At 72.4% G+C, this 42,663-nt stretch carries 38 protein-coding genes and 1 pseudogene; 7 read left to right on the forward strand and 32 right to left on the reverse strand.

All coding sequences use genetic code 11. The annotated features are described in order from the left end of the window. From TR49_RS34725 to TR49_RS34750, 6 genes are all read right to left on the reverse strand, one after another. On the reverse strand, positions 1-708 hold a 708-nt coding region (locus TR49_RS34725; RefSeq protein WP_042389337.1), incomplete at its 3' end, for a serine/threonine-protein kinase. Positions 709-844: 136 nt separating this feature from the next. After that, positions 845-2,554 carry a glycerol-3-phosphate dehydrogenase/oxidase gene (locus TR49_RS34730; RefSeq protein ID WP_042389239.1) on the reverse strand — a complete coding sequence of 570 codons (1,710 nt, stop codon included), beginning with the start codon at positions 2,552-2,554 and terminating at the stop codon, positions 845-847. A gap of 183 nt (positions 2,555-2,737) precedes the next feature. Then, positions 2,738-3,850 carry a GuaB3 family IMP dehydrogenase-related protein gene (locus TR49_RS34735; protein WP_042389242.1) on the reverse strand — a complete coding sequence of 371 codons (1,113 nt, stop codon included), beginning with the start codon at positions 3,848-3,850 and terminating at the stop codon, positions 2,738-2,740. A gap of 99 nt (positions 3,851-3,949) precedes the next feature. Continuing rightward, positions 3,950-5,452 carry an IMP dehydrogenase gene (gene guaB / locus TR49_RS34740; protein ID WP_042389245.1) on the reverse strand — a complete coding sequence of 501 codons (1,503 nt, stop codon included), beginning with the start codon at positions 5,450-5,452 and terminating at the stop codon, positions 3,950-3,952. 257 nt (positions 5,453-5,709) lie between these two features. Continuing rightward, positions 5,710-6,330 carry a sigma-70 family RNA polymerase sigma factor gene (locus TR49_RS34745; RefSeq protein ID WP_042389249.1) on the reverse strand — a complete coding sequence of 207 codons (621 nt, stop codon included), beginning with the start codon at positions 6,328-6,330 and terminating at the stop codon, positions 5,710-5,712. Positions 6,331-6,515: 185 nt separating this feature from the next. Next, complete coding sequence (locus TR49_RS34750) at positions 6,516-7,127, reverse strand: response regulator transcription factor (protein ID WP_030251459.1); 612 nt, start codon at positions 7,125-7,127, stop codon at positions 6,516-6,518. Positions 7,128-7,591: 464 nt separating this feature from the next. Between TR49_RS34750 and TR49_RS34755 the strand changes: the two genes are divergently transcribed. Beyond that, a complete protein-coding gene (locus tag TR49_RS34755; protein ID WP_042365498.1) occupies positions 7,592-7,909 on the forward strand; it encodes a WhiB family transcriptional regulator in 318 nt (105 codons plus the stop codon). Between the two features lie 78 nt (positions 7,910-7,987). On the opposite strand, the gene TR49_RS34760 is transcribed toward TR49_RS34755, so the two are convergent. Beyond that, positions 7,988-8,893, reverse strand: a complete 906-nt coding sequence (locus tag TR49_RS34760; protein ID WP_042389252.1) for a LysR family transcriptional regulator — start codon at positions 8,891-8,893, stop codon at positions 7,988-7,990. A gap of 101 nt (positions 8,894-8,994) precedes the next feature. Here TR49_RS34760 and TR49_RS34765 point away from each other — a divergent pair, with 101 nt between their 5' ends. Further along, positions 8,995-9,648 (forward strand): MOSC domain-containing protein, encoded by a 654-nt coding sequence (locus TR49_RS34765; RefSeq protein ID WP_042389254.1) that lies wholly within the window; start codon positions 8,995-8,997, stop codon positions 9,646-9,648. Between the two features lie 103 nt (positions 9,649-9,751). On the opposite strand, the gene groL is transcribed toward TR49_RS34765, so the two are convergent. Both groL and groES read right to left on the reverse strand, forming a co-directional pair. Then, positions 9,752-11,386 (reverse strand): chaperonin GroEL, encoded by a 1,635-nt coding sequence (gene groL / locus TR49_RS34770; RefSeq protein WP_042389258.1) that lies wholly within the window; start codon positions 11,384-11,386, stop codon positions 9,752-9,754. Between the two features lie 94 nt (positions 11,387-11,480). Then, the gene (gene groES, locus TR49_RS34775) at positions 11,481-11,789 is read right to left on the reverse strand and encodes a co-chaperone GroES (RefSeq protein WP_042389259.1); all 309 of its coding nucleotides are present in this window, start codon (positions 11,787-11,789) and stop codon (positions 11,481-11,483) included. 226 nt (positions 11,790-12,015) lie between these two features. On the opposite strand from groES, the gene TR49_RS34780 reads away from it, so the two are divergent. Continuing rightward, the gene (locus tag TR49_RS34780; protein WP_042389262.1) at positions 12,016-13,194 is read left to right on the forward strand and encodes a class I SAM-dependent methyltransferase; all 1,179 of its coding nucleotides are present in this window, start codon (positions 12,016-12,018) and stop codon (positions 13,192-13,194) included. Positions 13,195-13,200: 6 nt separating this feature from the next. Here the strand turns inward: TR49_RS34780 and tsaD are convergent, their stop codons facing one another. From tsaD to tsaB, 3 genes are read right to left on the reverse strand one after another with little or no spacing between them, the layout of a single operon-like run. Then, positions 13,201-14,277 (reverse strand): tRNA (adenosine(37)-N6)-threonylcarbamoyltransferase complex transferase subunit TsaD, encoded by a 1,077-nt coding sequence (gene tsaD / locus TR49_RS34785; RefSeq protein WP_042389265.1) that lies wholly within the window; start codon positions 14,275-14,277, stop codon positions 13,201-13,203. After that, entirely contained in the window at positions 14,267-14,791 is a 525-nt protein-coding gene (gene rimI / locus TR49_RS34790) for a ribosomal protein S18-alanine N-acetyltransferase (protein ID WP_042389269.1), read from the reverse strand. Before rimI ends, tsaD begins: the two co-directional genes overlap by 11 nt. Further along, positions 14,788-15,468 carry a tRNA (adenosine(37)-N6)-threonylcarbamoyltransferase complex dimerization subunit type 1 TsaB gene (gene tsaB, locus TR49_RS34795; protein WP_042389273.1) on the reverse strand — a complete coding sequence of 227 codons (681 nt, stop codon included), beginning with the start codon at positions 15,466-15,468 and terminating at the stop codon, positions 14,788-14,790. The genes rimI and tsaB overlap by 4 nt, the downstream gene beginning before the upstream one ends. 173 nt (positions 15,469-15,641) lie before the next feature. Between tsaB and TR49_RS34800 the strand changes: the two genes are divergently transcribed. Then, positions 15,642-16,211: a hypothetical protein gene (locus TR49_RS34800; RefSeq protein WP_042389274.1), complete on the forward strand. Its 570-nt coding sequence runs from the start codon at positions 15,642-15,644 to the stop codon at positions 16,209-16,211. Positions 16,212-16,291: 80 nt separating this feature from the next. On the opposite strand, the gene TR49_RS34805 is transcribed toward TR49_RS34800, so the two are convergent. The 13 genes and pseudogenes from TR49_RS34805 to TR49_RS34860 form a co-directional block, all read right to left on the reverse strand. Then, positions 16,292-18,211, reverse strand: a complete 1,920-nt coding sequence (locus TR49_RS34805) for a S53 family peptidase (protein WP_084725734.1) — start codon at positions 18,209-18,211, stop codon at positions 16,292-16,294. Positions 18,212-18,471: 260 nt separating this feature from the next. Then, on the reverse strand, positions 18,472-18,636 hold the full coding sequence (locus TR49_RS44230; protein WP_160311690.1) for a hypothetical protein: 165 nt from the start codon (positions 18,634-18,636) through the stop codon (positions 18,472-18,474). A 100-nt stretch (positions 18,637-18,736) separates the two neighbouring features. Further along, positions 18,737-19,270, reverse strand: a complete 534-nt coding sequence (gene tsaE / locus TR49_RS34810; RefSeq protein ID WP_042389278.1) for a tRNA (adenosine(37)-N6)-threonylcarbamoyltransferase complex ATPase subunit type 1 TsaE — start codon at positions 19,268-19,270, stop codon at positions 18,737-18,739. Between the two features lie 42 nt (positions 19,271-19,312). After that, positions 19,313-20,647: an alpha/beta fold hydrolase gene (locus tag TR49_RS40595; protein WP_439654152.1), complete on the reverse strand. Its 1,335-nt coding sequence runs from the start codon at positions 20,645-20,647 to the stop codon at positions 19,313-19,315. Positions 20,648-20,931: 284 nt separating this feature from the next. After that, the gene (gene alr, locus TR49_RS34820; protein WP_042389279.1) at positions 20,932-22,116 is read right to left on the reverse strand and encodes an alanine racemase; all 1,185 of its coding nucleotides are present in this window, start codon (positions 22,114-22,116) and stop codon (positions 20,932-20,934) included. Between the two features lie 106 nt (positions 22,117-22,222). After that, positions 22,223-22,594, reverse strand: a pseudogene (locus TR49_RS34825) (L,D-transpeptidase); the annotation flags it as partial. 229 nt (positions 22,595-22,823) lie between these two features. Next, positions 22,824-24,302, reverse strand: a complete 1,479-nt coding sequence (locus TR49_RS34830; RefSeq protein WP_042389283.1) for a bifunctional ADP-dependent NAD(P)H-hydrate dehydratase/NAD(P)H-hydrate epimerase — start codon at positions 24,300-24,302, stop codon at positions 22,824-22,826. 30 nt (positions 24,303-24,332) lie between these two features. Then, on the reverse strand, positions 24,333-24,701 hold the full coding sequence (locus tag TR49_RS34835; RefSeq protein ID WP_042389287.1) for a holo-ACP synthase: 369 nt from the start codon (positions 24,699-24,701) through the stop codon (positions 24,333-24,335). Positions 24,702-24,775: 74 nt separating this feature from the next. Beyond that, a complete protein-coding gene (gene glmS / locus TR49_RS34840; RefSeq protein ID WP_084725735.1) occupies positions 24,776-26,644 on the reverse strand; it encodes a glutamine--fructose-6-phosphate transaminase (isomerizing) in 1,869 nt (622 codons plus the stop codon). Positions 26,645-26,777: 133 nt separating this feature from the next. Then, positions 26,778-27,425, reverse strand: coding sequence for a response regulator (locus TR49_RS34845; RefSeq protein ID WP_042389293.1), 648 nt, complete (start codon positions 27,423-27,425; stop codon positions 26,778-26,780). Further along, entirely contained in the window at positions 27,422-28,726 is a 1,305-nt protein-coding gene (locus tag TR49_RS34850; RefSeq protein WP_236653663.1) for a sensor histidine kinase, read from the reverse strand. The genes TR49_RS34845 and TR49_RS34850 overlap by 4 nt, the downstream gene beginning before the upstream one ends. A 29-nt stretch (positions 28,727-28,755) precedes the next feature. Beyond that, the gene (locus tag TR49_RS34855) at positions 28,756-29,541 is read right to left on the reverse strand and encodes an ABC transporter permease (protein WP_052434908.1); all 786 of its coding nucleotides are present in this window, start codon (positions 29,539-29,541) and stop codon (positions 28,756-28,758) included. Then, positions 29,538-30,455 (reverse strand): ABC transporter ATP-binding protein, encoded by a 918-nt coding sequence (locus TR49_RS34860; RefSeq protein ID WP_042389300.1) that lies wholly within the window; start codon positions 30,453-30,455, stop codon positions 29,538-29,540. The genes TR49_RS34855 and TR49_RS34860 overlap by 4 nt, the downstream gene beginning before the upstream one ends. Before the next feature lie 155 nt (positions 30,456-30,610). Here TR49_RS34860 and TR49_RS34865 point away from each other — a divergent pair, with 155 nt between their 5' ends. Continuing rightward, the gene (locus TR49_RS34865) at positions 30,611-33,820 is read left to right on the forward strand and encodes an ATP-binding protein (protein WP_042389303.1); all 3,210 of its coding nucleotides are present in this window, start codon (positions 30,611-30,613) and stop codon (positions 33,818-33,820) included. A gap of 49 nt (positions 33,821-33,869) precedes the next feature. On the opposite strand, the gene TR49_RS34870 is transcribed toward TR49_RS34865, so the two are convergent. Next, entirely contained in the window at positions 33,870-34,412 is a 543-nt protein-coding gene (locus tag TR49_RS34870) for a TetR/AcrR family transcriptional regulator (RefSeq protein ID WP_369405359.1), read from the reverse strand. Between the two features lie 77 nt (positions 34,413-34,489). On the opposite strand from TR49_RS34870, the gene TR49_RS34875 reads away from it, so the two are divergent. Next, positions 34,490-34,987 carry an FBP domain-containing protein gene (locus TR49_RS34875; protein WP_042389309.1) on the forward strand — a complete coding sequence of 166 codons (498 nt, stop codon included), beginning with the start codon at positions 34,490-34,492 and terminating at the stop codon, positions 34,985-34,987. Between the two features lie 66 nt (positions 34,988-35,053). Further along, the gene (gene coaA, locus TR49_RS34880; RefSeq protein ID WP_042389312.1) at positions 35,054-36,034 is read left to right on the forward strand and encodes a type I pantothenate kinase; all 981 of its coding nucleotides are present in this window, start codon (positions 35,054-35,056) and stop codon (positions 36,032-36,034) included. A gap of 33 nt (positions 36,035-36,067) precedes the next feature. On the opposite strand, the gene TR49_RS40600 is transcribed toward coaA, so the two are convergent. The 6 genes from TR49_RS40600 to TR49_RS34910 all read right to left on the reverse strand — a co-directional run bounded on the left by TR49_RS40600 (position 36,068) and on the right by TR49_RS34910 (position 42,348). After that, entirely contained in the window at positions 36,068-36,517 is a 450-nt protein-coding gene (locus TR49_RS40600) for a hypothetical protein (protein ID WP_052434910.1), read from the reverse strand. Between the two features lie 72 nt (positions 36,518-36,589). After that, positions 36,590-37,822 carry an aspartate aminotransferase type Ic gene (locus TR49_RS34890; protein ID WP_236653664.1) on the reverse strand — a complete coding sequence of 411 codons (1,233 nt, stop codon included), beginning with the start codon at positions 37,820-37,822 and terminating at the stop codon, positions 36,590-36,592. A gap of 127 nt (positions 37,823-37,949) precedes the next feature. Then, a complete protein-coding gene (gene glmM, locus TR49_RS34895; RefSeq protein WP_042389317.1) occupies positions 37,950-39,308 on the reverse strand; it encodes a phosphoglucosamine mutase in 1,359 nt (452 codons plus the stop codon). A 125-nt stretch (positions 39,309-39,433) separates the two neighbouring features. After that, entirely contained in the window at positions 39,434-39,925 is a 492-nt protein-coding gene (gene rpsI, locus TR49_RS34900; protein WP_042389320.1) for a 30S ribosomal protein S9, read from the reverse strand. Positions 39,926-39,969: 44 nt separating this feature from the next. Next, on the reverse strand, positions 39,970-40,413 hold the full coding sequence (gene rplM, locus TR49_RS34905; protein ID WP_042389324.1) for a 50S ribosomal protein L13: 444 nt from the start codon (positions 40,411-40,413) through the stop codon (positions 39,970-39,972). A 270-nt stretch (positions 40,414-40,683) separates the two neighbouring features. After that, a complete protein-coding gene (locus TR49_RS34910; RefSeq protein ID WP_042389327.1) occupies positions 40,684-42,348 on the reverse strand; it encodes an ABC-F family ATP-binding cassette domain-containing protein in 1,665 nt (554 codons plus the stop codon). Positions 42,349-42,663: the final 315 nt, after the last annotated feature.

A 42,663-nucleotide genomic window follows, 5' to 3' on the forward strand; every position in this document is an offset into this window, starting at 1 on the left:
GGTCAGCGTGGACAGCGCCGAGCCCTTGTCGTACGGCGGCACGCCCACGACCATCGCGTACAGCGTCGCCCCGAGCGACCACAGGTCCGCCGGCGGCCCCGGCACCCCGCCCCTGGCCCGTTCCGGCGAGATGTACGACGGCGCCCCGACGAGCATGCCGGTCGACGTGACGGACGGGTCCCCCTCCACGCGGGCGATCCCGAAGTCCGTGAGCACGACCCGGCCCTCGTGCCCGATCAGCACGTTCGACGGCTTCACGTCACGGTGCAGGATGCCCACGCGGTGCGCCTCGGCCAACACGCCGAGCAGTTCCAGCGCCACCTCGGCGGCCCGCTGGGGCGGCAGCACCCCGTCGGTGCGGATCACCTCGCTGAGTGAGCGGGACTCGATCAGCTCCATGACGATCCAGGGCCGGCCGTCCTCCTCGACCACGTCGTACACGGTGACGGCGCCGTTGTGCCGGATCCGGGCGATGGCCTTCGCCTCCGTCAGCGTCCGCGCGACGAGCCGGTGCCGCTCGTCCTCGTCCACTCCGGCGGCGAACCGCAGCTCCTTGACCGCGACCTCGCGCCCCAGGAACTCGTCGGTGGCCCGCCAGACGGTGCCCATCCCGCCCTGGCCGAGGACGGCGGCCAGCCGGTACCGCGACGCAAGGAGCTTCCCGCTGGACTCCTGCGGAGTCTTGTCGCGGTGTTGATCGCCGTTCATGCCGGTTCGTTCCCTCCGCGCTGTCGCTGTCGCGTCCATCATCCCGTGAGAGACGCAAGCGTAGGCACACGGGGTTCAACCCCGGGAACACGCGCCTTCCCCGTTTCGGCTGGTTCAACTACGCAGGATGCCTCCGCTACTTCAACGGCACGATGTCCGGGGCTCCCAGACGCGCGGCGTCCGCTGCCAGGTCGTCAGGCTGCTCCTGCGACTCCCGTTCCGCCTCCACCCGGACCCGGTAGTGCTCGATCTCCTTCTCGACCTGCGCGTCGTCCCAGCCGAGTTCGGGCGCCATCAACGCGGCCGCCTCCGCCATGACCGCGGTGCCGCGGTCGAAGGTCTCGATGGAGATGCGGGTGCGGCGTGCCAGCACGTCGTCGAGGTGCCGGGCTCCCTCGGCGCGGGCCGCGTAGACCACCTCGGCCCGCAGGTAGTCGTCCGCGCCGTTCAACGGCTCCGCCAACCCTGGCTCACCGGCGATGAGTTCGAGCACCTCTTCGGTCAACGCACCGTAGCGGTTCAGCAGATGCTCGACCCGGGCCACGTGCAGCCCGCTCTCCCTGGCCAGCTCGCCGCGCGCGTTCCACAGCGCCCGGTAACCCTCCGCGCCGGCCAGCGGGACGGAGTCGGTGCAGCACGGCGCCACCCTCTGGTCGAGGCCGTGCACCACCTCGTCGACGGCGTCCTTCGCCATCACCCGGTAGGTGGTGTACTTGCCGCCCGCCACCACGACGAGCCCCGGCGCCGCGTGCTGCACGACGTGCTCGCGGCTGAGCTTCGACGTCGCCTCCGACTCACCCGCGAGCAGCGGGCGCAGCCCGGCGTAGACGCCCTCGACGTCCTCGCGGGTCAGCGGCACCGCCAGCACGCTGTTGACGTGCTCCAGCAGGTACTCGATGTCCGCACTGCTCGCGGCCGGGTGGTCCTTGTCGAGGGTCCACTCGGTGTCGGTCGTCCCCACGATCCAGTGCCGGCCCCAGGGGATGACGAACAGGACGCTCTTCTCCGTGCGCAGGATCAACCCCGTCGAGGAGTGGATCCGGTCCCGCGGCACGACGAGATGGATGCCCTTCGAGGCGCGGACGTGGAACTGGCCGCGCTCGCCGACCATCGCCTGCGTCTCGTCCGTCCACACACCCGTCGCGTTGACGATCTGCCGGGCCCGGACCACGAACTGCCCGCCCGACTCCAGATCGTGCACGCGCGCCCCCACCACCCGCTCGCCCTCGCGCAGGAACCCGATGACCCGCGCCCGGTTCGCCACGTGCGCGCCGTAGGAGGCGGCGGTGCGGACCAGCGTCGTCACGAACCGCGCGTCGTCCATCTGCGCGTCCCAGTACTGCACCGCGCCGACCAGCGCGTCCTTGCGCAGCGCGGGTGCCTGGTGCAGCGCCTGACGCCGGCTGAGGTGGCGGTGCAGGGGCAGCCCGCGGCCGTGCCCGGAGGAGAGGGACATCGCGTCGTACAGCGCCACGCCGGACCCGACGTAGGGGCGCTCCCACCCGCGCCCCTGCAACGGGTACAGGAACGGCACCGGCTTGACCAGGTGCGGCGCGAGCCGCCCCAGCAGCAGCCCGCGTTCCTGCAGGGCCTCCTTGACCAGGGCGAAGTCGAGCATCTCCAGGTATCGCAGGCCGCCGTGGACCAGCTTGCTGGACCGGGAGGAGGTCCCCGCGGCCCAGTCCCTGGCCTCCACGAGCCCGGTCACCAGCCCACGCGTCGCGGCATCCAGCGCGGTCCCGGCACCGACGACGCCGCCGCCGACGACGAGCACGTCCAGTTCGCGCTCCCCGAGCCGCGCGAGCGCCGCCGCGCGCTCGGTGGGACCCAGCTTGGTGCTTCGCATGACGCCTCCGCGGGATAGCCCGGCCTTCCGATCAACACTACGTTCGGTCGGGCGGGATCCCGCTAAGGCACGGGGTCGATTGCCGCAACACTCAGTTGCAGTACGGCAAGGGGCGCGAGGCGGAGCCGCATGTCGGCACCGCCTCGCGCCCCTTCCGTGGTGCGACCTCAGGAGCTGCGAGAGCTACCGGGCGACGGTGACCTCGACGCGCTGGAACTCCTTGAGTTCCGAGTAGCCCGTGGTGGCCATCGCGCGGCGGAGGGCACCGAAGAGGTTCATGGTGCCGTCGGGGGTGTGCGAGGGGCCGAGCAGGATCTCCTCGGTCGTGCCGACCGTGCCGAGGTCGACGCGCTTGCCGCGCGGCAGCTCCTCGTGGACGGCCTCGCTGCCCCAGTGGAAGCCGCGGCCGGGCGCGTCCGTGGCGCGGGCCAGCGCCGCGCCGATCATGACGGCGTCGGCGCCGCAGGCGATCGCCTTCGACAGGTCGCCGGAGAAGCCCACGCCGCCGTCCGCGATGACGTGGACGTAGCGGCCGCCGGACTCGTCCATGTAGTCGCGGCGCGCCGCCGCGACGTCCGCGACGGCGGTGGCCATCGGGACCTGGATGCCCAGCACGGTCCGCGTGGTGTGCGCAGCGCCGCCGCCGAAGCCGACCAGGACGCCGGCCGCGCCGGTCCGCATCAGGTGCAGGGCGGCGGTGTAGGTCGCGCAGCCGCCGACGATGACGGGGACGTCGAGCTCGTAGATGAACTGCTTGAGGTTCAGCGGCTCGGCGGCGCTGGAGACGTGCTCGGCCGAGACCGTGGTGCCGCGGATGACGAAGATGTCGACGCCGGCGTCCACGACGACCTTGGAGAACTCGGCGGTCCGCTGCGGCGACAGGGCCGCGGCGGTGACGACGCCGGAGTCGCGGATCTCCTTGAGGCGCTGCGTGATCAGCTCGGCCTTGATCGGCTCGCGGTAGATCGCCTGGAGGCGGCGGGTCGCGACGGCCTCGTCCTTGATCTCCGTGATCTCCTGCAGCAGCGGACGCGGGTCCTCGTAGCGGGTCCACAGGCCCTCGAGGTTCAGCACACCGAGGCCGCCGAGGCGACCGATCGCGATGGCCTGCTCCGGGGAGACGACGGAGTCCATCGGCGCGGCCAGGAACGGGAGCTCGAAGCGGTAGGCGTCGATCTGCCATGCGATCGAGACCTCCTTCGGGTCCCGCGTGCGGCGGCTCGGAACGACCGCGATGTCGTCGAAGGCGTACGCCCGCCGGCCCCGCTTGCCCCGCCCGATCTCGATCTCGGTCACCTGAACTGCTCCCTCGGTTGTGCTCAGCGACTGCCAGGGTCAGTATCTCGCACAACGGCTGAGGGGCCGCCTGGGCGGCCCCTCAGTGAGATGAGCGGGTTACTTCGAGGAGTAGTTCGGCGCCTCGACCGTCATCTGGATGTCGTGCGGGTGGCTTTCCTTCAGACCGGCCGAGGTGATCCGGACGAAGCGCGCGTCGCGCTTCATCGCGTCGACCGACTCGGCGCCCACGTAGCCCATGGACTGACGCAGGCCGCCGACCAGCTGGTAGATGACCGAGCCGACCGGGCCGCGGTAGGCGACCTGACCCTCGATGCCCTCGGCGATCAGCTTCTCGTCGGAGGTGACGTCGCCCTGGAAGTAGCGGTCCTTGGAGAAGGACTTGGCCTGGCCGCGGGACTGCATGGCGCCCAGCGAGCCCATACCGCGGTAGGACTTGTACTGCTTGCCGTTGATGAAGAGCAGCTCGCCCGGCGACTCCTCGCAGCCGGCCAGCAGGCTGCCCAGCATGACGCTGTCGGCGCCGGCGGCCAGCGCCTTGCCGATGTCGCCGGAGTACTGCAGACCGCCGTCGCCGATCAGCGGGACGCCCGCCGACACAGCCGCGAGGGCGGCCTCGTAGATCGCGGTGACCTGCGGGACGCCGACGCCGGCGACCACACGGGTGGTGCAGATGGAGCCCGGGCCGATGCCCACCTTGATGCCGTCGACGCCCGCGTCGATCAGCGCCTGGGCGCCGTCGCGGGTGGCGACGTTGCCGCCGACCACGTCGGCCGAGATCGACGACTTGATCTTCGACATCCAGTTGAGGGCGTTGCGGTTGTGGCCGTGCGAGGTGTCCACGACGATGAAGTCCGCGCCGGCCTCGGCCAGGGCGACGGCCCGGTCCAGCGCCTCGGCGGAGGCGCCGACGGCGGCGCCGACGATCAGACGGCCCTCCGCGTCCTTGGCGGCGTTCGGGTACTGCTCGGCCTTGACGAAGTCCTTGACCGTGATCAGGCCCTTGAGCTTGCCCTGCTCGTCGACGAGCGGCAGCTTCTCGATCTTGTGGCGGCGCAGCAGCGCCATCGCGTCGACACCGGAGATGCCCACCGAGCCGGTGATCAGCGGCATCGGGGTCATGACCTCGCGGACCTGGCGGCTGCGGTCCGCCTCGAAGGCCATGTCGCGGTTGGTGACGATGCCCAGCAGACGGCCCTCGCCGTCGGTGACCGGGACGCCGGAGATGCGGAACTTGGCGCACAGCGCGTCGGCGTCGGCCAGCGTGGCCTCCGGCGAGACCGTGATCGGGTCCGTGACCATCCCGGACTCGGAGCGCTTCACCAGGTCGACCTGGTTGACCTGGTCCTCGATGGACAGGTTGCGGTGCAGCACGCCGGCGCCGCCCTGGCGGGCCATGGCGATCGCCATCCGGGACTCGGTGACCTTGTCCATGGCGGCGGAGAGCAGCGGGATGTTCACCCGCACATTGCGCGAGACACGCGAGGACGTGTCCACGGCATTGGGCAGGACCTCGGAGGGGCCTGGCAGCAGCAGCACATCGTCGTAGGTGAGCCCGAGCATGCCGAACTTGTCGGGTACCCCAGCTGCGTTGTAAGACATGACACCCTTCCCGAAGTGGATCCGCGGATCATTGGGACGGGGTGACTGGTGGCCCTACCCGCCCGACGCGACACGGCGCCTACGGGGGCCGCGTGGGTGAGCAGCTCGGCACCGTTGACTAATTCTACCGGGCCCCGCGAGGCACCCTTGCGCGTCTGCAACAACTGAGGTAGCAGTCACATTCCGCGACTTCGGTCGATCCTCCAGTTGACCGGAGCGATCCTCCCGTCGACCGGCACCCGGCCACGCCCTCGGAGCTACGCCGACAGGCCCTCGGGGCCGTTCTCGGCGAGCGCCCGCAGGCGCGAGAGCGCGCGGTGCTGGGCGACACGGACCGCGCCCGGGGACATGCCGAGGACCTCGCCCGTCTCCTCCGCCGTCAGCCCGGCGGCGATGCGGAGCACGACGAGTTCGCGCTGCCGCTCCGGCAGCAGCGCCAGGAGCTCGCGCATCCACGCGGCGTCGCTGCTCAGCAGCGCGCGTTCCTCGGGGCCGAGCGCGTCGTCCGGGGTGTCGGGGAGTTCCTCGCCGAGCGGGACGCTCTGCGCGGGACCGCCGCGCATCGCCGCCCGCTGCAGATCGGCGATCTTGTGCGCCGCGATGCTGTAGACGAACGCCTCGAAGGGGCGGCCCTCGTCGCGGTAGCGCGGCAGCGCGCACAGCACGGCGAGGCAGACCTCCTGGGCCACGTCGTCGACGTGGTGCCGGGCGCTGCCCGGCAGACGGACCAGCCGGGCGCGGCAGTAGCGCAGCACCAGCGGGTGGACCTGCGAAAGGAGCGCGTCGACCGCGTCGGGATCGCCGCCCACCGCGTGCTCGAGGAGCGGACCGATGGGCATACCTGACCCCTGGCCGGGGCTCGCCTCGTCGTCACGCACTGGTCCATGGTGCCTGGTCATCGACGAAAACGTGACACCGCACCCTGACTTGTGCATCGGAACGTTATCCGCCACACCACCACCCCCGCCCTGCCGGACTCCGCGCTACACCCCCATGGTGCGCCCTCGGGTGGGAAGCGGGCCATGCCCCCTCCCACCCGGGAGGCCCCCAGCCGGTTCGGCAGTCAGCGGACCAGACCCCAGCGGAAGCCGAGGGCGACGGCGTGCGCACGGTCGGAGGCGCCGAGCTTCTTGAAGAGCCGACGCGCGTGAGTCTTGACGGTGTCCTCGGAGAGGAACAGCTCACGGCCGATCTCAGCGTTGCTGCGGCCATGACTCATGCCCTCCAGCACCTGGATCTCACGAGCCGTCAACGTCGGAGCCGCGCCCATCTCCGCGCAGCGCAGCCGGCGCGGAGCGAGCCGCCACGTCGGGTCGGCCAGGGCCTGGGTGACCGTGGCGCGCAGCTCCGCACGGGACGCGTCCTTGTGCAGGTAGCCGCGGGCGCCGGCGGCCACCGCGAGGGCGACGCCGTCGAGGTCCTCGGCGACCGTCAGCATGATGATGCGGGCCCCCGGATCGGCCGAGAGCAGTCGCCGGACTGTCTCCACCCCGCCGAGGCCCGGCATCCGGACGTCCATCAGCACCAGGTCGGAGCGGTCCGCCACCCAGCGGCGGAGCACCTCCTCACCGTTGGTGGCCGTGGTCACTCGGTCGACTCCGGGCACCGTCGCGACCGCGCGACGCAGCGCCTCGCGGGCGAGCGGGGAATCGTCACACACGAGAACGGAAGTCATGACCCGCCTCCGCAGCTGATGAGCGTCACCTTGAGCCTCCTGGCTGGTACGAATCGTCACCGGCACGGCCTCCGGTGGACCGGCGTCTTCCCCGACGCCCGTGCCGTTTGCCGCCTCCGCACTCCCAACGACCGTCACCCGAATGAGTTACGGCCTGGCAGCAGCCTTCACCACTCTACGTGTTTGACCCGCTACGGATCATCCAGCGCGCGGTGCGCACCGGCGCAAATGCGCCGCTCGTACGACGACCGTGCGCCTCGCCGGGCGTGTCGTTAGGCCCAACGAGTGCACCCGCATGCAGGACACGCTTCCCTGCCACGTGGTGGATTAGTCCGTTTTCATGGGATTTGATGGTTATCGGCACGTTATGTAACGCTGATGACCTCTTGTCCGCTAGATCTGCATGAGTCATATTTCCATCAGTTCGTACTGAATCGCTAGCACCACTCAAGGGATCAACGACCATGGCCGACTACTCACGGCTCCCTGGCCCGAACGCAGACCTGTGGGACTGGCAGCTCTCCGCCGCGTGTCGCGGCGTGGACAGCTCTCTGTTCTTCCATCCGGAGGGAGAGCGCGGAGCCGCACGGACCTCGCGGGAACAGTCCGCCAAGGAGGTCTGCATGCGGTGCCCGGTGCGCGCGGAGTGCGCGTCGCACGCACTGGCGGTACGTGAGCCCTACGGGGTCTGGGGCGGCCTCACCGAGGACGAGCGAGAGGAACTGCTGGGGCGGGCCCGCCGCCGCACCCTCGATCCGCTCTCGCTCCTGCCCGTCGACTGACACCGATCGACGACCGAGCTGACGGAACGTTTCTTCACGTGCGCGCCCGCTCACGGCGCGCCGGTCGGGGCCTGTCTGCTACAGGCCCTTCAGCTTCTCCAGCATCAGTGCGACCGCCGGTACCCGTCCCAGGTCCGGCAGGGTCAGCGCGACGATCTCGCGGGAGACGCCCCCGGCCAGCGGTACGACGGCGACCCCGTCGGCCCTGGTCGCCGCCAGGGCCAGCCTCGGCAGCACCGCCACGCCGAGGCCCGCGGCGACCAGCCCCAGCACGGCCGGGTAGTCGTCCGTCGCGAAGTCGATCCGCGGCGTGAAGCCGACGGCCTCGCACAGGTCGACGAGGTGTCCGCGACACTGCGGGCACCCGGCGATCCACGGCTCCGCGGCGAGCGCGGACAGGTCGCGCAGCTCGGGCGCGCCCGCGAGCGGGTGCGCCTGTGGCAGCAGCGCGACGAGCGGGTCCCGGCGGAGCCCGGTGACGGCGAGGTCGCTCCAGTCCTCCGACTCGCCCGCCGTCGCCGCCCTCGCCGTCGGGTAGCGGAACGCCAGCACGAGCTCGCACTCGGCCGCGCGGAGCATGCCCACGGACGCGGGCGGCTCAGCTTCGGTCAGCGAGACCTCGATGCCCGGCGCCTGCGCGCGCACGGCGGCGACGGCGGCCGGCACCAGCGTCGCGCTCGCGGTCGGGAACGACACCAGCCGCACCCGCCCGGCCTGCAGCCCCGCGATGCCCGCGACCGCGTCCTCGGCGGCCGCGAGCCCGGCGAGGACGCCCGCGGCGTGCTCGGAGAGCACCCGCCCGGCCTCGCTCAGCGCGACGCCGCGCCCGACGCGGACGACGAGCGGCGTGCCGACGGACTTCTCCAGCGCCTTCATCTGCTGGCTGATGGCCGGCTGGGTCAGCCCGAGCTCGCGGGCGGCGGCGGAGAAGCTGCCCTGCCGGGCGACGGCACGCAGCACGCGCAGATGTCTGGCCTCGATCACGGGGTCAGGATAGGCAGGTCGCGGCGGTCCTGAGGCGCGGTGCGCCGCAGCCCCCGAAAAGGGCGAGGCTCCCACCACCGCGAGTGCCTACCCTTACCGCCATGGGAACCCTGCTCTCCGTCAACGTCGGACGCCCCGAGCCGACCGTGCACTCCGACCCCGGCGTGACCGCCATCGGGAAGAAGCCCGTGGACGGTCCCGTCCGGGTGACCGCGCCGACCGAGCACAAGGGCGTCAGCGGCCTGGCCGGGGACGCGATCTGCGACGTGCGGCACCACGGCGGGGTGGACCAGGCCGTGTACGCCTACGCCCGTGAGGAGCTCGACGCGTGGGCCGAGGAGCTCGGCCGGGAGCTGCCGAACGGGATGTTCGGGGAGAACCTGACCACGACCGGGTTGCGCGTCTCCGACGCGCTGATCGGGGAGCGGTGGCAGATCGGGGAGACGCTGCTGCTGGAGGTGAGCGCGACCCGCATCCCGTGCCGGACGTTCGCCGGGTGGATGGAGCGGGAGCGTTGGGTCAAGACGTTCACCGACCGCGCACGCCCCGGCGCGTACCTGCGGGTGCTCACGCCGGGCGAGATCCGCGCGGGGGACGCCGTCACCGTCGTGCACCGGCCGGACCACGGCGTGAGTTCCGCGGACGTGTTCCGTGCGCTGCACTCGCGGGCGCGGGAGGTGCTGCCGCTGATGCTGAACCTTCCGGGCCTGGCGGAGGACCACCGCGACGCCGCCGCCAGGCGCCTGAACGCCTGAACGCCTGAACCACGGAAACCCGGCCACCGGAAACGGGCCGTCGGGAACGCCGGAAGCCCGGCACCCCCCGAGGGGTGCCGGGCTTCCGTACGAGCGACAGGGCTCAGTGGGAGTGCCCGTGGCCACCGTGGGAGTGACCGGCCGCGGCCGGCTCCTCCTCCTTCTTCTCGACGACCAGGGTCTCGGTCGTGAGCAGCAGGGAGGCGATGGACGCGGCGTTCTCCAGCGCGGAGCGGGTCACCTTGACCGGGTCGATGACGCCGGCCTTGACCAGGTCGCCGTACTCGCCGGTGGCGGCGTTGTAGCCCTCGCGGACATCGCCGAGCTCGGAGACCTTGGTGGTGATGACGTAGCCCTCGAGGCCGGCGTTCTGGGCGATCCAGCGCAGCGGCTCGACCAGGGCGCGGCGGACGACCGCGACACCCACGGCCTCGTCGCCGACCAGGCCCAGGCCGCCGTCGAGCACCTTCTGCGCGTGGACGAGGGAGGCGCCGCCGCCGGCGACGATGCCCTCCTCGACCGCGGCGCGGGTCGCCGAGATGGCGTCCTCCAGGCGGTGCTTCTTCTCCTTGAGCTCGACCTCGGTGGCCGCGCCGACCTTGATGACGCAGACGCCGCCGGCCAGCTTGGCCAGGCGCTCCTGCAGCTTCTCGCGGTCCCAGTCGGAGTCGGTGGTCTCGATCTCGCCCTTGATCTGGGCGACGCGACCGGCGACCTCCTCGGTGGAGCCGGCACCGTCGACGACGGTGGTGTCGTCCTTGGTGACGGTCACGCGGCGGGCGGTGCCCAGCACGTCCAGGCCGGCCTGGTCGAGCTTGAGGCCGACCTCCTCGGCGATGACGGTGGCGCCGGTCAGCGTGGCGATGTCGCCCAGCATGGCCTTGCGGCGGTCACCGAAGCCCGGGGCCTTGACGGCGACGGCGTTGAAGGTGCCACGGATCTTGTTGACGACCAGGGTCGACAGGGCCTCGCCCTCGACGTCCTCGGCGATGATCAGCAGCGGCTTGGACGCGCCGCCCTGGAGGATCTTCTCCAGCAGCGGGAGCAGGTCCTGGATCGAGGAGATCTTGCCCTGGTGGATGAGGATGTACGGGTCCTCGAGGACGGCCTCCATGCGCTCCTGGTCGGTGACCATGTACGGCGAGAGGTAGCCCTTGTCGAACTGCATGCCCTCGGTGAACTCGAGCTCGAGGCCGAAGGTGTTCGACTCCTCGACGGTGATGACACCGTCCTTGCCGACCTTGTCCATCGCCTCGGCGATGAGCTCGCCGACCTGGGTGTCCTGGGCGGACAGCGCGGCGACGGCGGCGATGTCGTCCTTGCCCTCGATCTCGCGGGCGACGGAGAGCAGGTGCTCGGCGACGGCCCTGACGGCGGCGTCGATGCCGCGCTTGAGGCCCGCCGGGCCGGCGCCGGCCGCGACGTTGCGCAGACCCTCGTTGACGAGCGCCTGGGCGAGGACGGTCGCGGTGGTGGTGCCGTCACCAGCGATGTCGTTGGTCTTGGTGGCCACCTCCTTGACGAGCTGCGCGCCGAGGTTCTCGTACGGGTCCTCCAGCTCGACCTCGCGGGCGATGGTGACACCGTCGTTGGTGATGGTGGGGGCGCCGAACTTCTTGTCGATGACGACGTTGCGGCCCTTGGGGCCGATCGTCACCTTGACGGTGTCGGCCAGCTTGTTGACACCGCGCTCCAGCGAGCGGCGGGCGTCCTCGTCGAACTGCAGGATCTTGGCCATGCCTAGGGGTTCCCTCTCGAAACGACCACGCCCCGGACCCCGTGGTACGGGCTGCCGGGGCGGGTCACGACTTTGCCGACTGAGCGGTCAGGTCTTACTTCTCGATGACCGCGAGCACGTCGCGGGCCGAGAGGACGAGGTACTCCTCGCCCTTGTACTTGACCTCGGTGCCGCCGTACTTGCTGTAGAGGACGACATCGCCGACGGCCACGTCGAGCGGAAGACGCTGACCGTCCTCGAAGCGGCCCGGACCGACGGCGAGGACGACGCCCTCCTGGGGCTTCTCCTTCGCGGTGTCCGGGATGACCAGGCCAGAGGCCGTGGTCTGCTCGGCCTCGAGCGACTGGACCACGATGCGGTCCTCGAGCGGCTTGATGGCAACCTTGGAGCTGGTGGTCGTCACGATCCGACCTCCCCCTTCGGAGATCCGGGGTACACATGTCTTGGGGCGTGAAGACACGGCAAGCCCGTCGTCGCGGTGCCGGACGTACCGTCTCACGCTTAGCGCTCTCGTGTGGAGAGTGCCAACGACGACTGTAGGCGGCGCTTAGCACTCGGTCAACCAGAGTGCCAACGCGTCGCCCCACGTCTTCGTCTTCGGCCGGCGCCCCATCGCCCACAATGGTCGGGTGCACACCGAAGACCTCCCCGCCCTCCTGACGCCCGAGGGCCAGGAACTCCTGGCCGAGCTGCGCGACTACGCGCCCGGCGAGGAGCTCGCGCTCGCGACGCGGCTGCGGCGCACGCACGATGCCAAGCTGGTCTCCGCCGCCCTCGCGCAGGCGCGCCTGCGCAGCCGCGCGGCGGCGAAGTTCGGGGCGGACGCGGCGCGGATGTACTTCACGCCCAACGGGGTCGAGCAGTCCACCCGGACCGGCGTCGCCGAGTGGCGGGCCGGGCGGATGAAGGCGCTGGGGGTCACCTCCGTGGCGGACCTGTGCGGCGGCATCGGCGGGGACGCCATCGCGCTGGCGCGGGCGGGCATCAGGGTGCTGGCCGTGGACCGCGACCCGGCGGCCTGCGCCGCCGCCGACGCGAACGCGCAGGCGCTCGGGCTGGCCGACCTGATCGAGACCCGCTGCGCCGACGTCGCCGCGATCGACACGACTGCCTACGACGCCGTCTTCGTCGATCCTGCGCGCCGTGCGGGCCGGGGTCGCATCTTCGACCCGGAGGCCTACTCCCCGCCGCTCAGCTGGGCCGTGGAGGCCGCTCGCGGGGCCTCTGTGGGCGCCGTCAAGGTGGCGCCGGGCATCCCGCACGAGGCCGTGCCCGACGACGCCGAGGCGGAGTGGGTGTCGATGAGCGGGGACGTCAAGGAGGCCGTGCTCTGGTTCGGCACGAAGGCCGCCGAGCCGCACCGGGCGACGCTGCTGCCCGCAGGGACCAGCCTGACCGGCGGACGGCTGCCGGACCCCGAGGCCGGGCCGGTCGGGCGGTACCTCTACGAGCCGGACGGGGCCGTCATCCGCGCACACCTGGTCGCCGAGGTGGCCGCCGAGCTGAACGCGACTCTGATCGACCCCACCATCGCGTACCTGACGACCGACCGGCTCACGCCGTCCCCCTACGCCACCGCGTACGAGATCACCGACGTGCTGCCGTTCAACCTGAAGCGGCTCAAGGCGCTGGTCCGCGAGCGCGCCATCGGCACGCTCGTGATCAAGAAGCGCGGCTCGGCGATCGAGCCGGAGGAGCTGCGCAAGAAGATCAAGCCTGAGGGGGTGAACTCGGCGGTCGTGCTGTTGACGCGGGCCGCCGGTTCACCCGTCATGCTGCTCGGGCACGCCGCAGTCGAGGCGGGGTAGGCCCGCCTACTCCGCCAGACGGTGCAGCTCGTCGTGGGAGGCCGGCACGTGCGTGTCGGTGACCGGCAGGGAGGAGTCCGCCGAGAGGTCGAAGGCGGAGGGCGCCCGGTCGCGCCGGACCATCTCCGCGCCGAGCGCCGCGACCATCGCGCCGTTGTCGGTGCAGAGCTTCGGACGCGGGACGCGCAGCGTGATGCCGGCGCGGTCGCAGCGCTCCTGGGCCAGCGCCCGCAGCCGCGAGTTGGCCGCGACGCCGCCGCCGATCATCAGGTGGTCGACGCCCTCGTCCTTGCAGGCGCGGACCGCCTTGCGGGTCAGCACGTCCACGACCGCCTCCTGGAAGGACGCCGAGACGTCACGGACCGGGACGTCCTCCCCGGCGCGGCGCTTGGCTTCGACCCAGCGCGACACGGCGGTCTTGAGGCCGGAGAAGGAGAAGTCGTACACGGGATCCTTGGCGCCCGTCAGGCCGCGCGGGAAGGCGATCGCGGCCGGGTCGCCCTCGCGGGCGTAGCGGTCGATGACCGGGCCGCCGGGAAAGCCGAGGTTCAGCAGGCGGGCGACCTTGTCGAAGGCCTCCCCCGCCGCGTCGTCGATGGTCGCGCCGAGCGAGCGGACGGTGCTGGTGATGTCCTCGGTCAGCAGCAGCGAGGAGTGGCCGCCGGAGACCAGCAGCGCCATCGTCGGCTCGGGCAGCCGCCCGTGCTCCAGCTGGTCGACGCAGATGTGCGAGGCGAGATGGTTGACGCCGTAGAGCGGCTTGCCGAGCGCGTAGGCGTAGGCCTTGGCCGCGCTGACGCCGACGAGCAGGGCGCCGGCGAGGCCGGGCCCTGCGGTGACGGCGATGCCGTCGAGGTCGCTCGCCTTGATCCCGGCCTGGTCCAGCGCGCGCTGGACGGTGGGGACCATCGCCTCCAGGTGCGCGCGGCTGGCGATCTCGGGCACGACGCCGCCGTAGCGGCCGTGCTCCTCGACGCTGGACGCGACGGCGTCGGCGAGCAGCGTGGTGCCCCGGACGACGCCGACGCCGGTCTCGTCGCAGGAGGTCTCGATCCCGAGGACCAGCGGTTCGTCAGCGGCCATCGTCTTCCTTGCTTTCCTCGTCGGTCGTCTCCGTCATCGGACGGCGCATCACCAGGGCGTCGACGCCGGACGGTTGGTAGTAGTTGCGGCGGAAGCCGACCGGCTCGAAGCCGAAGCGGTGGTAGAGGCGCTGCGCGCGCTCGTTGTCGACGCGCACCTCCAGCAGCAGTTCGGTGCAGCGGGCGGCGGCGGCCTGGTCGACCAGGCGCTGCAGCAGGCGGGCGCCGAGCCCGGTGCCCCACTGGTCCTCGGCGACGGCGATGGTCTGCACGTCGCCCTCGCCGGCGATGGCCATCAGGCCCGCGTAGCCGACGACTCGGCCGTCCGCGTCCTCGGCGACGGTGTACCAGCGGGTGGCCCGCGCGTGCCGGGCGTCGGCGAGCTCGGACCAGAACATCCCCGCCGACCAGGCGTCCTCGGGGAAGAGCGCACGCTCGAGCTCCAGCACCGGCTCGATGTCCCACCAGCGCATCTCGCGCAGCACGGCGGTCCGCCGCTCCGCCTGGGTCGTCATGACGGCAGCACCGTCTTGTAGTTCTTCGGCACCTCGGCGTCCGGGCGGCGCAGGTACAGCGGCGTGCTCGGCGAGGGCAGCTCGGCTCCGGAGGCGAGCGCGTCGGCGGCGAAGGCGGCGAGCGCGGCCGCGGACTGGTGGGCGGGGCCCTGCGGCACGGCGCCGGGGAAGGCGTCCGGGTAGAGCAGCGCGCCCGCGCCGACGGACGGCAGCCCGGCCAGCCGGTCGGCGATCTCGGCGGGACGGTCCACCGACGGGCCCTCGGCGCGGACGCCGTCCGCGTCGTAGCGGGCCCAGTAGACCTCCTTGCGGCGGGCGTCGGTGGCGACCACGAACGGACCGTCGACCGCGCCCCCGTCCCGCGCGGCGCGGGCGAGGCCGTCGAGGGTGCAGACCCCGTGCACGGGGATGCCGAGGGCGTGCCCGAGGGCCGCGGCGGTGGCCAGGCCGACCCGCAAGCCGGTGTAGGGGCCGGGGCCGACGCCGACGGCGATCGCCCCCAGCGCCTCCTTGGCGACGCCCGCCTCGCGCAGCACCGCGTCGATCGTCGGCAGCAGCAGCTCCCCGTGACGCCGCGCGTCGATCTGGTCGGCGGAGGCCAGGACCTCACCGGTCCCGGTGTCCAGGACGGCGGCCGTGACGGCGGGCGTGGCGGTGTCGAACGCAAGCAGAAGCACGGTCCCAGGTTAGTCGGCCCGCACCGCCGCCCGATCCGCCCCCGGCCCTACCGGGCCCGGGGGGCGAAGGCGGTGTCACCGGCCGCGCCTGGGGTTGGGGCCGGGACAGGTGGGAGGATGAGAGGCTTAGGCCCGAAAGGCCACTGCTGCTTGCCGCTCCGTTGGAGGATCCCGTGGCGAAACTCGGTTCGGGCTCGGTCGTCACCGTGCTGACCGCCGGCGCCCTCGCCGTCGTCGCCGTGCTCGCCGTGCAGGCGAAGAGCTCCGCGTCCTCGGTCACGGCAGGGACCGGAGGCAAGGCGCCGAGCGTCGCCGCCAGCAGTGCGGCGGCCGGGAAGGCGAGCCCGAGCAGGCCCGCCACGGTGCCGAAGGACTCCGGCGCCGGGAAGCGCCTGGTGTACTCGGTGAGCCAGAAGCGGGTGTGGCTGGTCGATCCGTCCCAGTCGGGCCAGGCCCGGACCTTCACCGTCCAGCCGGGGTCGGTCGACCCGCTGCCTGGCACCTACTCCGTCACCAGCACCACCGCCGGACCGATCACCGGCTCGGACGGCAAGAAGGTGAAGAACATCGTGCGCTTCGCCGTCCACGAGGGGATCTCCATCGGCTTCAGCTCCGCCGTCGACGGCTCGACCCCGGCGGCGGACCCGAGCAGGAAGACCGGCGGCATCCGCGAGACCGTCGCCGACGGTCAGGCGCTGTTCGACTTCGCGCCGTTCGACACCAAGGTCGTCGTCGTGGCGTGACCCCGCCCGGAACGTGGAGCGCCCCCCGCACCGACGGTGCGGGGGGCGCTTTGGTGGTTCAGCGGTGGTTCAGTCGTGCGTCAGTGCCGGTCGCGCCAGTTGTAGGACTCGATGTACCGCGCGTTCGGGCTGCCGACGCCGGTGACGTCGTCGTAGCCCCTGGTGGCGTTCAGCGAGGAGTCCTGACCGAGGGTCCGCAGCGAGACCGCGAGGCCCTGGGAGGCGTCGACGCTGTTCACGAAGTCGACACGGGCGTCGGCCAAGCCGACGTTCGGGCCGAACGGGTGGTCGGTCACGTCGTGGAAGAGACCGTGGCGGGCGTAGATCGCCGGGTCGGCGAAGCCGAGCGGGAAGCCCTGCTCCTGCTGGGCCAGCGCCTGGAGGGCCGCGAAGACCGGGGAGGCGAGGCTGGTGCCGCCGATGCGGTACTCACCGTACTTGACGGTGCCGTCGGGCCAGGTCTGGGTCTGGCCGACCAGGAAGCCGGTGGTCGGGTCGGCGACCGCCGCCACGTCCGGCACGACGCGCATCGCGGACTTGTTGCCGTTCGCGTGCGAGAGCGCGGAGGGGACGAGGTTCTTCTGGAACCAGGGCTGCGCGACGCGCGCGCTGGTGCCGCCGCCCGCGCCGCCGTGGAAGGCGCCGGGGAAGCCGACCCAGCTCTTGCCGTCGGCCGAGAGCGTGGACTTGCCGGTGCCCCAGCCCGTCTCGAACTCGTAGTTGCCGCGCTTGCCGACGGCCAGCGAGGTGCCGCCGACCGCGGTCACGTACGGCAGGGAGGCGGGCATGTCGCTCTGCCTCGTACCGGTGTTGGCGACCTCGTCGCCGTTGTCACCGGAGGAGAAGTAGAAGCCGATGCCCTCGGCCGCGCCGCGCAGGAAGATGTCGTCGTAGACCGCGTCGCTGGCCGGGTCGCTCGCGTTCTCGGGCTCGCCCCAGGAGTCGGAGACGATGGTGGCCAGCCGGTTCGTGACGATCGTGTTGAGCGCGTCGATCAGGTCCGCGTCCTGGCAGGAGGCCGCGCCGACGTAGCGGATGTCCGCCGACGGGGCGACCGCGTGGACCGCCTCGATGTCGAGCGTCTGCTCGCCGTACCAGCCGGAGGCGCCGCACTCGTTGTCGGCGGTCTGCGTCCAGGTGGCCGCGTCGGTCTGCTTGAACTGGCCGTTCTTGTAGGCCGCGTCGCCGTTGCGCTGGGCGTAGGTGCGGATGTCGGCGTTGATGGTCGGCGAGTCGTACGCGTCGACGATCGCGACGGTGACGCCCTTGCCGGTCTTGCCGGTCGCCGTCGCGCCGTAGGCGGAGCGCAGCTGGTGGCCGTTGTAGCCCTTGATGGCGTACGGGACCGTCCTGCCGTAGGCCTTCGGCAGCGTCTTGGCCGCGTTGGAGCCGTAGTAGCTGGAGAACGGGCCGGCGTTGACGAACGCGGCGCCGGGGCCGGGCAGCGTGTCGTCGTGGGTCATCAGCGACGGCTTGTTGCTCAGGCCGGTGACGGTCAGCACCGTGTCGGCGACCGCGGCCGGGACGACCGGCGAGGCGGTCGGGGCGCGGTAGACGTGGCCGGAGACCGCGAAGTCGTGCAGCTGCACGCCGAAGGCGCGCTGCACGGCCGAGACGTCACCGGTGACGGCGACGTAGTTGCCGGCCGGGTCGACGGTGGTGCGCAGGCCCGCGCCGTGCAGCCAGGCGACGACCTTGGCGATCTGCGCCTTGGAGGCGCCGAAGCGCTGCTTGACCTGAGCGGCGCTCAGGTAGTGGCCGTAGTCGGCGCTGGTCGGGTCCGAGATCTGGGACACGAGCTGCTGCAGACCGGCCTGATCACCCGTCAGATAGACGCGCGCAGTGACCGAGTCGTGAGCCGAGGTCTGCCCGCGGTCCGCGGCGGACGCGGTCCACGCGGGCTTGCCGCCCGCAACCGCGTGCCCCTGCGGCGTTGCCGCGGCGACGGCGGGCGATCCCGCCGCGACGACGGCGGCGAGCAGCGGCAGGGTCGCTGCCATCGCCACGCCGGCACGCCGGTTTACTCCCCTGATGTGCATGGAACATCCTCCCCGGGCCGCAAGAACAGTGGGATCTGACGAGCCCCCTGTTGTGACAGGGGGAATCGAACCGGGGAATGAACCTTGGGTCAAGAGTGCGAGACCCGGTGTTACCGAGTGCAGTGGTGGCAACGCCGAATTTAACAATGGGCAACATTCCACAACGGGTCGACAAATCCCTTTACTCGCACCACAACCCGCTAACGGAAATTGACCATGCGTCACTCGGGCGGCTGACAGACCGCCTCGACGGAGGCGCTGCACGCGAGCAGCCGAGCCACCGTCACCTCGGGCGCGGGGGCCGTCGACGGGCCGGTCTCCTCGCAGGGCGCAGGACGATCCTGGGCATCGGTGACGATACGGACGGAGGGGGTCATACCGGGCATGCGGTCTCCCCGAGGGGTGTCGGCGCTGGCTCGGTTCATCTTCCCGACAGCGCGTCGGGAACACAACCGCCGACCGGCGGGCCTCACCCCACCGAGCCGATCAGGCGCGGGCGGCCGCCAGCGCGCCCAGGTCGACGTCGGCCCAGCGCGGGCCGATGCCGTCCAGGGTCACCGTGCGCACGTCCGGGACGTCGGGGTCGAGGTCCTGCTCCAGCGAGAGCCCCTCCTCGCCGCCGAGGGCGCGCTCGATGCGCACCTCCAGCCGCGACTCCGAGAGCCCCTCGACCTTGCCCTCGCCCCACTCGACCACGATCACCGAGTCCGGCAGCGAGACGTCCAGGTCCAGGTCCTCCATCTGGTCCAGGCCGCCGCCCAGCCGGTAGGCGTCCACATGGACCAGCGCCGGGCCGCCCACCAGCGAGGGGTGCACCCGGGCGATGACGAAGGTCGGCGAGGTGACCGCGCCGCGCACGCCCAGGCCCTCGCCCAGGCCGCGGGTCAGCGTGGTCTTGCCGGCGCCGAGCTCGCCGGAGAGCAGCACCAGGTCGCCGGGGCGCAGCACGGTGGCCAGGGTGCGGCCGAGCTCCTGCATCGCGGCCGGGTCCGGGACGGTGAGGGTGGCGGCGTTGCCCATGGTGTTCGGCGGTCCTTCCGTGGTGCGGCTGGTGCTTCAGGTTCAGGTGTGTTCGGCGAGCCGGTGCACCGACGGCGGCAGTGCGGCGCCGCAGTGCGCGGCGGCGCGCTCCAGCAGCCGGGCCAGGCGGGCGTTGACCAGCTCGGGACGCTCGAGCATCAGCAGGTGCCCGGTGTCGGGCAGTATCTCCAGCTCGGCGTCGGGCAGTTCGGCGGCGATGGCCTCGCTGTGCGCGGGCGGGGTCAGCAGGTCCCCCGTGCCCGCGAGGACGAGCGTCGGCAGGTCGCGTAGCACCGCGAGCGCGGCGGTCTTGTCGTGGGTGGGGAAGGCCGGGAAGAACTCCGCGACCACGTCCACCGGCGTCGACTCCAGCAGCAGCTGCGCGAAGCGCGCGCGGGCCGGGTCGACGTCGTCGGTCCCGAAGGAGAAACGGTGGTAGACGGCCGCCGTCAGTTCGCTGCTCAGCCGTCTGCCGCGTTCGACCAGCCCCGCCTGACGGCCCAGTGCCTTGATGACGCCGGGGCCGACCCGGTGGAACATCCGCGCCCCGACCCCGGGCAGGCCGAAGGTGACGTCACGCCAGTTCCCCGCGGTGGTCCCGAGCAGCGCGACGCCGGCGACGCGCTCGGCGAACAGCTCGGGTCGCTGGTCGGCCAGGGCCATCACGGTCATCCCGCCCATCGAGTGCCCGACCAGCACCAGCGGCCCGGTCGGCGCGACGGCGTCGATGACCGCGCCCAGGTCCCCGCCGAGCTGGTCGATCGAGGCGGGCTCTCCGGCGAGGTAGCTGCGCGAACGCTCGGACCGCCCGTGACTGCGCTGGTCGAAGAAGACCAGCCGCAGGCCGTCCCGGAACGCCTCGCGCTGGAAGTGCCAGCTGTCCTGGTTCAGGCAGTACCCGTGCACGAACACCACCGTCAGCGGCGGCGTCGGCGCCGCCCCGAGCCAGGTGCCGACCCCGGCCAGCACCCCGCCGAGCGGCCCCGGCTCCGGCTCCGCCGCCCCGCCGCGCCGCCGCCCGAGCCACCCGCGCAGCCCACGGGGACGGACGGGCGCCTGGTCCTCCGCGCCGACGTCGTCCGGCTCCCGGGACCGGCGAGGACCGGCCACAGGCTCACCAACGCGCGCCGTGTGCCCTCGCGTTGACCCCGGGGCCGGCCGCGCCGTTGCCGTGTCACCATCCGGCTCGACCGTCGCGAGCGAGACGGGCCGGGCGTTCGCCTCACGCGCCGTGCCGTCGGCCGCCTCACCGCGGGCCGCGGCCGCCTCCGCCGCCCGCGCCGTCGCCTCGCGGGCGACGGTCGTCTCCGTGCCGGCCCAGCCGGTGCCGTCGAGTTCGGCGTAGAGGTCGGTGCCGTCCGGTGCCTGGACGTGCAGTGGGGTGCCGCGCAACGAGCCGAAGGCGGCGGCGGCATCCAGTTCGGCCTCGGCACGGCGGCGCATCTCGCGGCCGACGGAGAGGCGTTCGATGGCGACACCGGCCGCCGCGCCCGCGGCGACCACGCCGAGGGAGACGCCGACGATGCCCGCGCGGCTCCAGCGCCCCGCGGCGACGTCACCGACGACGGAACCGGCCGCGTCGCGGACCTGACGGACCACGTCGCCCGCGCCCGAGGTCAGCCCGGACCTCGGGCCGGACGCACCGCCCCCGTCGGCGGCCATCAGCCGTGACCGCCCGGGCCGCCCGGAGCACCCGGCTCACCGAGGTAGCGGCGCGGCACCCGCGCACCGATCCGCGTGACGATCTCGTAGGAGATGGTCCCGGCCGCGCGCGCCCAGTCCTCGGCCGTCGGCTCGCCGTGGTCGCCCGCGCCGAACAGCACCGCGACGTCGCCCACCGTGGCCGAGTCGCCGCCGAGGTCGACGACGAACTGGTCCATGGCGACGCGCCCGGCGATCGTGCGCCACTTGTCCGCGAGCCAGACCGGCCCGGTCCCGCTCGCGTGGCGGGGGATGCCGTCGGCGTAGCCGACCGGGACGAGGGCGAGCGTGGTCTCGCCGGGGGTCGTGTAGGTGTGCCCGTAGGAGACGCCGTGCTCGGCCGGGACGCGCTTGACGTTGGCGATCCGGGCCTGGAGCGTCATCACCGGGCGCAGCCCGAAGTCGTCGGGCCCGCCGACCTCGGGGACCGGCGAGAGCCCGTACTGGGCGAGCCCGACCCGGACCAGGTCGAAGTGGGACTCCGGCAGCGTCAGCGTCGCCGGGGAGTTCGCGATGTGCCGCACCTCCGGTCGCAGTCCCGCGGCCTCGGCGACGGCGAGCGCCTCGCGGTAGGCGTCGAGCTGCGCGGCGATGGACGGGTGACCCGGCTCGTCGGCGCAGGCGAAGTGCGACCAGACGCCGGTGACGGTGATCAGCCCCTCCGTCTCGGCGGCGCGCGCGGCGGCGACCAGCTCGGGCCAGTCCGCGGGCTGGGCGCCGTTGCGGCCGAGGCCGGTGTCGGCCTTCAGCTGCACCCGCGCCGGGCGGCCGCTCGCGCGCACGGCGTCGAGCACGTGCGGCAGCGCCCACAGTCCGCTGACGGAGATGTCGACGTCCTGCGCGACCGCGTCGCGCCACGGGCTACCGGGCGTCCACAGCCAGCACAGCACGCGGGCCTGCTCCGGTCCGATGCCGCCCGCGCGCAGCGCGAGCGCCTCCTCGGGCGTGGCGGTGCCGAGCCAGCGCACACCCGCGGCCACGGCCGTGCGGGCGCACGGCAGCGCGCCGTGGCCGTAGGCGTCCGCCTTGACCACGGACATGATCTCGGCCGACCCCGTGCGCCGGGTGCGCTCGCGCAGCGCGGCGAGGTTGCCACGCAGCGCCGCCAGGTCGATCAGGGCTTCGGCTCGCAGTGCAGTGTCCATCGGGTGACAGTCTCCCAGAAGCACGAGGGCGCCCGTCCAAAGGTGACGGGCGCCACAGGTGCGCGTCGTGCAGAGGTTCGATGCGGGCCGGCCTCGGCCGACCCGATCAGGTGCCCGGCTTGCGCCCGAAGACGTCGACCGGGGAACCGAGCCTGAGCAGGCCCCACACCTTGGCGGCGTCGTGCATGGTCATGTTGACGCAGCCGTGCGAGCCCGGCGGGGTGGACATCGGGATGCCGACGGCGTGGAGCGCCTGTCCGCCGCTGAAGAACTGCGAGTACGGCATCGCCACGTTGTAGAGGCTGGAGACGTGGTGGAGGTCACGCCAGTACACGTGGAACAGCCCGTCACGGGTGGCGTAGCCGCGCCGACCGGTACGCACCTGGACGGGGCCGTAGACGATCCTGCTCCCGTCCTGGATCCACAGCCGCTGATGGGTCAGATCCACGCAGGCCACCCGGCCCACGTTCGTCAGACAGTGCGTCGGCGACCAGGTGGCCCTGGTCACCGCGTCCGCCTGCCCCGCCCCCACGGCGCCCACCCCGCCGAGCAACGCCGCCGTCGCCAACGCGACGGCGGTCACCCGCGCCCTCGCCTTCGAACGCATCATTCGCCCCTGCCTTCCCCATGGCGGCTTCCCACGAATGGCCTTGTCGTATGAAGACCTACTGAGAGGCTCAATGGTTGCAGCAGAGGTGTGTGCGGCGTCACTCCGAACTGCGCCGCCAGGCGTCCGGGAGGGCCGCGGTGACCGCGCCCGCCGTGGTCGGCGCGCCGTCGGCGGAGAGGCGGCCGGCCAGGCCGTGGAGGTAGGCGGCCACGGAACCGGCGTCGAGGGGGTCGAGGCCGGCGGCGAGCAACGCCCCGGCCAGGCCGGACAGGACGTCGCCGCTGCCTGCGGTGGCGAGTTGGGAGGTTCCGGTGGGGTTGACCCGCGCCGGGCCGGTCGGCGCGGCGACCACGGTCGTGCTGCCCTTGAGCAGCACCGTGCAGCCGTAACCACGGGCCAGTTCCCGCGCGTGGTGCAGGCGCTCGGCTTCGACCTGCTCGCGCGTCGCCGTCACGCCGATGCCGGCGAGGAGCGCGACGGCCTCCCCCGCGTGCGGGGTGAGCAGGGCGTTCGCCGGTGCGGCTCCGCGTCGGGCCAGCAGGCGCAGGCCGTCCGCGTCGACCAGGACCGGGACGCCCGCGTCCAGCGCCTCCTCGACGGCGCGTTCCGCGTCGGCGTCCTGGGAGAGGCCGGGGCCGACCACCCAGGCCTGGACGCGGCCGGCGTCCTTCGGGCCGCCCTCCCCGACCAGGGCCTCGGGATGGGCGCGCACCACCTCGCGGGCCGCGGCGCCCGCGTAGCGGACCGCGCCGACGCCGCCGTGCAGGGCCGCCCCCACGGCGAGCACGGCCGCACCGGGATAGCGCGCCGATCCGGCCGCGACGCCGACGACGCCGCGCCGGTACTTGTCGCTCTCCGCATCCGGCTCCGGCAGCAGCGCCGCGACGTCCTCCTGCTGCAGCGACTCCAGCACGTGTCCGTCGAGGGGCGCGCCCGGGACTGCGCCCCGGACCTCACCCAGGCCGATGTCCACCAGCCGCACCACACCCGCGTACGACGCGCCCGGGTCGACGAGCAGGCCCGGCTTGTAGGTGCCGAAGGTGACCGTCACGTCCGCGCGGACGGCCGCGCCCGGGACGGCGCCCGTGTCCGGGTCGACGCCGCTGGGCAGGTCGACGGCGACGACGGTCGCCCCGCCCTGCTCCGCCGCCGTGACCCACGGCAGCGCCGCATCCCGCAGCGGGCCGCGTCCGCCGATGCCGACGATCCCGTCGAGGACCAGGTCCGCACCCTCGGCGTCGGCCGGATCGTCCGTCACCCGACCCCCGGCCGCGAGCAGCGCCGCCAGGCCACCCGCATGAGCGTGCTCCGGTGCCAGCAGCGCCGCCCGGACCCGCGCGCCGCGCCGGGCCAGCCGGGCACCGGCGTAGAGCGCGTCGCCACCGTTGTCGCCGCTGCCCGCGAGCACCAGCACCCGGCTCCCGTACACGCGGCCCGGCACGCCCTCGCGCAGCAGCTCCGCGCAGGTCGCGGCGAGGCCCGCCGCCGCCCGTTGCATCAGCGTGCCCTCGGGAAGACGGGCCATCAGCTCGCCCTCGGCCGCCCGGACCCACTCCACCGCATGTGCTCGACGCATGCCCGTCCGCTCCTTAGAGACCTTGCCGGCTCACCCCTCGGCGATCACCACCGCCGACGCTACGCCCGCGTCGTGGCTCAGGGAGAGATGCCAGGTGGTCACGCCCAGACGCGCCGCGCAGGCGGCGACCGTGCCGCGGACGGTCAGCACGGGACGGCCGGTCGACTCGGTGCGGACCTCGGCGTCGGTCCACTCCAGGTTGCCGGGCGCGCCGAGCGCCTTGGCCAGGGCCTCCTTGGCGGCGAACCGGGCCGCGAGCGAGGCGATGCCGCGCCGCTCCCCGCTGGGCAGCAGCAGCTCGTCGGGGGTGAACAGGCGGTCGGCCATCGCGGGGGTGCGCTGCAGTGACTCCTCGAAACGTCTGATCTCCGCGACGTCGATGCCGACTCCGATGATCATTCGACTGCTCCCAAACGACGAAGAAGGGGTCCGGACGCGTGGTGCGTCCGGACCCCAACTCTGTCAGGGACGGCCTACTCGACCGTCACCGACTTGGCCAGGTTGCGCGGCTGGTCCACCTCGTGGCCCTTGGCCGTGGCCAGCTCGCAGGCGAAGACCTGCAGCGGCACGGTCGCCACCAGCGGCTGGAGCAGCGTCGGCGTCTGCGGGATGCGGACCAGGTGGTCGGCGTACGGCACGACCGCCTCGTCGCCCTCCTCCGCGATGACCAGGGTGCGGGCGCCGCGGGCGCGGATCTCCTGGATGTTGGAGACGATCTTGTCGTGCAGCACCGAGCGGCCGCGCGGCGACGGGACGACCACGACGACCGGCAGACCCTCCTCGATCAGCGCGATCGGACCGTGCTTCAGCTCGCCCGCCGCGAAGCCCTCGGCGTGCATGTAGGCGAGCTCCTTGAGCTTGAGCGCGCCCTCCAGTGCCACCGGGTAGCCCACGTGGCGGCCGAGGAACAGGACCGACTTGGCGTCGGCCAGGGAGCGGGCCAGCTCGCGGACCGGCTCCATGGTCTCCAGCACCTGCTCGACCTGACGCGGGGCGTCGGCGAGCTGGCGGATGACCTCGAAGATCTCGTCGCCCCACTTGGTGCCGCGGACCTGGCCCAGGTACAGGGCGACCAGGTAGCAGGCGACCAGCTGGGTCAGGAACGCCTTGGTGGAGGCGACCGCGACCTCGGGGCCTGCGTGGGTGTAGAGGACGGCGTCGGACTCGCGCGGAATCGTGGAACCGTTGGTGTTGCAGATGGCCAGCACCTTGGCGCCCTGCTCGCGGGCGTGACGCAGCGCCATCAGGGTGTCCATGGTCTCGCCGGACTGGGAGATGGCGATGACCAGGGTCTGTGCGTCCATGATCGGGTCGCGGTAGCGGAACTCCGAGGCGACCTCGACCTCGCAGGGGATGCGGGTCCAGTGCTCGATCGCGTACTTGGCGATCAGGCCGGCGTGGAAGGCGGTGCCGCAGGCGACGATGACGACCTTGTCGATCTCGCGCAGGACCTGGTCGTCGATGCGCAGCTCGTCGAGGGTGAGCCGGCCGTCGGTGCCGATGCGGCCGAGAAGGGTGTCGGCGACGGCCTTCGGCTGCTCGGCGATCTCCTTGAGCATGAAGTAGTCGTAGCCGCCCTTCTCGGCGGCGGAGGCGTCCCAGTCCACGTGGTACTCGCGGAAGTCGCCGGGCTTGCCGTGGAAGTCGGTGACGGTGACGCCCTCGCGGCGCAGCTCGACGACCTGGTCCTGGCCGAGCTCGATGGCGTCGCGGGTGTGCGCGATGAAGGCGGCCACGTCGGAGGCGAGGAAGTTCTCGCCCTGGCCGACGCCGACGACCAGCGGCGAGTTGCGGCGGGCGCCGACGACGACGCCGGGGGCATCGGCGTGCTCGGCGACCAGCGTGAACGCGCCGTCGAGCTGGCGGCAGACCGAGCGCATCGCCTCGGCGAGGTCCAGCTCCGCGCCGCCTGCCCGCTGCGCGTCGACGGCCTCGGCCAGCAGGTGCGCGACGACCTCGGTGTCGGTCTCGGAGGTGAGCACGTGGCCGCGCTCGGTCAGCTCCAGGCGCAGCCGGGCGAAGTTCTCGATGATCCCGTTGTGCACGACCGCGACCTTGCCCGCGCCGCCCACGTGGGGGTGGGCGTTGGCGTCGGTCGGGCCACCGTGGGTCGCCCAACGGGTGTGGCCTATCCCGACCGTGCCCTCGGCCAGGGGGGTCTCGGCCAGCAGCGCCTCAAGATTGGCGAGCTTTCCGGCCTTCTTCGCGACCGCGAGGTCGCCTTCGGGGGTCTGCACGGCCACACCGGCCGAGTCGTATCCCCGGTACTCCAGGCGCCGCAGCCCGGACAGGACGACGTCCAGGGCGGGCTGCTCGCCCACGTAACCAACGATTCCGCACATCGCCCCAGCTTAAGGCCCGCTCGCGGAGCCCTCGCCTCCGCTCGTCGGCCGAAAATGCGACGAGGCTCACAGCTTTATAAGCCGCATTGCAGACAAGTCTTGGCAAAAGGGGGCCTCACCCCCGAATGTGACGTCAGGTCAGCAGACCCCGCTGGTAGCCGGCCGCCACCGCCGCCGCCCGGTCCCGGACGCCGAGCTTGCCGTACAGGTGGAGCAGGTGCGTCTTGACCGTCGCCTCGCTGATGAAGAGCCGCTTCGCGGCCTCCTTGTTGCTGGTGCCCGCCGCGACCAGCCGGAGGATCTCCAGCTCGCGGTCAGTCAGCGTCGCCGAGGGCTCCGGTGCGGACGCGCGACCGACCGACCGCGAGACGTGGCCGAGCAGCTTCTGCGCGACGCTGGGCGCGAGCACCGCCTGCCCCTGGTGGGCGGCGCGCACCGCGCGGACCAGCTCCTCGCGCGGGGCGTCCTTGAGCAGGTAGCCCGTCGCCCCCGCCTCCACGGCGGGCAGCACGTCGGCGTCGCTGTCGTAGGTGGTGACCACCAGCACCCGGATCGCGGGCGCCCGTTCGCGCAGCCGCCGGATGGCCTCCACGCCTCCCATCCCGGGCATCCGGAGGTCCAGCAGGACCACGTCCGGCGTCAGAGCGAGCGCCCGCTCGACGCCCTCGGCCCCGTCGCCGGCCTCACCGACCACCTCGAAGTCCGGGTCCTGGTCGAAGATGCCGCGCAGGCCGTCCCGCACGATCGGATGGTCGTCGACGATGAGCAGGCGAATGGTCACGCGTCATTCTCCCCCGGCGGCGGTGCCTGCTCCGGCCCCGCGACGGGTGCCTGGGCACTCAGCGCGGTGCCCTCACCCGGGGAGCTCTCGATCTCCAGCAGCCCGCCTATCTGTCGCAGCCGCTGCCGCATCGCCGTCAGCCCGTAGCTCTCCACACCGCCCGCATCGGGGCGGAAGCCGACGCCGTCGTCCACCACGTCGAGCAGGACCACCTCGTCGGTGTAGGAGAGGGTGACCCCCGCCCGGGTCGCCGCCGCATGCTTGGCGATGTTGGCCAGCCCCTCCTGAGCCACCCGGAACAGCACCACCTCGACGACCGGCAGCAGCGGTACCGGGCTGCCGGTCACCTCCACCCGCACCGGCACGCCCGAGGTCTGCGCCCAACGGTCGGCCATCTCCTTCACCGCCTCCGGCAGCTGCGCCTCGGCCAGCGGACCGGGACGCAGCGCCTGCACCGAACGCCGGGCCTCGGCCAGGCTCTCCCTGGCCATCCGGCGGGCGAGCTCACGATGCCGGGCGCGACGCTCCGGGTCGTGGTCGGCGTGCGCGGCGGCCTCCAACTGGGTGACGATTCCGGTCAGGCCCTGGGCGATGGTGTCGTGGATCTCTCCCGCCATCCGCTGCCGCTCGTCCATCACGCCCGCCTCCCGGGCCTGGGCCACGAGCTGGGCGTGCAGGCCCGCGTTCTCCTCCAGCGCCTCGCACAGACGCCGGTTGGCCTCCGCCAGTTCGTCGATGTGCCGGGCGCGACGGTGGCTGCGCTGGTCCTCCTCCAGGCTCTGGTAGGTGACCACGCCCGCGACCAGGACGTTGACCACGACCAGCCCGAGAAACGGCGCCAGCAGCCCGTGGGTGATGTTCTGCACGCCGCCGACCTGTGTGGTCGCAACCAGTCCGGCGATGACCGCGATCGCGGGCGGCCAGAGCCGTCGCGGCAGCAGGCCGATCTGCAGGTAGCCGGAGAAGGCGAAGAAGCCGAAGAACGGACTGACCGTCACCAGCGCCGCGATGAGCGCCACCAGGCCGAGGTAGAAGACCACCGCCTTGACCTGCCGCCGCTCCCGGTCCGCGACCTGGACGTGCATCGTGTACTGCCACCCGGCCGCGAGCGAGGACAGGCCGAGCATCACCGCCACCCGCGAGCCCTCGACCCGGCCGGTCACCAGCGCGAGCATGATCGCGACCCCGAGCCCCAGGTACGGGATCCAGCCCAAGACCCGGTGCGGCCGGTTCTCGTCCTCACGGCCCACCGGGCCGCTCTTTGGCCCGGGAGTCCCCGTCGTGTCAGGAGTCGCAGTCACGGCGATCATCATCCACTCCCCCGGCTCCTTCACTCCCACCGGAACCAGCGCACCGCCGCCAGGGAGCCCGCCACCGTCCACCCCACGAGAACCAGCAGGTGCTGCCAGAGCACGCCCTGCCCCGACCAGACTGCCGTCACCGCGCCGAAGGGGATCACCGCGCAGATCTGCTGGAGCGTGTGCGGCAGTTCGGCGACCGGGACATACAGGCCGCTGGCGAAGAAGTTCAGCACCATCAGCGGCACGCCCAGCCCGCTGGCGACGGCTCCCGTGCGCGCCCGCGCCGCCACCACCAGGCCGAGCGCCAGCACTGCCGCGCCGCCCAGCACGAAGCCCGCGACCACGGCGATCGGGTGGGCCGGGGCGGAGACGTCGAAGACCAGCGCCCCGATCGCCGTCACCAGCGCCACTCCGGCCGTCGCCACGGCGGCGACCACGGCGACCAGCGCGCCGAGCACCCCGGCCGCGGGCACCGGGCTGACCGAGAGCCGCCGCAGCACGTCCTTCTCACGGTAGGCGGCCAGCGTCATCGGCAGCGCGGTCAGCGAGAGGAAGAGCGGCACCATCGCGGCGCAGGTCGGCACGTAGACGTCGATCACCCGCTGCCCGCCCAGCGAGGCCTGCGGGGTGCGGAAGCCGGGGATGCTCCCCAGCACGACCACCAGCACGACGGGCACGAGGAGCCAGACCAGCGCGGCGGGCTCGCGCAGCAGCAGCCTCGCCTGGGTGGCGGTGAGCTTGCCGAAGCCCTTGCGGGTCATCCCGAGGGCGGCCCGCGGGCCCTCGGACGCGGTGGTGGGCAGGGCCGTGGTCATGACGTCGCTCCAGAGGTGGTGTGGGTGGTGAGGGAGACGAACGCGTCGTCCAGGCTGGTCTGCTCGACCCGGAGGTCGCCGGCGATGATCTGACGCCGGGCCAGCAGCGCGGTGACGGCGTGCACCAGGTTCCCCGTGCCGACGACCTCGACCTGCGGGCCGTGCCGCTGCACCCGCGTCACCTCGGGCAGCGCGAGCAAGGCCGCGTCCTCCAGCGGCGCGGACGGACGGAACCGCATCCGCTGCTCGCGCCCTGCCCGCGCGGCGAGCCCGGCCGGGGTGTCGACGGCGACGACCCGGCCGGCGTCGATCAGCGCGACCCGGTCGCAGAGCCGCTCGGCCTCCTCCATGAAGTGCGTCACCAGCAGCACGGTGACCCCGGCGTCGCGGATCTGCTCGACCATCTCCCAGGTGGCGCGCCGGGCGTGCGGATCCAGACCCGTCGTCAGCTCGTCCAGCACCACCACCCGGGGGCTGCCGACCATCGCCAGGGCGATGGCGAGCCGCTGCTGCTGGCCGCCGGAGAGCTTCTTGTAGGCGGTGCCGGCCTTCTCCTTCAGTCCCAGGCGCGCCAGCAGCTCGCCGACGTCGGCCGGCTGCCGGTAGAAGGAGGCGTACAGCTCCAGCGCCTCACGCACCCTCAGCCGATCGGGCAGCGCGCTGTGCTGAAGCTGTACGCCCAGTACCTGCCGCAGCGCGTCGCGCTGGGCCTCCGGATCGAGGCCGAGCACCGAGACGCGTCCCCCGTCGCGCCTGCGGAGCCCGGAGAGGCACTCGACCGTCGTGGTCTTCCCGGCGCCGTTCGGCCCCAGGACCCCGAAGATCTCCCCCCGCTCGACCTCGAACGAGACCTCGTGGACGGCCACGTCACCCCCGTAGCGCTTGTGCAGCCGCTCCACCTCGATGACCGCCATGGTCTCGCTCCCCTCGCCGGTTCCCGGTACGCCTCCACGTTCCCGCGTGAGCGGCCCGCCGCGGATCGACCGTCGGGTCATCCCTGTCGAGCCTTTCGGTTGAGGCCCGCATCAACCGATCGGTTGATGCGGGCCGTCCCGGCACAATGGGGCCCGTGCGGATTCGAATGCTCGGACCTCTGTCCCTCACCGACCCCGACGGCGCAGCCGTCGAGCTGAAGGGCGAGCGGCTCCGCACCCTGCTCGTCACCCTGGCCCTGTCCGGCGGCAGGCCCGTCTCCGTGGGCACGCTGACGGAGACGCTCTGGCCCGACGAGCCGCCCGCCAACCCGGCCAACGCCGTCCAGGCGCTCGCCTCGCGGCTGCGTGGCGCGCTCGGCCGCGACGCGGTCGAGCTCACCCCGGCCGGCTACCGGCTGGGCCTGGACACGGACGTGGCCGAGTTCTCCCGCCTGCTCCAGGCCGGGGAGCACCGCCGCGCGCTCGCCCTGTGGCACGGCGAGCCGGACCTCCCCGGTCACCCCGACGAGGTGCTGCGGCTGCTGTCCCTGTGGCGCTCCGCCAAGGACGACGTGGTCGACGCCGACCTCGCCGCCGGGAACGGCACGCCGCACATCCCCGTGCTGCGCGCGGCCGTCGCCGCCGAGCCGCTGCGCGAGCGCCCGCGCGCCCAGCTGCTGCGCGCACTGCACCAGGCGGGGCGGGACGCGGAGGCCCTCGCCGAGTACGAGCAGGCCCGCGCGGTCCTCGCGGAGGAGCTGGGCGCCGACCCGTCCCCGCTGCTCAGGGACGCCCACCTGGCCGTCCTCGCCGGGCCTGCGGCGTCCGGGCCTGCGACGTCCGGGCCTGCGGGTGGCGCGCCCGAGGCCGACGAACCGCGGCCTGCGGAGCCCGTAGGCCGACACGACCTGCCCGCCGCGCTGACCAGCTTCCTCGGCCGCGACGCGGAGGTCGCCGCCGTGCGGGCGGACCTCACCACCTCGCGCCTGGTCACCCTCATCGGCCCGGGCGGCGCGGGCAAGACCCGGCTGGCCGTGGAGTCCGCGCGCCGCCACCCCACGCAGCTGCGCCTGGTCGAGCTCGCCCCGGTCAAGGACCCGGCCGACCTCCCGGGCACGGTGGCGGCGACACTGCACTGGCGCGAGACCGTTCCGTCCGTCACGCACCCGGGCGGCAACCCGGCGGACGTCACCGAGCGGCTGATCAACGTGATCGGCACAACCGAGCTGCTGCTGATCCTCGACAACTGCGAGCATCTGATCGACGCGGCCGCCTCGCTCTCCGCGCGGCTGCTCGCCGCCTGCCCGCATCTGCGCGTCCTCGCGACCAGCAGGGAACCGCTGGCCATCACCGGTGAGCAGCTGCGCCCGGTGCCGCCGCTCGCGCTGCCGGACCCCGATCCCGGCGGCGGCGGGCCCGCGTTCGGCCGGGCCCCCGACGACTACCCGGCCGTCCGGCTCTTCCTCGACCGCGCCGTCGCCGTGCGGCCGGGCTGGACGCCGACCGCCGCGGAGCTCGCCACGGTGGTGGCGGTCTGCCGCGCGCTGGACGGCCAGCCGCTCGCGATCGAGCTCGCCGCCGCACGGATGCGTTCGCTGGACCCGCAGGGCATCGCCGACCGGCTCGCCCAGCGGTTCCGCCTGCTGACCGGCGGCAGCAGGGACGCGTTGCCGCGCCACCGCACCCTGCGCGCCGTCGTCGACTGGAGCTGGGACCTGCTGGAGGCGCCGGAACGCGCCCTGCTCGCCCGCCTCTCCGTCTTCTCCGGGCCGGCCGGCCTCGACGCGGTGGAGCGGATCTGCCCGACGGCGGAGCTGACCGAGGACCAGATCTTCGACGTGCTCGCCTCCCTGGTCGACAAGTCCCTGGTGGTCCGCACCGACTCCGGCCGCTACCGGCTGCTGGAGACGATCCGCGTCTACGCCGCCGAACGCCTGGACGAGGAGGGCGCCACCACCTCCACCCGGGACGCGCACGCCGCCCACCATCTGGCCCTCGCCGAACGAAACGAGCCCGAGCTCTACGGCCTCGGCCAGATCGCCGCCCTCGCGAGCTTCAGCGCCTCCCACGACGACCTGATCGCAGCCCTGCGCTGGTCCGTGGAGCGCGGCGACGCCGACACCGCGAACCGTCTGGTGGCCGGGCTGGGCTGGTACCTGTGGCGGCGCGGCGACCAGGGCGAGAACATGCCGCTGGTGTACCAGGCGCTGGCGCTGCCCGCCGCCGACGTCGCGCCGCTGCCGCGCGCCGTCGCCTGCGGCATCACCGCGCTGTACGCCCTCGACACCGACTGGATGCTGACGTCGACCCTGGCCATGCTGCACCGGGCGAAGGAGCTGCGCGACGCCCTGCCGGACCCCGCCGTGCACCCGCTGCTGCCGCTGCTCGACATCATGACCGCGCTCTTCGAACAGCAGGACTGGACCGTCTCCGGCATGGCCCGGGACCTCTTCGACGTCCCCCATCCGTGGGTGCGGGCCACCGGACGGCTCTTCCTCGGCTTCGCGCTGCAGAACGACGGCCGGGCCGAGGAGGCCGAGGAGACGCTGCGCGTGGCCGCCGAGCAGTTCCGCGAGGTCGGCGACCTGTGGGGGCGTTCCTTCTGCTGCTCCGGGCTGGCCGACTACGCGCTGTGGCGCGGTGACGTGGACGCCGCGGTCGCGCTGTGGGAGCAGGCCATCGGCTTCGAGCAGCGGATGGGCGTCAACGCCGACGCGCCCGACTACCGGGCCCGCATGATCGCCGCCCGTTACGCGCACGCCGAGAGCGCGGAGGCCGTCGCCGAGCTCGAGCGGCTGGTCGTGTCCGTGCGCAGCAACGGCGCGTGGTCGCCGCTGCTGGTCACCCACAGCGCGCTGGCCAGCGCCTACCGGCGCACTGGCACACCCGAGCGGGGGCTGCCGCTGCTGGAGGAGGCACTGGCCCTGCTGCACCACCGGATCAACGGGCTGCCGCAGATGAGGTCGGTGCTGCTGACCGAGCTCGGCCTCACCCTGGGCGCCTGCGACCGCCTCGACGAGGCCGCCGACGCCCACGCCGACGCGCTGCGCGCGGCCGCCGAGTCCTACGACGGACCGATCGTGGCCGCCGCCCTCCAGGGCTTCGGCGACCTGGCGCTGCGTCAGGGCGATGCGGAGCGCGCGGCGTACCTGCTCGGCTCCGCGCACGGGCAGCGCGGCGTGCCGGACCGCTCCTCCCCCGAGCTGGCCGCCAACCGCGAGGCCGCGCGGGCCGCGCTCGGCGAGGAACGCTTCGAGGAGGCCTACGCGCGCGGCCGCTCGACCTCGCGCCAGGAGCTGCTCGACCTGCTCGGCCTGGGCGAGCTCCGCCCGCCCGGCCTCGGATCCGCCGCCGACCCGTCCTGAGGCCCCGGCCAGGGAGGAGGCGGCCGGGGGACGCCGCCGAGGCGGGCCGTCAGCCCCCGGACAGGGCGACGAGCGCGCCGTCCAGCAGGTCCAGCGCCACCTGCCAGGACTCCTCCATCGGCCGCCCGAGCCGGAACCGGTTCGCCGCCTCCAGGGTGACCCAGCCGTGCAGCGTGCTGCACAGCAGGCGGACGGCGTCGATCTGCGCCGTGTCGTCCAGCGCGTAACCGCGCAGAAGCGCCGCGCACGCCGCCACCACGCGCCGGCCGCCCTCGGACTCGACCGGGAGCTGCGTCGCCGCGTAGCGCCCCGGCCGCCCGTGTGCGAAGTCGCGGTACGCGTTCGCGAAGGAGACGAGCGCGCTGCGCCCGGCGCGCCCGGCGACCGCCTCGCCGAGGACGTCCGCGAGCTCGCCCGCCGCCAGCATGGCGACCCGTTCCCGCAGCTCGGCGAGGTTGCGCACGTGCGCGTAGAGGCTGGCGTCCGCCACGCCGACGCGGCGGGCCACCGCCGCGACGGTGAGCTTGTCGAAGCCGGCCTCGTCGGCCAGATCCGCCGCCTCACGGGCGACGCGGTCCGCGGTCAGGCCCATGCGTGCCAACGAGCCTCCTCCACCTATAGCTGTTATTCGTTTGCCTAGGACTCCTAGGAAACTCTACCGTCGGAACCATGCAGAAGCTCACCGAATCCCGGATCCGCGCGTCCTTCGTCAACTGCACCAAGGGCGAGGCCGCGCGCCTGTACCTGCCGCGGGACCTGGACGAGCGGCCCTTCGCCGACCTCGACTTCCTCGGGTGGCGCGATCCGGGCGCGCCCGACCGCTGCGCACTCGTCGCGGAGCGGCCGGACGGCTCGCTCGTCGGCATCGCCCTGCGCTTCCCGCCGCCGCAACGGGGCTTCCTGCAGCGCAGCCTCTGCTCCCTGTGCCTGACCACCCACCCCCGCAGCGGCGTCTCGCTGCTGACCGCCCGACGCGCGGGCAAGGCCGGACGGGAGGGCAACTCCGTCGGCCTCTACATGTGCACCGACCTCGCCTGCTCGCTGTACGTCCGGGGCCTCAAGCAGGCCGAGCCGGGGGCGCGGTTCGAGGAGTCGCTCAGCCGGGAGGAGCAGATCGGGCGGCTGAGCACCAAGCTCGACGACTTCCTCGACAAGGTCTTGAGGTGAACACGAGCGCAGTTTGAGACATATCTCTCGGCGCGGACCTTCCGGAAGTCGGCAGACAATAGGACGGTGCCCCCAACGCTGGAAGCCCAACGCCGCGCCGACGCGTCCCCCTTCGTCGACCTCGACCGCGCGGAGTGGAGCGCGCTCCACGAGCGCACGCCGCTGCCGCTGACCGCCGCCGAACTGGAGCGGCTGCGGGGTCTCGGCGACGTCATCGACCTGCAGGAGGTCCAGGACGTCTACCTGCCGCTGTCACGGCTGCTGAACCTGTACGTGACGGCCACGGGGGCCCTGCGAGGCGCCCTCAACGACTTCCTCGACAGCAACGAGCACACCCACACCCAGTCCGGCACGCCGTTCGTCATCGGCGTCGCCGGGTCCGTCGCCGTCGGCAAGTCCACGACGGCCCGCCTGCTGCAGGCCATGCTGGCCCGCTGGCCGGAGCACCCGCGCGTCGAGCTGGTGACCACGGACGGCTTCCTGCTGCCCAACGCCGAGCTCCGCCGCCGCGGCCTGATGTCCCGCAAGGGCTTCCCCGAGTCCTACGACCGCCGCGCGCTGACCCGCTTCGTCGCCGACGTGAAGTCGGGCAAGGACGAGGTCACCGCGCCGGTCTACTCCCACCTCGTCTACGACATCGTCGAGGACGAGCGGCTGACCGTGCACCGCCCGGACATCCTCATCGTCGAGGGCCTGAACGTGCTGCAGCCCGCCCTGCCGGGGCAGGACGGGCGCACGCGGGTCGCGGTGGCGGACTTCTTCGACTTCTCCATCTACGTCGACGCCCGCCCGGACGACATCGAGAAGTGGTACCTGGAGCGCTTCCGCAAGCTGCGCCAGACGGCGTTCCAGAACCCGGAGTCCTACTTCCGCCGCTACGCCGAGGTGCCCGAGGCCGAGGCGCTCGACTACGCCCGCCACCTGTGGCGCACGATCAACCGCCCGAACCTCGTCGAGAACGTCGCCCCGACCCGCGGCCGCGCCGATCTCGTGCTGCGCAAGGGCCCTGACCACAAGGTCCAGCGGGTCAGCCTGCGAAAGCTCTGACCGAAACCTCTGACCGAAAGCTCTGACCCCGCCTCAGCCCTGCGGCGCCTGCGGCACCGGCGGCTGGGCCGGCTGCGTCGGCTGGTACGGCGTGGTCTGCTGCGGCGTCACCGGCGCCTGCGGCGTGTAGGCGTACGGCGCCGCCGCGTCGTACTGCTGCGGAACGCCCTGCGTCGGGACGTACATCTGCGGCGCGGCCGCGTCGGTCTGGCGCGACTTCCGCGAGCGGAAGAAGTTCACGATCAGCGCGACCGGCAGGATGAACACCTTGAACAGGATGAGGTAGGACCCGCCGGTGAACACGAAGCCCAGATAGATGCCGTAGCCGAAGAAGCCGACGCCCACGACGGCGTTGAAGATGCGCCAGCCGGTCGTCTGGCCGCTGCTGTTGAGCGCGGCGATGACCAGCATCGCGATGCCGCTGATCAGAAGCAGGACGACATAGGCCGAGAAGCCGGGCGAACTGCTGAAATCAATGTTCAAGACGGGACCCCCTCAACGAAACCGGATAACGCCCGCGGACGCTATCCGATCCCGATCCCGGCTGTCACCCGGTTACTGCTGCGCCTTCGCCTCCTCGGCGGCCAGCCGCACGCACAGGGCCACGGCCTCCATCGCTGCGCGCAGCTCGGGCAGCGAGGGGTAGCTCGGGGCCAGGCGGATGTGGTGGTCCCGCGGGTCGTGCCCGTACGGGAAGGCCGCACCGGCCGGGGTCAGCGCCACACCGGCCTCCTTCGCCAGGCGCACGACCTCCGCGGCGCAGCCGTCCGGCACCTCCAGGCTGACGAAGTACCCGCCCTCGGGGCGGCTCCAGCGGGCGATCCCGCGCCCGCCGAGCTCGCGCTCCAGCACGTGCTCGACCGTCTCGAAGCGCGGCGCCAGCAGCGCGCGGTGCTTGGCCATGTGCGCGAGCACGCCCTCGGTGTCGCCGAAGAAGCGGACGTGGCGCAGCTGGTTGACCTTGTCCGGCCCGATGGTCTGCTTGGACAGCAGCGCCGTCAGCCACTCGACGTTGGCCGTCGAGGAGCCGAAGAAGGCGACGCCGGCTCCGGCCAGCGTGATCTTCGAGGTGGACGCGAAGACGAAGACCCGGTCCGGGTTCCCCGCCAGTGCGCAGGCCTCCAGGATGTTCGCGAGCTCGGCGCGCTTCTCGGTCAGGTCGTGGATCGCGTAGGCGTTGTCCCAGAAGATCCGGAAGTCCGGCGCTGCGGTCCGCATGGCCGCGAGGCGGCGCACGGTCTCCGCGCTGTAGACCTCACCGGACGGGTTGCTGTACGCCGGGACGCACCAGATGCCCTTGATCCGCGGGTCCTCGGCGACGAGCCGCTCGACCTCGTCCATGTCCGGGCCCTCGCCCGTGAGCCCGACCGGCACCATGGTGATGCCGAAGCGCTCGCACAGCCCGAAGTGCCGGTCGTAGCCCGGCACCGGGCACAGGAAGACGACCTCGTCCTCCTCCACCCACCGGCGCTGGGCGCCGGGCACGGGCGAGAGCAGGGCGTTCGCGATGACGTCGTGCATGATCTGCAGGCTGGCGTTGCCCAGCGCCATCAGCTGTCCCTGCGGGATGCCGAGCAGCGGCGAGAAGATCTGCGCCAGCTCGGGCAGTCCGGTCAGCCCGCCGTAGTTGCGGGTGTCCGACCCGTCGGCCGCGAGGTAGTCACCGTCCCCGGGGAGCTCCAGCATCCGGTTCGACAGGTTCAGCTGCTCGGGCGAGGGCTTGCCCCGCGTCAGATCCAGCTTCAGCCCCTTGGCGCGGAGCTGCGCATATTCCTCACGAAGCGTCACTTTTCTCTCCCTGGGTTGTTGCAACCCAGGGGCGCGAGGAACTGCGCGACAAACCAACCTGTGCGACGAGTCCCCGAACGCACAGGGCCATCCGCACGCCGGTGGTCCTCGCGCCCCTGGATAGTGCCTAGCTGAGCCTCTGCCGAACAACTTCCGCGAGCCGCTCGCACACGCTCTGCGCCTGCTCGTGGTTCGCGGCCTCCACCATCACACGGACCAGCGGCTCCGTGCCGGAGGGACGCAGCAGGACGCGGCCGGTCTCGCCGAGCTCCGCCTCCGCCTCGGCGACAGCCGCCAGCAGCGCCTCGTCCTGTGCCGCGCGGGACTTGTCCACGCCCTTGACGTTGATCATGACCTGCGGCAGCCGCGCCATCACGCCCGCCAGCTCGGCCAGCGGCTTGCCCGTCGCGGCGACGCGGGCCGCCAGCATCAGGCCGGTCAGGGTGCCGTCGCCGGTGGTCGCGTGGTCCAGCAGGATCACGTGGCCGGACTGCTCGCCGCCGAGCGTGAAGCCGTGCTCCTTCATGGACTCCAGCACGTAGCGGTCGCCGACCGCTGTCTGGACGAGCTCGATGCCCTCACGCTGCAGCGCCAGCTTGAAGCCGAGGTTGGACATGACCGTCGCCACGACGGTGTCCTTGGCCAGCGCGCCCGACTCCCGCAGGCCCAGCGCCAGGACGGCGAGGATCTGGTCGCCGTCGATCTCGTTGCCCTCGCGGTCCACCGCGAGGCAGCGGTCGGCGTCGCCGTCGTGGGCGATGCCCAGGTCCGCGCCGTGCTCGACGACCGCCGCGCGCAGCGGGCCGAGGTGGGTCGAGCCGACGCCGTCGTTGATGTTGAGGCCGTCCGGCTCCGCGCCGATGACGGCGAGGATCTCCGCACCGGCCGCGCGGAACGCCTCGGGGGAGACCACCGACGCGGCGCCGTGGGCGGCGTCGATGACGACCTTCAGGCCGTCCAGGCGGTTCGGCAGCGCACCGAGCAGGTGCTGGACGTACTGGTCGAGCCCGGCCTCGTGGTCGCGGACGCGACCCACGGCGGCACCGGTCGGACGGGACCACTCCTCGCCGCCGAAGCGCTCGTAGTGCGCCTCGATGGCGTCCTCGATCGCGTCGTCGAGCTTGTGGCCGCCCTTGGCCAGGAACTTGATGCCGTTGTCGGGCATCGGGTTGTGACTGGCCGACAGCATCACACCGAAGTCGACGCCCAGGGCGTCGGTCAGGTAGGCGACGGCCGGGGTCGGCAGCACGCCGAGACGCAGCACGTCGACGCCGGAGCTCGCGAGGCCGGCGACGACCGCGGCCTCCAGGAACTCGCCGGAGGCCCTCGGGTCCCGACCGACCACGGCCACCGGGCGGTGACCCTCGAACGCGCCCAGATCACCGAGCACGTGCGCGGCGGCGACCGACAGGCCCATCGCCATCTCCGCGGTCAGATCCACGTTCGCGAGTCCGCGAACGCCGTCGGTACCAAAGAGTCGTCCCATACTGCTGAACCTTCCGGTGACGCGTAACGCCGGGTATGAACGAACCACGCCCTGGGAACACACGGTGCTCCCAGGGCGTGGCGAAAACCAGCTCCCCCATGCGATGCGGCGGAGCGGGGTGCGACTTAGCGCTTGCTGTACTGCGGCGCCTTGCGGGCCTTCTTCAGACCGGCCTTCTTGCGCTCGACCGCACGCGGGTCACGCGTCAGGAAGCCGGCCTTCTTCAGCGCCGGGCGGTTGGCGTCGACGTCGGCCTCGTTCAGGGCGCGCGCGACACCGAGGCGCAGGGCGTAGGCCTGGCCGGAGATGCCGCCACCGTTGATGCGGGCGACGACGTCGTAACGGCCGTCCAGCTCAAGAACCTTGAACGGGTCGTTCACGGTCTGCTGGTGCACCTTGTTGGGGAAGTACTCCTCCAGGGTGCGACCGTTGATCTTCCACTGGCCGGTGCCGGGGACGATGCGCACGCGGGCGATCGCCTCCTTGCGGCGACCCAGGCCGGCGCCCGGCAGGGCCTCGCCGAAGCGGGAGGGAAGGGACTCGCTGGTGTACTCGGTCTCCTCGACCTCGAAGGTCTCCTCGACCTCGAGGGGGAGCTCAGCAGTGGTCTCGGCCACGGTTGTCCTCAGTTCTTCTCGTCAGATTTAGGGTGTGGCCGGTCTTACTGAGCGACCTGGGAGATCTCGAACGGCACCGGCTGCTGGGCAGCGTGGGGGTGCTGGTCGCCCGAGTACACCTTCAGCTTCGAGAGCATCTGACGACCCAGGGAGTTCTTCGGGAGCATGCCCTTGATGGCCTTCTCGACGGCCTTCTCCGGGTTCTTGTCCATCAGCTCGTCGTAACGCACGGAGCGCAGACCGCCCGGGTAGCCAGAGTGGCGGTAGGCCATCTTCTGGGTCTTCTTGTTCCCGGACAGGTGCACCTTGTCCGCGTTGACGATGATGACGAAGTCACCCATGTCAAGGTGCGGCGCGTACACCGGCTTGTGCTTGCCCCGCAGAAGGGAGGCGGCCTGAGAGGCCAGACGGCCGAGGACGACGTCCTGGGCGTCAATGACGAGCCACTGACGCTGGACGTCGCCGGGCTTGGGGCTGTACGTACGCACGGTCGTAGCCTTCGCTTTTCAGTGAGTGTGTGCCTGACAGGACCACTAGGACGATCGGAGCAGCCTGAGCACCGGACCCGGACGCAATCGGGTGTGCAGTGCCGCCGCTCATCGGCCTGGCGGACCGGCGTACCGACCTCTCACGTGAGATAGAGCGAGCCAATACGCACAACGAACTCGCAGAATACCGGCCCAGCGGCTGGCGGGTCAAAACGCCGCCCACTCACCGTGCCGGTTATCCACAAGCTGTGCACCAGTCTACGTCCCGCATCAGCGTTCCCGCGCCACCCGCTGTTCGTCCCAGACCGGCTCGGGAGCCTCGTAGACCCGTCCGTCCGCGCCGAAGACCAGGAAACGGTCGAAGGAACGGGCGAACCAGCGGTCGTGTGTGACGGACAGCACGGTCCCGTCGAAAGCCTCCAGACCCTCCTGCAGCGCCTCCGCGCTCTCCAGGTCCAGGTTGTCCGTGGGCTCGTCCAGCAGCAGGGCCGTCGCGCCCGACAGCTCCAGCCGCAGGATCATCAGGCGTGCCTGCTGACCACCGGAGAGGTTCTCGAACCGGACCGCCTCCTGGTGGTGCAGCTCATAGCGGCGCAGCACGCTCATCGCCGCCTTGCGGTCCAGCGCGTGCTCGGACTCGAGGATCTCCCGGGCGGTACGGCCGTGCAGCTCCGGATGGGCGTGGGTCTGCGCGAAGTGTCCCGGGACGACACGGGCGCCGAGTTTCCAGGCGCCCGCGTGCGCGACCGGCTCGCCCGCGACCAGCCGCAGGAAGTGCGACTTGCCCGAACCGTTCGAGCCCAGCACCGCGACCCGCTCGCCGTAGTAGACCTCCAGGTCGAACGGCCGCATCAGCCCGGACAGCTCCAGCTGCTCGAAGGTGAACGCCCGCACGCCGGTGCGCCCGCCCTTGAGCCGCATCGTCACCGCCTGCTTGCGCGGCGGCTCCGGCGGCGGGCCGGCCTCCTCGAACTTGCGCAGCCTGGTCTGCATGGCCGAGTACCGCGACGCCATGTCGGGCGACCGCTTCGCGAACTCGCGCAGCTCCACCACCAGCTTCTTGAGCTGGGTGTGCTTCTCGTCCCACCGGCGGCGCAGCTCCTCGAAACGGGCGAAGCGCTCCTCGCGGGCCTGGTGGTAGGTCGCGAATCCGGCTCCGTGCACCCAGATCTCGCTGCCGTCGACACCCGTCTCCACGCTGACGATCTTCTTGGCGGCGTTGTTCAGCAGCTCGCGGTCGTGCGAGATGAAGAGCACCGTCTTGCGGGTCTCGGCCAGCTGCTCCTCCAGCCAGCGCTTGCCCGGCACGTCCAGGTAGTTGTCCGGCTCGTCCAGCAGCAGCACCTCGTCCGGGCCGCGCAGCAGCGACTCCAGCACCAGGCGCTTCTGCTCGCCACCGGAGAGCGTGTTCAGCGCCCGCCACTGGGCCCGCTCGTACGGGGTGCCCAGAGCGGCCATGGTGCAGACGTCCCAGACGGTCTCGTAGTCGTAGCCGCCGGCGTCGGCCCAGTCGGCGAGCGCCTGCGCGTAGGCGAGCTGGGTCTCCTCGTCCTCCTGCGTCATCATCGCCAGCTCGGCCGCGTCCACGGCCCGCGCCGCGTTCTTCACCTTGGCCGGGGCGACCGAGACCAGCAGGTCGCGCACGGACGCGTCGGGCGCCAGCGGCGCCTCCGCACCGTCGTCCTGCTGCGCCGCCTCGCGGCCCGTCGTGCCGACGAACTGCCGCATCACACCGAGCCCGCCGCTGACGGTCACCGAGCCGCCGTGCGGCTTCAGATCTCCCGCGATCAGCCGCAGCAGCGTGGTCTTGCCGGCGCCGTTGGCCCCGACCAGCGCGACGGCGGCGCCCTCGCCGACCCGGAAGGACGCGTCGCCGAACAACACCCGCCCGTCCGGCAGGTAGTACTCCAGGTGCGAGATCTCGACGTGTCCCATGAGCAGCGATTGTTGGTCCCGGGGCGGCCACCGGGCAAACCGGTTTTTCTGCCCGCTCGCCCACACCCAGTACGATTCCGGCGCATGACGACAGGGTCTGGTCAGCAGGGCCAATCGCCGGAGGGCCGTCAGGGCACGCCGCTCCCGCGCCGTGGCGAACAGCAGCACGGTCGGATACCCACGCAGTACGCCCCGGGCAGCGGCAGACTCCGCGCCGCGGCGAGAAGCGCGGCGCGGAGCGCGCTCAACACGGCGGTGCGCGTCCGCCCCGGCGCCCCCCGGCCGCCGATCCCCCCACCACAACAAGGGGCCCCC

It is taken from the genome of Streptacidiphilus melanogenes, assembly GCF_000787835.1.
Taxonomy (GTDB): Bacteria; Actinomycetota; Actinomycetes; order Streptomycetales; family Streptomycetaceae; genus Streptacidiphilus; species Streptacidiphilus melanogenes.

Coding starts and splice junctions, on each gene's coding strand:
- tsaE (WP_042389278.1), bottom strand. CDS start 19,270: ATGGGCAACGCCGCCACCCTCACCGTCCCGGACCCGGCCGCGATGCAG.
- glmS (WP_084725735.1), bottom strand. CDS start 26,644: ATGTGCGGAATCGTTGGTTACGTGGGCGAGCAGCCCGCCCTGGACGTC.
- TR49_RS34870 (WP_369405359.1), bottom strand. CDS start 34,412: ATGGGCCTGACCGCGGACCGCGTCGCCCGTGAGGCGGCGGATCTGGCC.
- guaB (WP_042389245.1), bottom strand. CDS start 5,452: ATGTCTTACAACGCAGCTGGGGTACCCGACAAGTTCGGCATGCTCGGG.
- TR49_RS44230 (WP_160311690.1), bottom strand. CDS start 18,636: ATGCCCGGTATGACCCCCTCCGTCCGTATCGTCACCGATGCCCAGGAT.
- TR49_RS34860 (WP_042389300.1), bottom strand. CDS start 30,455: ATGGCGGTCATCGAGGTGGAGCGGCTGCACAAGCGCTACGGGGGTGAC.
- glmM (WP_042389317.1), bottom strand. CDS start 39,308: ATGGGACGACTCTTTGGTACCGACGGCGTTCGCGGACTCGCGAACGTG.
- groL (WP_042389258.1), bottom strand. CDS start 11,386: ATGGCCAAGATCCTGCAGTTCGACGAGGACGCCCGCCGCTCGCTGGAG.
- alr (WP_042389279.1), bottom strand. CDS start 22,116: ATGGACACTGCACTGCGAGCCGAAGCCCTGATCGACCTGGCGGCGCTG.
- tsaD (WP_042389265.1), bottom strand. CDS start 14,277: ATGGCCGCTGACGAACCGCTGGTCCTCGGGATCGAGACCTCCTGCGAC.
- TR49_RS34875 (WP_042389309.1), top strand. CDS start 34,490: ATGCAGAAGCTCACCGAATCCCGGATCCGCGCGTCCTTCGTCAACTGC.
- TR49_RS34855 (WP_052434908.1), bottom strand. CDS start 29,541: ATGACCACGGCCCTGCCCACCACCGCGTCCGAGGGCCCGCGGGCCGCC.
- rimI (WP_042389269.1), bottom strand. CDS start 14,791: ATGACGACCCAGGCGGAGCGGCGGACCGCCGTGCTGCGCGAGATGCGC.
- TR49_RS34765 (WP_042389254.1), top strand. CDS start 8,995: ATGGGAACCCTGCTCTCCGTCAACGTCGGACGCCCCGAGCCGACCGTG.
- TR49_RS34805 (WP_084725734.1), bottom strand. CDS start 18,211: ATGGCAGCGACCCTGCCGCTGCTCGCCGCCGTCGTCGCGGCGGGATCG.
- TR49_RS34835 (WP_042389287.1), bottom strand. CDS start 24,701: ATGATCATCGGAGTCGGCATCGACGTCGCGGAGATCAGACGTTTCGAG.
- TR49_RS34730 (WP_042389239.1), bottom strand. CDS start 2,554: ATGCGAAGCACCAAGCTGGGTCCCACCGAGCGCGCGGCGGCGCTCGCG.
- TR49_RS34750 (WP_030251459.1), bottom strand. CDS start 7,127: ATGACTTCCGTTCTCGTGTGTGACGATTCCCCGCTCGCCCGCGAGGCG.
- TR49_RS34910 (WP_042389327.1), bottom strand. CDS start 42,348: ATGGGACACGTCGAGATCTCGCACCTGGAGTACTACCTGCCGGACGGG.
- TR49_RS34755 (WP_042365498.1), top strand. CDS start 7,592: ATGGCCGACTACTCACGGCTCCCTGGCCCGAACGCAGACCTGTGGGAC.
- TR49_RS34830 (WP_042389283.1), bottom strand. CDS start 24,302: ATGCGTCGAGCACATGCGGTGGAGTGGGTCCGGGCGGCCGAGGGCGAG.